This window comes from uncultured Brevundimonas sp. (assembly GCF_937863155.1).
Taxonomy (GTDB): domain Bacteria; phylum Pseudomonadota; class Alphaproteobacteria; order Caulobacterales; family Caulobacteraceae; genus Brevundimonas.
The window spans coordinates 1-55,722 of sequence record NZ_CALMFB010000013.1; the positions used below are offsets into that span (position 1 = coordinate 1).

Consider the following 55,722-nt stretch of genomic DNA (forward strand, 5'->3'; position numbering starts at 1 on the left):
GTTTACGGCGTGGACTACCAGGGTATCTAATCCTGTTTGCTCCCCACGCTTTCGCGCCTCAGCGTCAGTAATGAGCCAGTATGTCGCCTTCGCCACTGGTGTTCTTCCGAATATCTACGAATTTCACCTCTACACTCGGAGTTCCACATACCTCTCTCATACTCAAGACACCCAGTATCAAAGGCAGTTCCGAGGTTGAGCCTCGGGATTTCACCCCTGACTTAAATGTCCGCCTACGCGCCCTTTACGCCCAGTAATTCCGAGCAACGCTAGCCCCCTTCGTATTACCGCGGCTGCTGGCACGAAGTTAGCCGGGGCTTCTTCTCCGGGTACCGTCATTATCGTCCCCGGTGAAAGAATTTTACAATCCTAAGACCTTCATCATTCACGCGGCATGGCTGCGTCAGGCTTTCGCCCATTGCGCAAGATTCCCCACTGCTGCCTCCCGTAGGAGTCTGGGCCGTGTCTCAGTCCCAGTGTGGCTGGTCATCCTCTCAGACCAGCTACTGATCGTCGCCTTGGTGAGCCGTTACCTCACCAACTAGCTAATCAGACGCGGGCCGCTCTAAAGGCGATAAATCTTTCCCCCGAAGGGCACATTCGGCATTACCACCCGTTTCCAGGAGCTATTCCGAACCTAAAGGCACGTTCCCACGTGTTACTCACCCGTCCGCCACTAACCCCGAAGGGTCCGTTCGACTTGCATGTGTTAGGCCTGCCGCCAGCGTTCGCTCTGAGCCAGGATCAAACTCTCAGGTTGAGTTGACTTCTGACCTAAGCATGACAGCGCCGAAGCGCCGTCTGGCATTAGTTCTACGTATTCTTGACGAGATCCCACGTTCACCGATCCGAAGACCGGTTACATGGTATGTCTTTTCAAAAAGACCGCAGATGTCAGTGTCGATGATAACCTCTAGGGTTATCGCCAGGACACCGCCGCCTGCGTTTCTCTTTCCAGATCAACGATTTCAAAGACCTCAGGAACCGGAGACCGACCCCACCGTTTAGCGCCCGGTTGCGGCGGAGGCGGCGATGTAGTCGCCTCAGTGTTTCGTGTCAAGCGATCTTCCGAAGAAGTTTCTCTTTTTCACGACCCCGCTTGGCGGCGAGGGAGGCGCTGTTTAGCGCCTCGATTTTCCTAGTCAAGTCGTTCTTTTCAGAAAAGAACTTCTCGGTTCGGAGCCACCCCGGAGGGCGGCGGAGGCGGCTACCTAAAGAGGCGACCTCTCCGTGTCAACCGGGCCTTTCGACCTTTTTTGCAATCACCGAAACCGAAGTTTCCGAGGCCGCAAAAAACCGTCCCAGGAAGCCGGAGGGGCTTCCCTCAGTTCGTTTGGACGATTCGATTGAAGCGCGGAGACTAGTCGGCGGCGTTTCGAAAAGCAAGGGGCCGAGGCCGTCTTTCTTTCCTGTGGAGCCTGGGAAACTGATGTCTCCGCGGCCCCGCCGTCCAGCCCGTCTCCGAGCGAGGCGGCGGTATACGGAGGGGCTCCGAAGACCGCAAGCGGCTTTTTCGTGGCCGGACGGTTTTTCTCGCAGACTCCGGGTCCGCGACCCCGCTCAGCCCGCCGCTATATAGGTTCTGAGGCTTTCGGCCTCGCGCGATGCGGCCGCGATCTGGCATTTCACCACGTCGCCGATCGACACCACGCCGCACAGACGCTCTTCCTTCAGCACGGGCAGATGGCGGATTCGCCGATCCGTCATGCGCGTCATCAGCACATCGACCGTCTCGGCCGGCTGGGCGAAGACCACCTCGCGGGTCATATAGTCGTCGACCGGCCGGTCCAGCGCGCCCTGCCCGTCGCGCGCCACGGCGCGAACCACGTCGCGTTCCGACATGACGCCGACCACCCGGTCGTCCTGACAGACCATCAAGGCGCCGATGCGTCTCTGCTCCAGCTCGCGACACGCCTGGCCGACGGTCAGTTCGGGCGGAATGGCGAAGACGGCGTCGCCCTTGGACTTCAGGATTTCGGCGACCAGCATGGCGACGCTCCTTCTCTATATATAGAGAGCGCGGCCGCGGACGGGGCCGCTTCAGTCGACAGGGTCGCCCAGACGCGGCGTCGAATCAAATCCCGGCTTCGTGTTCGCGAACCAGCGGATCAGCGGGCCGATAGCCAAAAGCCCGACAACATAGCCGAAGGCGTGCGCTTCCCAGGCGATGCGGCCGCCCGAAACGCCGGGCGCCAGGCCGATCAGGCCGATGACCAGATTCGCCGCCATCCAGCCGGCGCTGGACTGAATCACCCGCCGATCCGTCAGCGGCATCAGCCGCCCGGACCCGATCTCCAGCCGCATGGCCGCGCCGATCAGGCCGAACACCCCGCCCGAGGCGCCGACCAGCGCATCGCTTGCCCCCCAATGCACCAGCCCATACCCCAGGGCCGCCAGCATGCCGGACACTATATATAGGCACAGAAACGCCCCCGCCCCGCGCAGACCCTCCAGCCGCCGCAGAATCGGCGCGCCAAAGGCCAGGGCCCCCACGGCGTTCATGATGGCGTGCATCCATCCGGCGTGCAGCAGCATCGAAGTGAACAGGCCGGTCCAGCGCCCCTGGGCCAGATCCGCCGGCGAAAAGGCCCAGCCCAGGCCGCCGTCGGCCAGGCGCACCTGAAAGGCATAGAGAATCGGCATCGACGCCGCCAATGCGACCGCCAGCAGCGGCGCATTGAACAACGGCTGGCGCCGGGACGGTTCGATTCGCGGATCTGACCAGGGCATGGCGTCCAGATGCGGGGGGAACGCCGCGATCTCAAGCGGTTCTTAATAACCTTAATCGAGAGTCACCCATCGACCGCCCTTGCGGCCGCGTGAAACCGGAGTCCGTCAACGCCATGTCGCGGCATCTGAACAGCCTGGCCTGCGCCGCCATTCTGGTTGTCGGCGCCCTGCCGTGCACCGCCTTCGCCCAGTCGGCCGGATCATCCGGCGCCGGCGCCTTTCAGGTCGGCTATGGCGGTTCGCGCTACACCACCGCGCGCCAGGCGACCGGCTCGACCCGCGACGCCAACGGCAACCGGCTGGTGATCGACGGCATCATCCAGACGGGGGCCTCCAGCTATTCCAGCGCCTCGGGCGGCGTGGCCAGCGCCTATTCCGGCGCGGGCGGCAGCGGAAACGGCCAGACCCAGATCGGCGGCGCCACCGCCATCGGCAACAGCCTGAACGTCGTGGTTCAGGGCAACAACAACACGGTGATCGTGAACTCCAACCAGACCAACACCGGCAATGTCACCGCCGGCACGGCGCTGAACGGGAATCTGAGGCTTCCATGATCGCTCGTCCGTTGAAGATCGGCGCGGCCCTGTCGGCCCTGGCCCTGCTGTCCGGGTGCGTTTCGACGACCGCCGGGCCGTCGGGCCTGTATGCGACACCCATCGGCAATGCGCCGGTGACGGCCAATCCGACCCCCTATTCCACCGGCCTGTATTGCTTGGCCGACTATGCCCGGCGCTACAATCTGCCGTCGCCGCGCATCGCCGTGGGCCGGATCAGCGACTATACCGGCACGGTGTCGGCCGATGGCGGACGCCAGATCACCGGCGGCGCCTCCCTGATGGCCTATTCGGCCCTGGCCAAGGCCGGCGCCCGCATCGTGGAGCGGTTCGACACCTCGGTGTCGGAACTGGAGCTGCGCTACGCCAACAACAAGCTGATCGGGGACGCGGGCCAGGGCGGCCCTGAAGACGCCCAGTATCGCCGCATCCTGGCCGGTCAGGTGCCGGGGTCCGACTTCTATATCGTCGGCGGCATCACCGAGGTGAATTACAACATTGGCTCGGCCGGCTTCGACGCCGGCATGGGCGAGGTCGATTCCAACCGCGGCGGCTCGGGCGTCATCACCGGCAAGGTGTTCGTGATGAACGTGGCCATGGACCTGCGCCTGGTCCAGACCACCACGCTGGAGGTGGTCGACGTCATCTCCTACCAGAAGCAGATTGTCGGCCGCGAGATCTCGGCCGGGGTGTTCGACTTCCTGAACGGCAATGTCTTCGACATCTCGGCCGGGCGCGGCGGCTTCGAGCCGGTGCAGCTGGCGGTCCGTTCGGTCGTCGAGCGGGCGATCATCGAGATGATGGCCAATCTGTACGGCGCGCCCGGACCCGAGGCCTGCCTGGACACCCGCAACGAGCTGCTGCGCGACACCACCGTGGGTCCGACCGGCGGCTATTACCCGGCCTACGCCAATACGGAAACGAACAATGGCCAGACTCGCGCCGACCCGTCTCGCTGGCATGATCGCCGCGACGGCGATGTGCGCCGCAGCCGCTACTGAGGCCGCCGCACAGACCGTTCCGCCGGGATCGCTGGTCCTGAACACCCAGTTGCAGCTGGGCGATGTCGTCGCGGGCGAGACCCTGAACGTCGTGGATGTGCGCGAACAGGTCACCGTGACCAATTCGGCCCACGGCAATGTCCTGATCGGGGCCGTGCAGAACGATTCGCTGACGCTCGGCTCGACCCAGACGCTGCGTGAGGATGTGCAGGCGCAAACCGTTCTGACCCTGGGCGGCGACACCGAAGGCGTGGTCAGCGCCACGACCCAGGCGCGGGGCAATTACCTGGCCGCCGGCGCCTATGACGCCGATCTGACGCTGTACGCGACGCAAGAGGTGGACGAGGTCGAGATCACGGCTTCTTCCACCGTCACGGACGAGACCGCCCGCCTGATCGGCGGCGCCTATGTCCATTCCGCCGCCATCGCCAATACGGTCGCCGTCGGCGGCGAAGGCGCGACGGTCCAAGGGGTGGTCGACCAGACCTCGGCCGCCACGGTGCGCGCCCACAACTTCCTGGGCAGCCAGTACATTCCCAACCAGGCCGAGTTCACCAGCCAAGCCATCGCCAACGCCGTGGCGGTCAACAGCGATCAAGCCTCGAACCAGGACCTGTCGGTGCGCCAGCGCGCCCGCGGCGTCATCGTGGAGGCGGACACCAGCGCCAACTCGGGCAACGCCTGGGATCTGGCGGGCCGGGCCAACGCCGCCGCCAACCAGACGGTCCTGGCCAATCAGGGCGGATCGCTGATGGCCCGCACGGACCAGGGCAACGACGCCCGCGTGCGCGCCGCCACCATCGTCACCGCCTATGATTTCGGCGCCGCCACGGCCCAGGCGCGCGGGGTCGGCAATGAGGTGTCCGCCGGCAACAACGACATCTATCTGGAACTGGACAACACCCAGCTGAACAACGGCCGGATCGACGCCACGGCCCAGTTTTCAGGCGCGAACGGCTATGACGCCTATGTCGGCGCCGATGCGGCGGGAAACGTCGTCACCGGCTACGCCTGTTCGGAATGCCAGGGCGTGATCGACGCCCGCAACACCCAGACCAACACCGCCAACATCACCGCCACGACCAGTGTGACCACAACCGGCGCCAGCCGCGCCGTGATCGCCGGAGCCAACGCCACCGGCAATTCGGCGACCTTCTATGTGTCGCGGCCCGGAAATTAACTTCCGTTAACTTGCGGCCTGGCGACATGTCACCTAGAGGTGACACAAGGGGCGTCGGCAAGGTCGGGGCCCGTGTGTCATCGCCTGGCCGGTTGATCGGCAGGCTCTAGGAGACTGCCTGATGCGTCCTGTCCGCCGACTGCTACTTGCCGCCGTTTCCGGCCTGGCCCTGGGCGCCGCCGCCCTCCCCGCCATGGCCCAGACCGCGCCGTCCTGGACCCAGGCCACCAGCGACATTCCCGCCGACGCCAATGTCCGGTTCGGCCAGCTGGAAAACGGCATGCGCTACGCCATCCTGCGTAACGCCACCCCCGCCGGCCAGGCGTCGCTGCGTCTGCACATCGCCGCCGGTTCGCTGATGGAGAACGAGGAACAGCTGGGCCTGGCGCACTTCACCGAACACATGCTGTTCAACGGCACCGAAGAGGTGCCCGAGAATGAGCTGCTGCGCACGCTGGAGCGTCTGGGCCTGTCGTTCGGCGCCGACACCAACGCCATGACCGCCTTCGACCAGACGGTCTATATGCTGGAGCTGCCGCGCACCGACGACGAGACGGTGGACACCAGCCTGCACATCATGCGCCAGCAGGCGTCGGCCGCCCTGATGACCGCCGAGGCCATCGACGCCGAGCGCGGCGTCATCGTCGGCGAACAACGCACCCGCGACACGCCGGGCCTGCGCTCGCTGATCGCCCAGCTGAAGCTGCTGGCGCCGGGTCAGCGCCTGCCCGACCGCCTGCCGATCGGCGATCTGGAGGTCATCCGCACCGCCCCGCGTGAGCGTTTCGTGGACTTCTACACCTCCTATTACCGGCCCGAGCGCGCCACCTTCGTGGCCGTGGGCGACTTCGACGTGGACGCCATGGAGGCCAAGATCCGCGGCGCCTTCGATTCGTGGCGCGGCGTCGGCGCGGCCGGCCCTGATCCCGACCTGGGCCAGGTCGCCCCGCGCCAGACCGAAACCAAGATCCTGCTGGAGCCAGGCATCCAGTCCAGCATCCAGCTGAACTGGGTCCGCAATCCCGACCTGGACCCCGACACCCGCGCCGAACGGCGTGAAGAGACCCTGGAATCGCTGGGCCTGGCGGTGCTGAACCGCCGCCTGGGCGAACTGGCCCGCGCCGACAACCCGCCCTTCCTGGGTGCCGGCGGCTCGACCAGCGACCTGTGGGATACCGTCGGCGTCGGCGGCGTTTCGGCCGCCTTCAACCCCGGCGGCTGGAAGCGCGCCCTGGAGACCATCGAGCAGGAGCAGCGCCGCCTGATCCAGTTCGGCGTCAGCCAGGCCGAACTGCAGCGCGAAATCACCGACGTGCGCACCGCCATGGAGAACGCCGTGGCGCGCGCCGCCACCCGTTCGACCCCCGCCCTGGCCAACGGCCTGGTCGGCGCGGTCAATGACGACCGCGTCTTCGCCAGCCCGGCGACCAATCTGGAACTGTTCAACGCCGTCGTCGACGGGCTGACGACCGAACAGGTCAACGCCGCCGTCCGCACCGCCTTCCAGGGCCAGGGCCCGGTGATCCTGGTCATCACCCCGGTCGAGATCGAAGGGGGCGAAGCCGCCGTCACCTCGGCGTTCGAGGCGTCGCGTCAGGTCGCCGTGACCGCCCGTGCCGACGAAGCCGCCCTGGAGTGGCCCTATGCCGACTTCGGAACCGCCGCCGCGCCCAGCAACCGCACCGAGGTCGCCGACCTGGGCGCCACCCTGGTCACCTTCCCCAACGGCGTGCGCCTGACGGTCAAGCCGACCGACTTCCGTGACGACCAGATCCTGGTTCGCGTGCGCACGGGCATCGGCGACCTGGCCATGCCCAGCGACCGCGTCACCGAAGCCCAGCTGGTCGACAATGTTCTGACCGCCGGCGGCCTGGGCCGCCTGACGGTCGATCAGACCAACCGCGTGCTCAGCGGCCGGACCTACAGCGTCAACGCCTCCATGGGAACCGACGCCTTCCAGCTGAACGGCGCGACCAAGCCCGAAGACCTGGATCTGCAGATGCAGGTTCTGGCCGCCTATATGACCGATCCGGGCCTGCGCGCCGCCCCGTTCGAGCAGATCAAGTCGCTGTACCCGCAGCTGATCAGCCAGGTTCGCGCCACGCCGGGCGGCGCCTTCGGCCTGGACGCGGGCGCCCTTCTGGCCAGCGGCGACCGTCGCGCCGCCACCCCCACGACCGAAGAGGTCGCGGCCATGCAGCTGGACACCCTGCGCACCATCGTGCGTGACGGTCTGGCCCACGGCCCGATCGACATCGTCATGGTCGGCGACGTCACCGTGGACGACGCCATCAAGTCGGTGGCCTCGACCTTCGGCGCCCTGCCGGCGCGCGGCGCCGCCGCCACGCCCCCGGCCGGCTCGGACCAGCGCCGCTTCCCGGCCGGGACGGCCGCGCCGGTGCGCCTGACCCATACGGGCCAGCCCAACCAGGCCATGGGCTATGTCGCCTGGCCGACCGCCGACGCCATCGGCGACCGCACCCTGTCGCGTCAGCTGGGCATCCTGTCCGACGTGATCCAGCTGCGTCTGAACGAAGTGATCCGCGAGCAGATGGCCATCGCCTATTCGCCGCGATCGGGCAGCTCGTCCTCGACCACCTTCCCCGGCTACGGCTCCATCTCGGTCCAGGCCGATGTGAAGCCCGAGGATCTGCCGCGTCTGTTCGAGGCGGTGGACGCCATCGCCGCCAGCCTGCGCGACACCCCGATCGAGCAGGACGAACTGGTCCGCGCCCAGCGGCCCTCGGTCGAGGCCCTGCGCCGCAGCCGCAACGACAACGCCTACTGGCTGGGCCAGCTTCAGGACGCCCAGAAGGACCCGGCCAGCCTGGACGAAATCCGCAACCACGTGGCGGACCTGGAATCGGTCACCCCGGCCGACATCCAGCGTCTGGCCCAGACCTATCTGAAGTCCGCCAACGCCTGGCGCGCCGAGGTGGTGTCGGAAACCCCCGCCCCGGCCCAGTAAGGCCGTCGGCAGGACGAACAAGAAAGGCCCCGGCGTCGCAGGACGCCGGGGCCAGTTCGTCAGTCGCGTCGACGGAGGATCGACGTGTCCAATCTAGAGAATCGCATCTGACGCCCGGCTGAACGCGGAGTTCACGTCTTGGGGGGTCAGAAAACCCGGCCGCCGACGCCGCCGTCCAGCATCATCGAGGCGCCGGCCACGGCGATTCCCTCGCGCTCGACCACTTCCTCGCGATACTCGGTGTATTCCTCTTCCCGATACAGGGTCAGGATCTTGATCCCGGCGCCATAGCGGCGCAGCAGCGAGCGCTCGTTACAGTCGCGCTCGGCCTTCTGGACCCGGCATTCGACGCGGCCGCCGCGTCCGTGCCACAGGGCCTCGCCCTTGCGACAGGCCAGGGTCTCGCCGTGGTCGAACCGCACTTCGCCGTCATAGTCGGCGATGGTCAGCTGCAGCCAGGTGCCGGCCAGGCAGCGATACAGTTCGCCTTCGTAGTCCTCGTTCACGTCGCGATCCGGCCGGACCTGCGACGCCGGGTGCGGGCGGCTGCGGTCGTCCAGGCAGACGGCCTGGATCACCACCCGCTTCTGCATGCGGCGCATCGAGGTATAGGGCACCCGCACCGTCTGGCGCACGCGCGCGCCCTCGACATTCAGGCCCTGGATGACGGTGGGATAGGGCTGTTCCACATTGACGTAGGCCGAACCGCCGCCCTGGACATAGACCGTGCCGCCCGCCCGGGCGTTGATCGCCGAGCGCGCGCCGGCGTTGGCCGAGGCGTTGGCGTTCACATTGACGTTGACGTTGATGTTGGTGTTGCCAGAGCCGCAGCACGGCGGCGGCGGCGGGCTTTCGCAGCACGGATTGGGCGGCGGCGGGGGCGGAGGGGGCGGTGGCGGCGGCTCGCAGCACGGCGGCGGCGGCGGTTGGCAGGTCACCGGCCCGCACTGGGCCGACGCCTCGTCGGCGAAGGCCGTCAGGGCCAGAAAGCCCACGCCCGCCGGCAGCCAGGTCTTGATGCTGAGCGGCATTCGCCCGCCCTCCACAGAGATCTTCAGCCTGGCATCTGACCCGCAAACCGTTGCGTTTCCGTTTCCGTGGCCGGCGGCCCGGCCCTTGCGCAGACGGGGGCGGAGGGACCGTCGATGTTCCATCACGGCACACAGACGCTGATCGACGCCTGGAACCGCCTGCCGGATGCGCAGCGGATTCCGTCGCGCGTCTCGATCGATCCCGCCGCCTTCGGACCCCTGCTGCCGCAGGTGTTCGTGGCGGACCGCACCGAGGTGGGGGCTAAGGTGCGGTTCGCCGGCGGCTGGGTCGAGGCCTTCCATGGCCATGCCCTGTCCTGCCAACCGTGGCTGCAGTTGTGGGGCGACGACAGTCGGCCGCTGGTCGCCTCGGCCATCCTTCAGTGTTTCCGAGAAGCGCGGCCCGTCGCCGTGGTCGCCCAGGCCGGGACCGAAGGGCTGGAGATCGCCATCGCCCCGTTGCGAGGCCCCGATGGCCGCCCCAGCCGCCTGCTGGGCCTGTATCAGCCGACCACGGCCCTGGCGCGGGTGATGACCGATGCGCCCGCCCTGAGCGCCCGCGTCACCATCGGCGTCGGTGATTTGCGCCGCGCGCCCCTGGCCCTGGCCTGTATCGACGGGCGACGGGTGGCCTAAGCCGACGTCAGGTCGGTCGCATAGCGGCGCCAGTTCTGGACATAGTGCTGGGCCGACGCCTTCAGCGCCTCGATGTGGCCCGGCTCAAGCTGCCGCACCACCTTGCCCGGCTGGCCCATGACCAGGCTGTTGTCGGGAATCACCTTGCCTTCGGTGACCAGCGCGCCCGCGCCGATCAGGCAGTTGTTCCCGATCTTGGCCCGCCCCAGGATCACCGCGCCGATGCCGATCAGGCAGTTGTCGCCGATCTCGCAGCTGTGGATCATGGCCATATGGCCCACGGTCACCCCGCGGCCGATGGTCAGCGGTTCGCCCGGGTCGGAATGCAGCACGCTGCCGTCCTGGATATTGGTGTCGGGACCGATGGTGATGGGATCATTGTCGCCGCGAACGGTCACGCCGAACCAGATGCTGGCGCCGGGATGCAGAATCACATCTCCTATGACGACAGCATTCGGCGCGATCCAGTATTCGCCTTGGGGCGGAAGCTGCGGTTTCTTGTCCGCCAACGCATAAACCGTCATCGAAACATCACCTTATCTCTAGAAAACGAGCGCTTTAAGCCCTCGTAAACCACGTTAGCATCAGACTGTCTGAAGCGATTCGAGGCGCCCATTTGCGCCCCGGATCCGAAGCCGGATCAAGCCCGGTCCGGCCTGTAATCGTGGAGCACGCGCGTGCTGCGTTCCTGTCGGCGGCTGTTTCCGCTGAGCATCGATCCCGCAGACGACCCCGGCGGTCGCGTCGCGCGCCCTTCCCTTTTCGCCCTCGTTCGAGGCGACGTCATTCCGGCGTCGCCTTTTTTCATGCCCTGGAGGCGTCCATGACCAAGCGTTCGACACTCAAGCGCCAGACCCGCGAATTCGGCGTCCTGGATACGCGCCAGTTCATCGATGACGCCAAGGTCCGCCAGATGCCGCGCAACGCCGGCGGCGGCGGAAGCTGGTCGCCCTATCCGTCGAACGACGAGCGGGACCAGGGTTATCTGAAGACGCTGAAGCCCAAGTCGGACGGCCAGGCCGAACTGATGACGGCCATGGATACGCACAATCTGGTCATGGCCCTGGGGCCGGCGGGCACGGGCAAGACCTATCTGGCCGTGGCCAAGGCGGTCGAGGCGCTGGAAGCCGGCAAGGTCGGCCGCATTGTCCTCAGCCGTCCGGCGGTCGAGGCGGGCGAATCGATCGGCTTCCTGCCCGGCGACATGGAAGACAAGCTGGCCCCCTATCTGCGGCCCCTCTACGATGCCCTGTCGGACCGGCTGTCGATGAAGCGGGTCAAGGCGCTGATGGCGGAGGGGCTGATCGAGATCGCGCCGGTCGGCTACATGCGCGGCCGCACCCTGAACAACGCCTTCATCGTGGTCGATGAGGCCCAGAACTGCACCTATGTGCAGCTGAAGATGCTGCTGACCCGCCTGGGCTGGCATTCGACCATGGTGGTTACCGGCGACCCGCACCAGTCGGACCTGCTGCCGGGCGTGTCGGGCCTGTCGGACATCTCCGAGCGGCTGGAGCAGGTGCCGGACATCGCCGTGATCCGCCTGGCGGAACGCGACATCGTGCGCCATCCGCTGGTGGCCTCGATGATCGGGGTGCTGTAGGCGCCTAGACCATTTTCGGTTCAGTCGGAATCGACTGAACCCAGAACAATGGTCCAGGATTCAGCTGGAGCGAAGATCTGGGTTCCGTTGGACCTGCATCCAACGGAACCGATTTCGCTCTACACCACGTCCTGAAGACGCGGCGGGCCGTCGGGGGAAACCTCGGCGGCCTTTGCTTCGGGCGGCTTGGGTTTGCCGCCGATCCGGTCGATCAGGGCGAAGACGAACGGGTGCAGCGAGATCGACAGCAGGGCGCCGGCCAGGATCAGGTCGCGCGTCTCGGCCCGCATGGCGCCTTCGGCCATCGACAGGGCGGCCAGGATGAAGCTGAACTCGCCGATCTGGGCCAGGCTGGCGGCGACGGTCAGGCCGGTGGCCTTGTCCAGCTTGAACTGGTGCGTGATGACCAGGGCGGCCAGCGACTTGCCGATGATGACGATGAACAGCACGCCCAGCACGCCCAGCGGCTTGTTCACCAGAACCATCGGGTCGAACAGCATGCCCACCGAGACGAAGAACAGCACCGCAAAGGCGTCGCGCAGCGGCAGCGACCGCTCGGCCGCATTGTGGCCCAGGGGCGAGCCGTTCAGCACCAACCCCGCCAGGAAGGCGCCCAGCGCAAACGAATGGAACAGGGCATAGGCCACCCAGGCGATGCCCAGAGCGATGGACAGCACCCCCAGGGTGAACAGCTCGCGCGAGCGCGTATGGGCGATCCGCACCAGCAGCCACGGCAGCACACGCCCGCCGACCACCAGCATGCCGATGACGAAGGCCACCACCTTGACCAGGGTCCAGCCGACGCTCAGCGCCAGGGCGCTGGGGTCCAGAACCTCGCCCGGACGCACCAGGATCATGGGCAGCATGACCAAGGCGATGACGATCACCAGGTCTTCGACGATCAGCCAGCCCACGGCGATGCGGCCGATCTCGCCCTTGTTCTGCTTGCGCTCCTCCAGCGCCCGCATCAGCACGACGGTGGAGGCGACCGACAGCGAAAAGCCCAGCAGCAGGGCCTCGGTGTCGTTCATTTCCAGCAGGAACCGGCCCAGCACCCAACCCATGCCGGTCGCGGCCGTGATCTGGGCCAGGGCGCCGGGCACGGCGACCTTGCGTACCTGCATCAGGTCCTTGGGCGAGAAATGCAGCCCGACCCCGAACATCAGCAGGATCACGCCGATCTCGGCCAGTTGCGGCGCCAGTTCGGTGTCGGCGACGAAGCCGGCCGTATGCGGCCCAACCACGATGCCGGCCACCAGATAGCCGACCAGGGGCGACAGCTTGAGACGATTGGCGACCATGCCGAAGACGAAGGCCAGAACGAACCCTCCGACGAGGGTCAGGATCAGGCTGTCGGCATGGGGCATCGGCGCTCCGTGTCGGGTTGGGGGGCGGATTTAAGGCTTAACGCACTAAATGACGGCTGGTTGTGTCCACGGCAAGGCTTGCGGCCAATTGGTCGCATGAAAAAACCACGACAGCGGACGCCCGATCAGGCCCTGACCGCGCCCTTGGCCGCATCGACGCCCAGGGCCGACAAGGCGGCGGCAGCGATGTGTTCGGCGTTCAGACCGGCGGTCTGATACATGGCGAAGGGGCTGTCCTGGTCCTGGAAGACATCGGGCAGGTGCAGGGTGCGGACCTTCAGCCCGGCGTCCAGCGCGCCCTTTTGCGCCAGCAGTTGCAGCACGAAGGCGCCGAAGCCGCCCATGGCGCCCTCCTCCACCGTGATCAAGGCCTCATGCTCGCGCGCCAGGCGCAGGATCATTTCCGCGTCCAGGGGCTTGGCGAAACGGGCGTCGGCGACCGTGGCCGAAACCCCGCGCGCGGCCAGGGCCTCGGCCGCTTTCAGCGATTCCTGCAAGCGGGTGCCCAGGCTCAGGATGGCGACGGCCGTGCCTTCGCGCACGATCCGGCCCTTGCCGATCTCCAGCGGGGCGGCCAGCTCCGGGATCTCGACCCCCACGCCGTCGCCGCGCGGATAACGGAAGGCGCTGGGCCGGTCGTCGATCTCGCAGGCGGTGGCGATCATGGCCGCCAGATCCGCCTCGTCGGCCGCAGCCATCAGCACCATGTGCGGCAGCGCGCCCATATAGCCGATGTCGAACGATCCCGCGTGGGTCGCCCCATCGGCGCCGACCAGACCCGCCCGGTCCATGGCGAACCGCACCGGCAGCTTCTGGATGGCGACGTCGTGCACCACCTGGTCATACCCCCGTTGCAGGAAGGTCGAATAGATGGCGCAGAACGGCTTCATCCCATCGGCCGCCAGACCGGCGGCGAAGGTCACCGCATGCTGTTCGGCGATGCCGACGTCATAGGTTCGGGTCGGAAACGCCTGGCCGAACAGGTCCAGCCCGGTGCCGGACGGCATGGCGGCGGTGATGGCGACGATGGACGGATCGCGCTCGGCCCGCTTGATCAGCTCGGTCCCGAACACCTTGGTGTAGCTGGGGGCGTTGGAGACGGCCTTGGACTGTTTGCCCGACACCACGTCGAACTTGACCACGGCATGCAGCTTGTCGGCGCTGCTTTCGGCCGGGGCGTAGCCCTTGCCCTTCTGCGTCACGACGTGGACCAGAACCGGCTTGTCGGTGATGGCCGCCGCCTTTTTCAGGATGGGGACCAGATTCTCCATGTCGTGCCCGTCGATCGGCCCGACGTAGTAGAAGCCCAGCTCCTCGAAGAAGGTGCCGCCGGTGACCATGCCGCGGGCGTATTCCTCGGCCTTCCTCGCCGCATTGCGGAACGGGCGCGGCAGGTGCTCGACCACCGACTTCCCGAGGCGACGGACGTTCTGATAGGCGCCGCCCGACACCAGGCCGGCCAGATAGGCGCTCATGCCCCCCACCGGCGGGGCGATGGACATGTCGTTGTCGTTCAGCACCACCATCAGCTGGCCCTGGGTGGCCTCGGCGGCGTTGTTCATGGCCTCATAGGCCATGCCGGCGGACATCGACCCGTCGCCGATCACCGCGACGATGCGGTTCTTCCCGCCCTTCTGGTCGCGCGCGGCGGCGAAGCCCAGGGCGGCGCTGATCGAGGTCGAGGCGTGGGCCGCGCCGAACGGGTCGTATTCGCTCTCCGCCCGCTTGGTGAAGCCCGACAGGCCGCCGCCCATGCGCAGGGTGCGGATACGGTCGCGCCGCCCGGTCAGAATCTTGTGCGGATAGCATTGGTGCCCCACGTCCCAGATCAGGATGTCCTTCGGCGTCTCGAACACATGGTGCAGGGCGACCGTCAGTTCGACCACGCCCAGGCCCGCGCCCAGGTGCCCGCCGGTCACCGACACGGCGTCGATCGTCTCGGCCCGCACCTCCTGCGCCAGCTGCTTCAGCTGGGCGATGTCGAAGCCGCGCGTATCGGCGGGGAAATGGACGGTGTCGAGAAGGGGGGTGTCGGGCATGGCGTCAGTCTCTACCGGCTCTTCTCTACTCCGTCATCCTCGGGCTTGACCCGAGGATCAGACCCTCCGCGCGCTCGCAGGCGACGAGGAGGCAGGAGCGTAAGCCTTTGCAAGACCGTGCTGTTCCAACCTCTGATCCTCGGGTCAAGCCCGAGGATGACGCATGAAGACGGTCTCAGGACTTGCGGCTTAGCACGAAATCCACACTGGCCTTGAGGATTTCGGCCTCTGCGCCGAACGGGTCCAGGTGGGCGCGGGCCTGATCGGCCAGGTGCGCGACGCGATGCCGCGCCTGATCGACGCCCAGAAGGGTGACGAAATTGGTCTTGCCCAGGGCCGCGTCCTTGCCCCCCGCCGCCTTGCCCATCTCCTCGGCCGAGCCTTCGGCGTCCAGCAGGTCGTCGACGATCTGATAGGCCAGGCCGATGTCGTGGGCGAAGCTGATCAGGGCGTGCCGGTGCGCCTCGCGCGCATCGGCGATGATCAGCGGAATCTCGAACGCATAGGCGAACAGGGCGCCGGTCTTCAGCCGCTGCATCCGCGCCACCCCGCCCAGGTCGTCGCGCACCCCCATCAGGTCGATCATCTGGCCCCCGGCCATGCCGCGCGCGCCCGACGCCATCGACAGCCGAGCCGCCAGTTCGCAGCGCACGGCCGGGTCTTCGTGGGTGTCTTCATGCAGCAGGATGTCGAAGGCCGCCGTCTGCAGCGCATCGCCCGCCAGCACCGCCGTCGCCTCGTCATAGGCCCGGTGCAGGGTCGGCCGGCCCCGCCGCATGTCGTCGTCGTCCATGCACGGCAGGTCGTCATGCACCAGCGAATAGGCGTGCACGCATTCCAGGGCGCAGGCGGCCCTCAGCACGGCGCGTTCATCCAGCTCGAACAGCCGCGCCGATTCCAGGGCGAAGAACGGCCGCAGCCGCTTGCCCGGCCCCAGGGCGGCATAGCGCATCGCCTCGGTCAGCCGCGTCTCCGGCCCATCGGCGCGCGGCAGCAATTCATCCAGCGCCACCGTCACCAGATCGGCGATCTCGGCCGCGCGATCAATGACCGACTGTTCGGGCGAATTGGCGGCGATAGGCCGGGTCAGAACAGCCTCCCGCCCACGACAGCGTCGCGGTCCACGCCGACCAGCACCACCTCGCCGTCCGCATCGGGAAAGCCCAGGGTCAGGACTTCGGACATGAAGGGCCCGATCTGGCGCGGCGGAAAGTTGACCACGGCGGCCACCAGCCGGCCGTCCAGCTGTTCCAGCGTATAGTGTCTGGTGATCTGGGCCGAAGACCGCTTCGTCCCGATCTCGGGGCCGAAATCCAGGGTCAGTTTGTAGGCGGGCTTGCGCGCTTCGGGGAACGGCTCGGCCTTCACGATCCGGCCGATGCGGATATCGACCTTCAGGAAGTCGCCAAAGGCGATCTGGGGCGCGGGCGCGGCCATGTCAGTTGAACTCCGCCGGTTCGGCGCCCCTGGCCTGGCCGTCGGGGCCGACCACGATCTTCTCGACCCGCAGTTGGGCGTCCTTCAGCCGTGCCTCGCAATGGGCTTTCAGGGCCGCGCCCTGTTCGTACAGGCTGATGGATTCCTCCAGCGGCGCCTGGCCCGATTCCAGACGCTGGACGATGCCTTCCAGGCGCGCCAGGGCGTCTTCGAAGCTGAGATCGGCGGGGATGGCGGCGGGAACGTCGGTCATGGCGCGCGACCCTAGAGGCGCCGGGCCGCCGCTTCAACGGCCGGGGACTATTCGACGCGACGCGCCGTGCGGATCTCGATCTTCGGCTCCAGCATCTGGCCGACCATGTCGCCTTCGCCCGCCGTCGGCGAACGCGGCGCGGTCAGGATAGCGCGCGCAATGTCCAGGCCCTGGGTCACCCGCCCAAAGGCCGCAAAGCCCACCGGATCGCGCGCACTAGCGTCCAACGACGTCAGTCCGGGCCCCAGGATGATGAAGAAGTCGCCCGTCGCCGTGCCCGGATCGAACCGGGCCATGGAGATTGTCCCCTCGACGTGGCTCAGCCCCGTCTGGCTGGTCGGCTCATGGGCGATGGGCGGCAGGACGCGGGCCGGATCGCCATTTGTCCCGCCCTGGATCAGGCCGCCGGGCGCCCCCATGTCCAACGCGCGGTAGAAGCTGACGCCATCAAGCCGCCCCTCATCGACGTAACGCAGAAAGTTGGCGACCGTGACCGGCGCGCGCGGGTCCATCTCCAGCACGATCAGACCGGCCGAGGTGTCCAGCGCCACGCGGACCGGAGCGGGCGTCGTGTCCTGGGTCGTTTCCTGCGCCGCAACAGGCGCGGCCATCAGCAGGCACAGGATCAGGCCGAACAGCGAACGACGGATCATCACGGCCTCCTGGGTTCGGGACGTCAGCGCTTCTCGTAGCGGCGCTGGGACCAGTATTTGAAGCCCTGATTGTGCACCAGCCGCCAGCCGGCCGCCTTCAACCGCTTGCCGACCATATGGTTGAAATAACCGTGGGCCAGAACCAGCACGTCCTGGCCCGTCACTGCGCGCGCGATCAGCGCCTGGGCCGCCTGTTCGGCGCGGGCCTCGGCCTCGCGGCGGGTCTCCTGGCCGTCGTGGTGATCGAAGGCGTGCCACCAGAAACGCGACACCACGCCCCAGAAGCGCGGCGACAGCTTGAACCAGGTTGGGAATTTCGGCGGCGGCAACGGCGCCTCGATGAACAGGGCGTCGACCATCACCTCGCGGCCCGCCGACACGGCCTGGGCCGTCTCCATGGCGCGCGGCCGGGTCGAACAATAGATGGCGCCCGCCCCCTCGGCGGTGCTGAGCAGGGCGGCGGGCGGGGTCTGGCCCGCGCGCAGGCCGCCGACCTCATATCGGCCCCACCAGTCGCGATACTGGTCCGAGGTGATCAGGCATTTGCGCGACAGGGCCGGCTCGCCATGGCGCGCCAGGGTGATCGCGCCCGGCCGAATGACCGCGGGCGCGGCCGTCGACGGCAAGGTTTCGGGGCGATCGGTGGGTTCGGTGGTCAGGGTCATCTCGCCGGGAACGGAAACCTGGGCCGTGGCCCGCTCTACGTTCCTCACATCTCCCCAGCATGACAGCGTGGCCCGGCAAAGGCCGAGTCTCTTGTCATGGTCGTAAACGCACCCGTGCCCCCCTGCAACCTCGCCCACGGCGCACACGGGCGCTATGCAGGGATCATGACCGAGCTTCCGGCCCCCGCCCTCGTCCGCAACGCCCGCCCCGAAGACGCCCCGGCGCTGGCCGCCCTGGGCCGTCAGACCTTCATCGACACCTTCGTGACGGGTTTCGGCATCCCCTATCCGCCGGACGACCTGAACGCCTTCATGGAGAGCAGTTTCAGCCCCCAGGCGCTGGCCGACAAACTGACCGAACCCGGCGCCGCCTGGTGGGTGGCCGAGCGGGACGGGGAGCTTCTGGCCTTCGCCAACGCCGGGCCAAACACCCTGCCCCATCCCGAGGCCCGACCGACGCACATGGAGCTGCGCCGCCTGTATGTCGCCAAATCAGCCCAGGGCCTGGGTCTGGGAACGCGGCTGCTGGACCTGGCGCTGAACTGGATGCAGGCCCACACCGACGGCCCCCTGTGGATCGGCGTCTGGAGCGGCAATCTGAAGGCCCAGAAGCTCTACGCCGCCTACGGCTTCGACAAGGCGGGCGAGTATCAGTTCCCGGTCGGCGCCTGGCGCGACGACGAGTTCATCCTGCGGCGCGGATGAGCGGAAAGGCCCAGACACGATGCTGATCCCCTTCTTCACCGCCCTGCGCGATCATCGGGTTCCGGTGTCGATGAAGGAATGGCTGCATCTGATGCAGGCCATGGATCGGGGCGTGGCGTCCGGCCGGGTCGAGGACTTCTATCACCTGTCGCGCGCGGTGCTGGTGAAGGACGAGAAACACTATGACCGCTTCGACCAAGCGTTCGGCCAGGCGTTCAAGGGGGTCGAGAGCCTGGGGCCGGGCGAGGAGGTTGCGGCCGAGATTCCGCACGACTGGCTGCGGCTGCTGAACGAAAAATACCTGACCGACGAGGAGAAGGCCCAGATCGAGGCCCTGGGCGGGTTCGAAAAGCTGATGGAGACGCTGAAACAGCGTCTGGAGGAGCAGACCGAACGGCACGAAGGCGGGTCCAAATGGATCGGCACGGGCGGAACCAGCCCCTTCGGCCACGGCGGCTATAACCCCGAGGGCGTCCGCATCGGCGGCCCCGGCCAGCATGGCCGCGCGGTCAAGGTGTGGGAAAAGCGCGAGTTCCGAAACCTGGACGACACGGTCGAACTGGGCACCCGCAACATCAAGGTGGCCCTGCGTCGTCTGCGCCGCTTTGCGCGCCAGGGGGCGGCGGACGAGTTGGACATGGACGGCACCATCGACGGCACGGCGCGCCAGGGCTGGCTGGACATCCGCATGCGGCCCGAACGGCGCAACACCATCAAGGTACTGCTGTTCCTGGACATCGGCGGGTCGATGGATGCGCACGTCAAGCTGTGCGAGGAGCTGTTCTCGGCCGCCCGCACCGAGTTCAAGAACCTGGAGTTCTTCTACTTCCACAACTGCCTGTACGAAGGCGTGTGGAAGGACAACCATCGCCGTCATTCCGAGCGGATCGACACTTGGGATCTGATCCGCAAATACGCCGCAGACTGGCGCGCGATCTTCGTCGGCGACGCCTCGATGAGCCCCTATGAAGTCACCATGCCCGGCGGCTCGGTCGAGCACTGGAACGAGGAAGCTGGCGCCGTCTGGCTGAAGCGCGCCCGCGAACAGTGGGACCGGTCGGTCTGGCTGAACCCGACGCCGGAACAGTATTGGCGCTACACCGCCTCGACCGCCATCATTCGCGACCTGATGGACCAGCGCATGTTCCCGCTGACGCTGGACGGGCTGGATCGCGCCATGCGCGCGCTGACGCGATGATCGTGCTAACCTGTTTTCAAGTTTGAACAGGAGGCCATGATGACCCTGACGGCGATGATGGTGGGATTGCTGATGGCGCAATTGGCGCCCGGCGCCGTCGTGTGGGAAACGCCTTCAGCGCCGGTCGTGGCCACGACGCCCGATCGCGCGGCACGCGATCTGCCCGACTGGGCCAGGGCCGACCCCTTCGCCTGGGAGCGGTCGCAGTGCAGCCCTCTGGTCCGCGGGGATGAACCGATGCAGACCTGCCAGTCCCGGGTGCGGGGCGATCTGTACGCCGCCCTGGGCGACAACCTGCCGGCGGGTCTCAGGCCCGCGGCGGAACTGACCGACTGCGGTCCGCAGCCCGACGAAAACTACGCCACGGCCTGCAATTCGCTCCGCCGGGAGCCGGCCATCCGACCGACCCCCGAACAGGACTGCCGCAGCCGGCCCCAGCGTCAGGGCCAGGGCGTCGCCTGGACCCAGGACTGTCGCCCGCTGAGAGAGGACGAACGCGAAACCCTGCGCCTTCGCCTGGGCGGCAACGACTGACTTCAGTTCTTGTCGCGCAGGGCGTCCTTGACGCCGCCGACGGCGTTCTGAACCTTGCCTTCGATCTGGTCGGCCTTGCCCTCGGCCTTCAGCTTCTCGTCGCCAGTGATCTTGCCAGCCAGTTCCTTGGCCTTGCCGCCCAGGTTCTTGGCGGCGCCTTCGATACGGCCATGATCGGGCATTGGACTCTCCTTGCCGTGACATCGCCAGAGGCGGCGACGCTTCGGCTGTAAGAACCCTCGGGGCGTTCGCAGGTTCCTGCGACAGTTCAGCCGTTTGCGCGCATCCACAGCACGACGGCCCAGGCATGCGCCTCGTGTCGCAGACCGGCGATGGCCTGGGCCGGGCTCAGCCAGACCAGGGCGTGATCCGGTTCGCACTGCAGGCCCGGATCACGCTCCAGAACTTCAACCGACCAGAAGCCGCCGCGGTTATTGACCGGATCGCCGTCGCTGCGGCGGAAATACTGCGCCGCCTCTCCCAGACGCCGGACGGGGCGCACCCGCAGGCCCGTTTCTTCGCCGAATTCGCGCGCCAGGGCCTCAGGCTCGGTCTCGTCGCCATCGACCGCTCCGCCGGGCAGATCGAAATAGCCGCCGCCGTCCCGATCCACCCGCACGCAGGCGATCCGGCCGTCGTCGTCCACCGCCAGTCCGAACACGGCGTGTCGCAACCGATAGTCGGCGCCGGGGGCGGCCTGGCCGAACTGCAGCATGGTCAGAGATCGAACAGCAGTTGCGCGCGCACGCCGCTGTGGCCCGGATCGAACTCCACCGCCGAGCGCAGGCCGCCGGCCATGGCGGCGATGATCTTGCCGCCCAGGCCCGTTCCCTTGGGTTTGCCGTCGCCCAGGCCCGGTCCGTCATCCTCGACCGTCAGGCGCGCGCGGTCGTCGCCGTCGGCTTCCAGACTGACCCGGATTTCGCCTGCCTGGCCGGGTTCATAGGCGTATTTGACGGCGTTGGTGACCAGTTCGGTCACCACGACGCCCAGCGACACCGCCTGGTCCGTGGACACCCGCAAGGGGCAGGCCTTCAGCACGATGGACGGCCCCTGGCCCTGCGGTCCCAGCGACTTGGACAGTTCGTCGATCAGCCCGGCCAGATACTCGTCCATATCCACCCGCGCCATGTCGCCCGAGGTGTAGAGCCGCCGGTGCACATGGGCCACCGCCTCGATCCGCGCCTGGGCCTCGCGCAGGGCGGCGCGGGCGCCTTCATCCGCCAGTTGCCGCTGTTGCAGCGACATGAAGCTGGACACCAGTTGCAGAGAATTGCCGACGCGGTGATTGACCTCTCGCAGCATGGCTTCGGCGCGGTCGCGGGCCAGGCGAACCTCTTCCTGGGCCTCCTGATTGGCGCGCTCCAGCCGGCGACGCATCAGGGCGTCTTCCAGCGCCGAGCGCAGCAGGGCGGTGAAATCCTCGGACACGTCCTTGATGACATAATCCGCCGCCCCGGCGCGCAGGGCGGCTACCGCGACGCGCCCCTCCTGGGTGCCGGTCACATAGACGACCGGCGGCGGATCGTTCAGCGCCAGGATGTCGGGCAGAACCTCCAGCCCCTCGCGACCCGGCATATAGTGATCCAGGGCGCAGACATCGAAACTGTCCCGCGCCAGCGCCTGCAGGCCCTCGTCCCCGCTGTTGGCCACGGTGACGGCGTAACCGTGACGGCCAAGCTCCTTTTCGACCAGACGCGCCAGCGCCCGGTCGTCGTCGATATAGAGCAGGCGGATGGGGGCGTCGTTCAAACCGGTTCCGATCAGATAATCTCGGGCGCCTGCATGACAGACAGGAACAGGCCCAGCTGTCGGATGGCGTCGGCGAAGGACTCATAGTCCACCGGCTTGGTGATGTAGACGTTGCAGCCCAGGTCGTAGCAGCGCTGGATCTCCACCTTGTCGTCGGTGGTGGTCAGCACCACGACCGGCGCCCGGCGCAGGCGCTCGTCCGACTTGACCTTCTCCAGGATGTCGGTGCCCGACATGTCCGGCAGGTTCAGGTCCAGCAGGATCAGCAGCGGACCATTGGCGATGATCTCGGGGCTGAACAGATAGTCCAGCGCCGCGCCGCCTTCGTCGAAATGCATGATCTCATTGGCGATATTGGCCCGCCGGATGTTCTTTTCGATCAGCTTGGCGTGGCCGTGGTCGTCTTCGACCATCACGATCTTGACGGCATTGCTCATAGTCGGTCTCCAGCCTCGGTCACCGTAAGGCGTTTCGGGAATTTCAACACGAAAACCGAGCCTTCGCCTAGCTCGGATTCAATATCAATGGTTCCGCCCAGGCGGCGGACGCTGTTGCGCACGAAGGCCAGGCCCAGGCCCTCGCCCGGCCGATCCTGGCGGCCCGAGCGGCGGAACAGTTCGAAGATGCGTTCGTGATCCTTGGGCGCGACGCCGCGTCCGTTGTCGGCGATGCGATATTCCACGCCGTCCGGCCCCAGATCCTGCCCGGTCACGTTGATGCGGCCGGGCCGCGAGGGGTCCAGATATTTCACGGCATTGTCGATCAGATTGCCGAACACCTGCTCCACCGACAGGCGGTCGCTTTCCATCCCGGGCAGGTCGCCGACCTCGATCACGGCGTCCGCTGCATCGGTCTGGTGACGCACGCTGTCGGCGATGGCCTGGACGATGGCGGTCATGTCCATGGCCTCGGGCGTCAGACCGCGCCGACCGTCGCGCGACAGCTTCAGTATGGCGTTGATCAGCCGGTCCATCTTGGCGGTCGAGGCGCGGATGAAGCCGATGGCCTCGGGCACGTCCTCGCGCACGGCGACGACCGCATCCTTGTCGACCAGATCCGGCGCCTGGGCCTCGATCGTCGTCAGCTGCCGTTCCAGCACCCGGCCGACCTGATCCAGTTCCGAGGTATAGCCCATGACATTGACCAGCGGCGCCCGCAGGTCGTGGCTGACGATATAGGCGAAACGCTGGATCTCTTCGTTCGCCTGGGTCAGGGCCGAGGTGCGGTCGCGCACCGTGTCCTCCAGCCCCTGGTTCACGCGATCCAGTTCATCGCGCGCAGCGTGAATCTCCAGCAGATAGCGCCGCACCATCCACAGCGAGATGCCCGCCAGCACCACGATCATCAGGCCCGCCGCCGCATTGACGGCCACCGTCACCCGCGACGCCCATTCCGAGTTGCGCCAGGCGCGCTCCAGACGGTTCTGCTGGATCTCGTCGATGGCGCGCACTTCCTCGCGCAGACGGTCCATGACCCGCTTGCCCTCGCCCGACCGGACCAGCTGCATGGCCTCGCCGATGCGGCCGCTGCGCGCCAGGGCCAGGCTGCGCTCCAACTCGTCCATCTTGTCGTGCGCCAGTTGATCGACCACGCCAGCCCGCACCACCATGTCGGGATCGGGGTCCATATAGTGGTGCATGCGTTCCAGCAGGCCGGGCAGAGTCTCGCGGGTTTCGGTATAGGGCGCCAGATACTGCGGCTGGGCCGCCAGCAGGAAGCCGCGCTGGCCGCTTTCGGCGTTCAACAGGGCCACCAGAACGCTGCGCGCGGCGCGCCGAGACTGCTGATACTGCTCGACCTGCTGATTGTACTGGGCCGTGCGGGTGATCATCACGAAGGTGGCGACGTTGATCGCCATCAGCAGGGCGATGGCCGCGGCCAGCAGCAGCGCCACCGACCGACCCAGGGTCGGCGTGCGCAGAAACAGGATAAAACCCTGCCAATAGTCGCGGATCGCGCCCCTCATCACGCGCAGTGATAGACGCACAATCGGTCGCCGCCAACACGCAACAGGAGAACAAGCTGCGCATTATCCATATCTTGCGCTAGGTTGGTCCCGCGAAGGGCTGCTGGAGGATGAAATGATCTGGTGGTGGTGGATACTGCCCGCCGTGGTCGGCGGGCTGGGGCTGGTGTTGCTGGTGTCCGGCCTGACGGGCCTGTTCCGTGGGCGGATCTTCAGCGGATTCTTCGGAACCGCTTTCGGCGGGGCGGCGGTTTTCGCCGGCGCCGTGGCCGCCCTGGCGGGGCTGAACATCCAGACCTATGGCCGACTGACCTATGAACGGCCGGTCGCGACCCTGCAGCTGAAACAGCTGGGCCCGCAGTATTTCGAGGCCACAGTCATCCAGCCCGCCATGGGCGAGGGCCAGCCCGCGACCACGGCCGTCTATCCGCTGCATGGCGATGAATGGCGGGTGGAGGCCCAGGTTCTGAAGTGGAAGCCCTGGGCCAATGTGCTGGGCCTGGATTCCCAATATCGGCTGGACCGCCTGTCGGGCCGCTATCAGTCGATCGAACAGGAAATCAACGGCGCGCGCAGCGTGCATTCCCTGCGCCCCGTCGAGGATGTCGGCCCCCTGCCCTGGCGCATCGACGTCTGGGACTCGGCCCGCAAATACCGCAAATGGGTCGACCCGGTGGACACCCTGTACGGCGGGGCCGCCTATATGCCGATGGCCGAGGGCGCGCGCTACGAGGTCTGGCTGACCCAATCCGGCCTGATCGCCCGGCCGGCGAACGAACAGGCCCGCGCCGCCAGCGCCGAGGGCTGGGTCCAGGTGCGCTGAACCGGCCTCAGACGCTGCCGATGGTGCGCAGGCGCGCCTTGGGGTGGATTTCGTTCTGGCTCATGACCACCGTCTGCCCCCGGAAGCGTTCGATGATCGAGCGCACATAGGGCCGGATCTGCGGGCCGGTCAGCAGCACCGCCGTCTCGCCCGCCATGGCCGCCCGCTCGAACACGTCCCGCACCGCGCGGATGAAGTCCTGAAGCCGCGACGGCGCCATGGCCAGCTGCTTCTCCTCGCCCTGGCCGACCAGGCTCTCGGCGAAGGCGGCCTCCCATTCCGGCGACAGGGTGACGATCGGCAGGGCGCCGTCGTCGGCCTTGTGTTGCCAGCACAGCTGGCGCGCCAGCCGCGCCCGCACATGTTCGACCAGTCCGGTGACGCTGGTGGTGTGCGGCGCCGCTTCGGCCAGGCCTTCCAGGATCGCCCCCAGGTCGCGGATCGAAACCCGCTCGCGCAGCAGGCTCTGCAAAACCCGCTGCAGGGTGGTGGTGGTGACGACCGTGGGGATCAGCTCCTCGACCAGCTTCTTCTCCTCGGCCCCGACTTCCTTCAGCAGCTTGGAGACCTCGGCATAGGACAGCAGGTCCGCCATATTCTCCTTCAGGATTTCGGTCAGGTGGGTGGTCAGCACCGTCGACGGATCGACGATGGTGTAGCCGCGGAAGGTCGCCTCTTCACGCAGGGAATCGTCCACCCAGGTGGCGGGCAGGCCAAAGGCCGGTTCGCGCGTATGTTCGCCGGGCAGCTCGACCTGGCGGCCCGCCGGGTCCATGGCCAGAAGCTGGCCCAGCCGCACCTCGCCGCCGCCGGCCTCCATCTCCTTGATGCGGATCGCATAGCCCTGGGTCGGCAGACGCATATTGTCCAGGATGCGCACGCTGGGCATGACGAAGCCGTACTCCTGGGCCAGGGATCGGCGCAGGGCGCGGATCTGGTCGGTCAGGCGACGCCCCTCCAGGTCGTTGATCAGCGCCAGCAGCGAATAGCCCAGCTCGATCTTGACCTCGTCGATGCTCAGTGCCGTGCCGATGGGTTCTTCGACATCCTCCTTGGGACCGGCCGCGCCGGCGTCGACCTCTGGCGCGGGCGGCTTCAGCCGATCCCGGCCGACGCGCCAGGCCATCAAGCCCGCCCCGATGGCCAGGGCCGCAAACGGGATCAGCGGCATGCCGGGGATCAGGCCGATCAGGCCGGACGCCGCCGACACCACGCCCAGGCTGACCGGATTGCTGGCCAGCTGGCTGACCAGGGCCTTGTCGGCCGTGCCCTCGACCCCGGCCTTGGACACCAGGAAGCCCGCGGCGATCGACACGATCAGGGCCGGCACCTGGGTCACCAGACCATCGCCCACCGTCAGCAGGATGTAGGAATTGGCCGCATCACCCGCCGCCATCCCATGCTGCAAGGTGCCGATCAGAACGCCGCCGATGGCGTTGATGAAGGTGATGATCAGGCCCGCCACGGCGTCGCCGCGCACGAATTTCGAGGCGCCGTCCATGGCCCCGAAGAAGGTCGATTCCTGCTCCAGCTCCTTGCGGCGGAGCTTGGCCTGATCCTCGTTGATCAGACCCGACGACAGGTCGGCGTCGATGGCCATCTGCTTGCCCGGCATGGAGTCCAGGGTGAAGCGGGCCGACACCTCGGCGATGCGGGTCGAGCCCTTGGTGATGACGACGAAATTCACCACCAGCAGGATGGCGAAGATGATGATGCCGATGATGAAACTGCCGCCCATCATCAGATTGCCGAACGCCTTGATGACCTGACCGGCGGCGTCCGGCCCTTCGTGACCGTGGCTCAACACCAGGCGCGTCGAGGCCAGGTTCAGCCCCAGACGATACAGAGTCGCCACCAGCAGAACAGTCGGAAAGATGGCGAAGTCCAGCGGCCGCTTCATCATCACGGCCGTCATCAGGATCAGGACCGACGCAACCAGCGAGATCGCCAGCAACAGGTCCAGCAGCATCTTGGGGATCGGCAGGATCAGCAGCAGGATGACCCCGATCACCCCCACCGCCATGGCCACTTCGCCGCGCGCCAGCCAGCCGACCACGTCGCGTCCCGTGGGGCGCGCCAGGCCGTCCTTCATCAAGGCTGCATCGGTCATCGGCCGCTCCTCCCCCACCGGGGGAGGGGGACCGCGAAGCGGTGGAGGGGGCCGGCCCAAGGCGCCGGCGTGCGTGTCCATGCTGCGCATGGTCCCCCTCCCCCGAGGGGGGAGGATTTAGACGGCGAGTCGGCCCGTTCAGCCATGGCCCAGAGCCTTCAGCGCCATGCGCGTCGCCTCGGCGATCACCGCCTCATTGGCGTCGTCGTCACGGGCGGCGTGATAATAGGCGGTCACCACGATGGGCGCGCCGGTCGGCGGATAAAGAACGCCGATGTCGTTGACCGGGCCATAGCCGCCCGTGCCGGTCTTGTGCGCCACGCGCCAGCCGGTCGGAACGCCCGCCTTGATGCGGCCCATGCCCGTGGGGCTGTCGAACATCCATTGCAGCAGCAGGCTCTTGGACCCGGCGCTCAACGGCGTATCGGCCGACAGGAACAGGTGCTGGATATTGTCGGCGGACTGCAGCGGCTGGATGGTGTCCTTGTCGCCGTCCAGACGGTTCATCTCGGGTTCGAAACGGTCCACGCGCGTCGTGGCGTCGCCGATGCCGCGATAGAAGCCCTGCATGGCCTCCAGCCCGCCCATGGCCTTCAGCAGGATGTTGGCCGCCGGATTGTCGCTGACCTCGACCGTGCCCTTCATCAGTTGCTTGACCGTCAGGGTCGAGCCGATGGCCGGTTCGGTGACCGGCGCATGGTTGATCATATCGGCGCGGGTGATCGGCACGGCGCGATCCAGCCGCTCCTGCCCGTCCTGGATGCGGATCAGGGTCGCGGCCGCCAGATACATCTTGAAGGTCGAGCAATAGACGAACCGCTCGTCCGGCCGCCACGCCAGGGTGCGCCCCGTGCCGGTGTCGCGCGCGACGAAGCCCATGCGGCCGCCCCGGCTGCGCTCCAGCCCGGACAGGTCGAACACCTCGGACGCCGGGGTCGCGGCGACGACATCCGCCTGCTCGCGCGCGGAACAGCCCATCAGGCCCAGGGCGCCGATGGCCGTCAGAACCGTTCTGCGATCCGCTCCCGCCATCGTCGTCAGCCCATGCCGATGGCGTAGCCGGCCGCCACGCCCGACTGGGGCGCCGGGATCGGCGTGCCTTCGTCGGCGTATTCGTTCAGCTTGTTGCGCAGGGTGCGGATCGAGATGCCCAGGATGTTGGCCGCGTGGGTGCGGTTGCCCAGGCAGTGGCCCAGGGTGTCCAGGATCAGCGCCTTCTCCATCTGGGCGACGGTCTGGCCGACCATGGATCGCGTCATGGCGTCGGCCGCCTGGGCCGCACGGCCGGCCGGCCCGGCGTCATAGGTTGCGGGCGTCGTGGCGCCCATCAGCGGCTGGCCGTCCGGCATGCGGATGGCCTCGACGTCGATCTCGGCCCCGGTGGCCAGCAGCACCGCGCGGTGCATGGCGTTTTCCAGCTCGCGCACATTGCCGGCCCAGCGGTGGGCGACCAGGGCGCGGCGAGCGTCGGCCGACAGGGGGCGCAAGCCCACGCCGTTGGCGGCGGCGTACTTCTTGATGAAGTGATCGGCCAGCACCGCGATGTCGCCCGGCCGCTCGCGCAGGGCCGGCAGGCGCAGGTTCACGACGTTCAGCCGGTAAAGAAGGTCTTCGCGGAACACGCCTTCGGCCACGGCCTTGGCCAAGTCGCGGTTGGAGGTGGCGATGATGCGGATATCCACCTTGACCGGCTTGGTCCCGCCGACGCGGTCGATGACCCGCTCCTGAATGGCGCGCAGCAGCTTGGCCTGCAGGCGGGCGTCCATCTCGCTGATTTCGTCCAGCAGCAGGGTGCCGCCGTCCGCTTCCTCGAACTTGCCGATGCGGCGGGCGACCGCGCCGGTGAAGGCGCCCTTCTCATGCCCGAACAGTTCGGATTCCAGCAGATTGTCGGGAATGGCGGCGCAGTTGACGCTGATGAACGGGCGTTCCGCGCGGCGCGAGTTCTGGTGCAGGTAACGGGCCATCACCTCCTTACCGACGCCGCTTTCGCCGGTGATCAGGATCGAGGCTTCCGACCGCGCCACCTGATCGGCCAGCTGGATCACCGCCTTCATCGACGGGTCGGCCGAGATCATCGGCCGTTCGTCGTCGGCCACGGCCGACAGCACCGCCGCGATCAGGTCGGCGTCGGGCGGCAGGGGGATGAACTCCTTGGCCCCGGCCTTGATGGCGGCGGCGGCGTCAGAGGCGCCGGCGTCCACGCCGCAGGCCACCACCGGCACATGGATGCGTTCGGCGTCGTTGGCCGCGATCAGGGCGCCGATGTCGATGCGGTAATCGACCATCAGCAGATCCGCCCCCTGCCCCCGGCGCAGTTGCTCGGTCGCCTGGTCCGCGCGTTCGACGTGCTGGACCTTGGCGCCGTGGGCCATGGCCATCTTCACGGCCTGGGCCAGTTGCCCGCTCAGTCTGCCAACCACCAGAAGCCGCATGGGTCTTCTCCTTTAAATCTCTACAGCCGGTCGCCGATCAGGCGCCCGAATCCTCGGTCTTGATGATTTCCGTCATGGTCACACCCAGACGGTCCTCGACCACCACCACCTCGCCCCGCGCCACCAGGCGGTTGTTGACGAAGATGTCGATGGCCTCGCCGACCTTGCGATCCAGCTCCAGCACCGATCCGGCGTTCAGCTTCAGCAACTGGGCCACCGACATGTGCGCCTTGCCCAGAACGGCCGAGATGTTCACCGGCACGTCGAACACGGTCGACAGATCGGCGGCGGACTTTTCGCCCGCATCATCGGTGGTGGTCAGGGCGGTGGAGTCCGGGAACTCTTCCAGGGCCAGGTCTTCGGGCGTGCTCACAGGTCGCTCCCATCCATCAGGGGTTCGGCGTGTCCGGCCTCGGCGGCCAGGGCGGCGATCACGGCTTCGGCCATGCGCCGGGCGCAGGCGTCGGGATCATAGTCGGCCCGGCCATCGGCCCATTCCAGGGTGAAGGCGGCGGGGGATGCGCCGGGCGCGTCGCGGAACATCACCGACCCGGCGTAACCGGCGTCGGCGCACAGCCCCTCGATGACCCGGCGGCCCTCGTCATCCAGTCCGGCGGCGTGCACCACCAGACGCGGCGAGGCGTCGATTTCCTGGGCCAGGGTCTCCAGCGCCGACTTCAGCGGACCCTGCGGAAAACGGTCCAGCGCTGCGGCGGCGATCACGCGCCCGGCGGCCAGCGCCAGTTCGGCGGACTGTTCGCGATGCGCCTGGGCCACGGCGCCCAGGGCCGGCAGGGACTGGGCCAAAGCCTGGGCGATGGTCGACAGGGCCATGGCGCGCACGGCGTCCGCCTCGGCCAGGGCCGCCTGACGCGCCTCCAGACGCGCCTGGGCCATCATGGCCTCGACCTCGGCCGGGGCGTAGGCGCGCTTCATCGGCCGGAACTCGGTCGTGCGCAGCACGCGGCCGTCGGCGGCGAACTCGGTGTCGAAGGCGAAGGGGCGGGAGGTGGCGAGGTGCGCGGTCATGTCAGTAGATCAACTCGTCGTCGCCGCCCTGGCCGACCAGCATGATCTCGCCCTTGGCGGCCAGATCCTTGGCCACCTGGACCATGGCCATCTGCGACGTGTCGACGTCCTTCAGCCGCACCGGCCCCATGGCCTCCATGTCCTCGCGCATGATCTTGGACGCGCGTTCGGACATGTTGGAGAAGAACAGTTCGCGCAGGGATTCCGAAGCGCCCTTCAGCGCCAGGGCCAGCTGGTCCTTCTCGACCGCGCGCAACAGGGTCTGGATGCCGCCAGGGTCCAGCTTGGCCAGATCCTCGAACACGAACATCAGGGCGCGGATGCGTTCGGCCGCCTCGCGATTGCGTTCCTCCAGCGCGCCGATGAAGCGGGCCTCGGTCTGGCGGTCGAAGCTGTTGAAGATCTCGGCCATCATCTCGTGGCTGTCGCGCTTGGAGGTGCGAGCCAGGTTCGACATGAATTCGGTGCGCAGCGTCTGCTCGATCTTGTCCAGGATCTCGCGCTGGACCGGCTCCATCCGCAGCATCCGCTGGACGCATTCCAGGGCGAAGTCCTCGGGCAGGCTGGTCAGCACCCGCGCGGCGTGGTCCGACTTGATCTTGGACAGGACCACCGCGACCGTCTGGGGGTATTCGTTCTTCAGATAGTTGGCCAGGACCGCTTCGTTCACATTGCCCAGCTTGTCCCACATGGTCCGGCCGGCCGGACCGCGGATCTCCTCCATCAGGCCTTCGACGCGGTCGGACGGCATGAAAGAGGCCAACAGACGCTGGGTCTGTTCGAAACTGCCCAGCACCGAGCCCGAGCCGCTCATGCCCGAGACGAACTCGATCAACAGCTCCTCGACCACGGCCGCCGACACCGAGCCCAGGCCGGCCATGGCCTGAGACACCTCTTTCAGCTCGTCATCGTCCAGGTTCTGCCACAGGCGGGTATGCTCCTCGCCCAGGGACAACAGGATGACGGCCGCCTTTTCAGGCCCGGTCAGCTTTCGGGGATCGTCGACCGCCGCCTTTTTGTTGATCAGGCGCGCCATCAGCCTTCATGCACCCAGCTGCGCAGGATGGCGGTCGATTCCTCGGGGTGTTTCTCGACGAACTCGGCGACCTTCTTGATCGAGGACGCCTTCACCTGGCCTTCGATGCGGGCGATGTCCAGGCGCTGGTCCATGTCGGACGGGCCGCCCAGATGGCCCGCCACCTCGCCGCCGCCGGCGCCGCCGACCAGCGAGGTCTGAAGCTGAGTGATCTGCGCCCCGCCCGCGCCGCCGGTCATGCCGGCCAGGGCGGGCACGCCGCCCGCGCCCGTCGCCGTCTTCAGCAAGGGCCGCAGCACGAAGAAGATCAGCAGCAGGCCGGTGACCAGCAGCACCAGCAGCTCGACCCCGCGCATGATGTCGTTCTTGTTGAAGTCGAACAGCGAGCCCTTGGCCTCGGCGCCGCCTTCCAGACCCGACGTGTCGCGGGCGAAGCGGGTTCCGACGACCTCGATCTTGTCGCCCCGTTCGGTGTTAATGCCCACGGCGGCGGCGACCAGGGCCTTGATCTGTTCGATCTCCTGGGCCGTGCGCGGGGTGAAGGTCGGCTCGGCCCCATTGGCGCCCGGCGCATATTTGCCGTCCACGGCCACCGAGACCGACAGACGCTTGACCTCGCCCGGTTCGCGCACCGTGGTCGTGGTGGTGTTCGAGATTTCGTAGTTGGTCGTTTCGGTGTTCTGGGTCGAGCGCGAACCGACCGGCGTGGTGTTCGGGGCCTGGCCGCCGGGGATATTGTTGGTCGCGGTCGCCGCGCCGTCCGAAACGCCCGTCGTGTCCTGGTCTTCCGTGCCGTTGGTCGAGGTCGAGCGCACGACCTGGCCGTCGGGATCGAACTTCTGCTCCTGGGTGGTCTGGCGGCTGTGGTCGATCTCGGCCGTCACCTGAACCCGCGCGGCGCCGGCGCCGACCACGCCCTCGACGATGTCCTTGATGCGGGCCTGCATCTGGGCCTCGGTGGTGGCGCGCGCCTCTTCGGCCGAGGCCGTGCTGAACGCCCCGCCTTCGGACCCGGCGGCCAGGGTGCGGTTGGCGGTGTCGGTGACCGTGACCTTCTCGGGCTTCAGGCCAGGAACCGACGAGGCCACGACGTTGCGGATGCCTTGGACCTGTTCGCCGCTGAGGGCGCGGCCGCCCACGCCCACCACGACGGCGGCGGTCGGCTCGGCCGCCTGGGCCTGGAACATCTCGCGGCGCGGCATGACGATGTGGACCCGCGCGGTGTTGATGCCGCGATAGGCCAGGATGGTGCGGGCTAGTTCGCCTTCCAGCGCGCGCTTTTCGTTCAGATTCTGCTGGAACTCGGTCTGACCGAGGACCGACTGGTTGTCGAAGATCTCGTAGCCGACCGACCCGGAGGTCACCAATCCCTTGGACGCCACCAGCATCCGCGCCGTGCCCACCTCGTCGCGATGGACCATGACGGTCGAGCCGTCGCCCCGGCTGGCGTATTTGATGCCCGCCTGGTCCAGGGCGGCGGTGACTTCGCCCGCCTCGGCCAGGTCCAGGTTCGAGAACAGCAGGGCGTCCGGCGCCTGGCCCATGCGCAGCATGACGGCCACCAGCACGGCGGCCACGCCCGCGGCCACGCCCAGCACCACGGTCAGGCGACCGATACCGAATCTCTGCAACGCCGCCGTAAAGCCGCCCACGCGCCCCGCCCGAAACTACTGACGGGAGACACCGTGCTGCCCGCTAGGCAGAAAGTGCCGCCCCCATGGTAAACGGGGCGTTAAGCGGCCTTAACGAAACGACGCGGAACGCCGAAATCAGGCCGCCTTGCGAGCCTCGGCCTTCTGGTCGGCGGCGGCGCGGATGCGGGCTTCGGCGATGGCGTCGGCGATCTGGTGCGTCGGGCGTTTTTCGGTCGCCGAACGGTCCAGGATCTCTTCCAGCGTCTGCATCAGGCGCACCAGCTTGCCCTCGACCCAGTCGGCGTCATAGGCGCCGCCGGTCTGACGCGCGGTCATTTCCGAGGCCACATTGATGATGCCGCCGCCATTGATGACATAGTCGGGCGCATAGAGGACGCCGCGGTCGAACAGGGCCTGGCCGATGTCCGCCGTGGCCAGCTGGTTGTTGGCGGCGCCGACCACCGCCTTGACCGTCAGACGATCCAGCGTTTCCGGGTTCAGCGTCGCGCCCAGGGCGCAGGGGGCGTAGATGTCGGCCTTGACGTCATAGATGGCGTCGGGGGCCACGATCTCGGCGCCGGTGCGCGAGGCGACTTCCGACAGGACGGCGGTGTTGACGTCGGTCATGACCAGCTTGGCGCCGGCCTTGTGCAGCTTGTCGGCCAGATAGCCGCCGACGTGGCCCACGCCCTGCATCGCCACGGTCAGGCCGGTCAGGTCGTCCTGTTTCCACAGGCGGCGCGCCACGACCAGGGTCGAGCGGAACACGCCTTCGGCCGTCACCGGGCTGGGATCGCCCGAGGCTTCGGGCCCGTCTTTCAGGCCCAGAACATAGGGGGTTTCCTTACGCGCCTCGGCGATGTCCGCCACCGACACGCCGACGTCCTCGGCCGAATAATAGCAGCCGCCCAGGGTGTTCAGCGCGCGGCCGAAGGCGCGGAACAGCTCCGGCGTCTTCTGGGTGCGGCTGTCGCCGATGATGACCGACTTGCCGCCGCCCATCTCCAGATCGGCGATGGCGTTCTTGTAGCTCATGCCCCTGGACAGGCGCAGCACATCCTCCAGCGCCTCGGCCGAAGAGGCGTAGTTCCACATGCGGCAACCGCCGACCGCCGGACCCCGCGCGGTCGAGTGCACTGCAACAATGGCCTTGAGGCCTGTCTTTTCATCGAAAAAGCTGTGAACGCCTTCGTGGTTCGCGAAGGACGGGGAATCGAACAGCGTCATGCCCAAAACAGGCCTTTCCTGGGGTTTTATTTTTCTTGGCCGCCAAATACGCCCGAAGGAAGACCGGGGCAAGCTGGGCCTTTAGCGGCGCAGCTGGTCCAGCACCCCCGGCGCCGCCGACGGCAGGGCCGCATCGGGAGCCAGAAAATAGGCCAGGGCGTCGCGATAGACGGTCTGGGCCTCCAGGTCGCGGTTCAGCAGATGGCGCCCGTTCGGATACCAGGCGGTCCGCAACGCCGGGGCCGCCCCCGCCCGCTCCAGCGCCATCCGCATCGGCCTGCGTGCAATCACATGATCCGCGGCGCCATACATCAGCAACGCCGGCCGACGCATCGCACCGAGGTCCAGCGAGGCCGTCTCCATCAGGTCCACCAGCCCCGACACGGCGTCGAACCGCGTTTCCATTATGCTGGACGGATCGCGGCCGTTGCGGATCAGCTCGATCAGATTGTCCGAGGCCATGACCCGGCGCGCCACGAACTGGGGCGTGCCCACCGGCCGGTCGCCCATGGCCCGCGCCGCGACCCACAGGGCGGCGCCGTTGATCGGACCCTGGCTGGACCAGCCCCAGACGCCGGGCGCCAGCAACAGCACCCGGTCGGCGTCGGGCGGACGGTCCGAGGCGAAGGCGGCGATGGCCACCGATCCGCCCATGCTTTCACCCGCCACGATCACCGGAACCCCCGGCCGCGCGGCGCGGACCAGGGCGACCACGTCGCGCAGGTCGTCGGTCATCGCCCCCTGCCCGGCCCAGACGCCGCGCCCCGGCGCCCGGCCGAACCCCCGCTGGTCATAGGCCCAGGTCTCGATCCCCTGCTCGGCCCACCAGGGTCCGGCCAGGCGGAAGGAGGCGGCCGAATCGTTCATGCCGTGCAGGGCCACCACCACGGCCCGGGGCGCCCCGTCCGGCGACCAGCGCAGATAGGGCAACCGCCCCCCGTCGCGCACCACAAAGGCCTGGTCCTCGATCCGGGCGCCCGCGAACCCGGCCGGCGGCGTCAACGGCGCCTGCACCATCGGCGTGGCGCAGGCCGACAGCATCAGGGCCATCAGGATCACGGCCCGTTTCACGCCAGCATCTCGCGCACCCGCGCCCTCAGATGCGGAACCACTTCGGCCTCGAACCACGGATTCCGCTTCAGCCACGCCGTATTGCGCCACGACGGGTGCGGCAGCGGCAGGATGGCCGGGCCATAGTCGCGCCAGGCGCGCACCGTCTCGGTCATGTTCGACTTCATCCGATCCTTCAGCGCCCACGCCTGCGCATAGCCGCCGACCAGCAGCGTCAGCTCGACCCGCGGCAGACTGGCCAGCAATCGCGACCGCCACAAGGCGGCGCAGCGCGGCGGCGGCGGATAGTCGCCGCCCTTGGGCGCCGTGCCGGGATAGCAAAAGGCCTGGGCCGCCACCCCGATGCGCGGATCGGCATAGAAGGTGGCGAAATCCACCCCCATCCAGTCGCGCAGCCGGTCGCCCGACGGATCGGTGAAGGGCAGACCGCTTTCATGCACCCGCCGCCCCGGCGCCTGGCCGCAGATCAGCAGTCGGGTTTCGCCTGCGACCATGACCACCGGGCGCGGCGTATGCGGCAACTCGCCCGCACAGGCCCGGCAGGCGCGGATGTCGTCCAGAACGGCTGAAAGATCAGCCATCATCCTCTTCAGACACCGGAGGCAGGGCCGCCCTGGCCGCCGTCGCCTCTTCGGGCGTGGGGTGACGCAGGCGGATGACGCCTTTCATCTGGGCCGGGTCGATCGGCTTGCCCTTCTTGGTGATGGTCAGCCGACCCTCACGCATCAGGCCCAGGGCCGTGGCCTTCACGCGCGGCAGCATGCGCTGCCACTGTTCGGGCTGCAGCGCCTTGGCCACGTCGGACGGCTCGATGCTCTTGCCGTTGTCGCCCCTGGGGTCGACGGCCGACAGTTTTTCGAAGATGGCGGATTCGATGGGGTCGCTCATCGTCCCTATATGCTGCATTGCGAGAGCGGAAAGAAGGCGGATCCCGCCTCAAGCAGCGCGACTGCGCGATAGGCGAAAGAAAAAGGTCATGGTTGCGAAAGTCACGGTCACCGAGGGCGAGTTCACCGGCTGGGAGACCTATGACCTGCACGGCACCTTCGATCAGGTGGTGGGGCCCTTCTATTTCCGGCCCGACCCCGACGGACGCATGCGCTGCGCCTTCCGGGCCGAGGCCAAGCACATGAACGCCGGCGGCCGCATGCATGGCGGCTGTCTGATGACTTTCGCCGACATCGCCCTGTTCCAGACCGCCTATCAGGAGATGGAGGGCAAGAACGGCGTGACCGTTCAGCTGGATTCCACCCTGGTGGACGGCGTCTATGAAGGCGAACTGGTCGAGGCGACCGGCGAAGTGGTGCGCGCGGGCGGCTCGCTGATCTTCGTGCGCGGTCAGATCACGGTGGAGGCGCGCACGGTGATGACGTTTTCGGGAGTGATCCGGAAATTCGGGCCGAGGTGAAGTCTGAAGTCCCGCTGAGGGCGGATTGAGACCTAAGGCTTCCGGCGAATGGACCTGCGTATGGCTCGCCAGTAGACGGCTAAAAGAACTCCAGACACGCCGATGGCCCAGACGGCGCTCAGACCGAGCCCCACATACCATATGGCGTTACGTGACCAGCCGAGCTGGTCGGAGACGATGATCGGAAGAAACGGCGCGAAGGCTAACAGCAAGAATTTGGCATCAACCCGTTCCGACCTTGAATAGCCAGAAAGGCGCTGGCCGGCGTTCTTGCCCTCGCCCATCTGCAACAAGGCCGTCTCTTTCTGACGCGCCCAGTCGGCCAGCAGCTTTTGAAGAGACGAGAACGGCGTCAACATCGCCCATCTATCCGATCAACCGCCCCTGTCCGCAACAGGACTTAAGCCGTCCGCGATCCTAAACCCCCGCCCCCGCCGCCGGTCGCGCCCTGGCGGCGCCCAGCCAGCGGTTCAGGTGCGTCAGTTCCTCCGGCGGGCGGTATTTGATCAGGCGGGCGAAATCCAGACCCACGGCCGCCACCACATCGGCGATGGTGAAGCGGTCCGCCGCGATCCATTCCCGGTCGGCCAGACGCCGGTCCAGCGAACGCATGTATTTCTCGGCCGCCAGCCGGTTGTAGTCGGCGACCTGGGGCATGGGGGTGGCCTCCAGCGCGGCCAGGGCCGGATGGGTGTGCCGCACGCTCAGCATGATCGGATTGGCCAGATAGAATTCGCACCGGCGGGTCCACATCTCGATCATCGCCTGTTCGGCGGCGTCATGGCCGAACAGGTTCGGTTCGGGATACAGCGCCTCCAGATAGCGGCAGATGGCTAGGGATTCGGTCAGGCAGGTTCCGTCGTCCAGCTCCAGCGCCGGAACATGCGGCACGCCGAATTTGGCGCGATAGTCGGCCGTGCGGTGTTCGCCGGCCAGAAGGTCGATCTCGACGATCTGGACCCCCTCGATCCCCTTCTCGGCCATGACCCAGCGGACCCGGCGCGGATTGGGCGCGCGATGCGAGGTGTACAGCTTCATGGGGAGCGCTCCGTTGCTTATCGCAACGGCTATCAGGCGAAGACCGCCGGGGGCAAGGCGCCGACGACGCAGGCGGCCATCAGGGTGGCCAGGAAGCCCGCGAACAGCGCCTTCCACACGAGGCCCAGCACCTCCTCGCGCCGCTCGGGCATCAGCACCGACAGGCCGGTCACCGTGATGCCGACCGAACCGATGTTTGCGAAGCCGCACAGGGCATAGGTCATCAGCATCCGCGTGCGCTCGCTCATCTCTCCGGCCGGAACCTTGCCCAGTTCGATGAAGGCCACGAACTCGGTCAGGGTCAGCTTGACCCCCAAAAGCCATCCGGCCTTGCCCGCCTCGGACCAGTCCACACCCGTCAACCACGCCACCGGCATGAACAGCCAGCCCAGCAGCCGCTCGACCGTCACCGGCCCGTCGAACAGCCAGAACCCGCCCAGCATGATGTTCACCAGCGCCACCAGCGCCACGAACACGATCAGCACCGCAGAGATGTTCAGCACCACCATCAGGCCGTCGGCCGTGCCTTTCACGATGGCGTCGATGGCGCTGTCGTACTTCAGGGCCGAACCGTAATCGGCGTGGGCGCCGCCCTGGCCCGGCGTCTCTGGGATGATGATCCGCGCCAGCAGAACCCCCGCCGGGGCCGAGACGATGGAGGCCACCAGCACATGGCCCGCCGCATCGGGCAGCACCGGCGCCAGAATGGCCGCATAGGCCACCATGGTGGACCCCGCCACGGTCGCCAGTCCGACCACCATCAGCAGGAACAGTTCGGACCGCGTCAGCTTGTCCAGATAGGCGCGGATGACGATGGGGCTTTCGATCATGCCCAGGAAGATGTTGGCCGCCACCGCCAGGGCCGAGGCCCCGCCCAGGCCCATGGTCTTCTGAAACAGGAGGCCGAAGCCGTGGGTGATCCACTTCAGCACCTTCCAGTGCCACAAGAGGGCCGACAGGGCCGAGATCACCAGGATCAGCGGCAGCACTTGAAATGCGAAGGTGAACAGGGCGCCTTCATTGGCCACGGCGTACGGCTGGTCCCCGCCCGCCAGATAGCCGAACACGAACTGGGTCCCGCGATTGGTCGCCGCCGCCAGGCCATCGACCGCCCCCGTCACGGCGGCCAGCACCCCCTGCGACCCGGGGATGGCGAACAGGGCCAGCACCAATCCCGCCTGCACCGCCAGGGCGCCCAGGGCCAGCCGCCACGGGAAGGCCTTCCTGTTCTCCGACAGCCCCCAGCAGGCTGCAATCACGACGAGCAGGCCCAGCAGGCTCTGCAGGTTCAGGATGCTGAACATGGTCCCCTCCGCGTTCGGCCCAGTCCTGCACCGCGTCGGGGAGGGTGTCGAGAGGTCTTAAACCTGCCCGCGCACCATCCGGTCATACGCTTCCATCAGGCCCAGGCTGATCTCGCCGGGGATGAAGCGATAATCGCCGATCTCGCTGACGGGGGTGATCTCGGCCGCCGTGCCGCACAGGAAGCATTCGTCGAAGTCCGCCAGTTCCTCGGGTTTGATGGGGCGCACCTCGACCTCCAGCCCGCGCGCGGCCAGCATCTCCAGCACCGTCTGGCGCGTGATGCCGTTCAGGATGGCGCCGTCGGCCGGCGGGGTGATCAGGCGGCCGCCCTGGACGAAGAAGACATTGGCCCCCGTCGCCTCGGCCACATAGCCGCGCCAGTCCAAGAGCATGGCGTCGGCGTAACCGCGCGCGTCGGCGTAATGGCGGTTGATGGTGCCGATCATGTACAGGCCCGCGGCCTTGGCCTCGGTCGGGGCGGTTTCCGGCGACGGCCGCTTGTACGGCGCCCAGCACAGGCGGATGCCCTTGCGCTTGGTTTCCGGGTCGAAATAGCTGGGCCAGTCCCACACGGCGACGGCCACGTGGACCGTGGTGTTCTGGGCCGGGACGCTGACCTGTTCCGAACCGCGCCAGGCGATGGGGCGCACATAGGCGTCGGTCAGGCCGTTTCTGGCGCAGGTTTCCTTGCAGGCCTCGTTGATCTGCGCCACCGTGAACGGAATCCGGAAGTCGAGAACCTCGGCCGAGCGGAACAGACGGTTGGTATGCTCCATCAATTTGAATATCTGGCCATTGTACATCCGCGCGCCCTCGAACACCGAGGAGGCGTAGTGCAGCGCATGGGTCAAAACGTGCACGCGCGCCTCGCGCCAGGGCACGAATTCGCCGTCCATCCAGATCCAGCCGTCACGATCGTCGATAGGAACGAAGGCCATTGAACAACATCTCCTACGTCGTCATGTCGGTTAGAGCCGTCCCGACCGCCTCCGTCAACGCCGCGCGCGTCGGAGGCCGGGCATGAGCGCGCCCGCCTATGGACGCTCCGGCCCCATCGCCGGGGCGGGCGAGGGCCGGCATCTGCTGGTCGTGGACGACGACGACCGCATCCGCGAGCTGCTGAAAGAATATCTGACGCGCGAAGGCTATCGCGTCACCGGCGCGGCCCATGCGGCGGCGGCGCGGCGTCTGATGGAGCTGATCGACTTCGATCTGGTGGTGCTGGACGTCATGATGCCGGGCGAGAGCGGGCTGGACCTGACCAGCTGGGTTCGGAACAAGGCCGAACTGTCCAAGACGCCGCTGATGCTGCTGACCGCGCGGGGCGATCCCGATGACCGGATCGAGGGCCTGTCGCGGGGCGCAGACGACTATATGTCCAAGCCGTTCGAGCCGCGGGAACTGTCGCTGCGCATCGACGCCATCCTGCGGCGCACGGGGGGCAAGCCGATGACCCCGCGCGAGATCCGGCTGGGCGCCGCCACCTTCGACATGGAGCGGCTGGAGCTGTCGCGCGACGGCAAACCGCTGCGCCTGACCGAGGCCGAGGCGCAACTGCTGAAGACCCTGGCCATTCACGCCCATTCGCCGGTCGAGCGCATGACCCTGTCGCCCGATACCGCCGACATCACCGGCCGGGCCGTGGACGTGCAGGTGACGCGCCTGCGCCGCAAGCTGGAGTCGGACCCCAAGAACCCGCGCTATCTGCAGACCGTGCGCGGCGTCGGATACATGCTGGCGCCGGACTGATGAGGACCGTGCCGTCAAATCCTCCCCCGCCGGGGGAGGTGGATCGACGCGACAGCGTCGAGACGGAGGGAGCCCGGCATGACGTCAGCCCCCTCCACCGCTTCAGGCTTCGCGCTGCCCTTTGGGTCGCGGTCCCCCTCCCCCGGTGGGGGAGGATTTCATGAGACTTCTGCCCGCGTCGCTGTGGCCGCGGTTTCTGAAGCGGCGCGTGCCGACCAGCCTGTGGGGCCGGTCGTTGCTGATCATCGTGTTGCCGGTGCTGGTGATGCAGGCGGCCGTGACCTGGGTCTTCTTCGACGCCCACTGGCAGACGGTGACCGCGCGCCTGTCCGAGGGGCTGGCCGGCGACGTGGCCTGGGCGGTGGAAACCTATGCCGACGACCCGTCGCCCAAGACCCTGGCGGTTCTGGCCGACCGGGCCGAGCGGACCATGTCCCTGTCCATCGCCCTGCAGGAAGAGGCCCAGCTGCCGCGCGAGCAGCAGCGCGGGACAATCGGCGTGGTCGACCGCGCCATGGAGAAGGCCCTGAGCGGGCGGTTGGATGCGCCCTACTGGTTCTCGACCACCCGTTATCCGGCCTATGTCGACATCCGGGTGCAGCAGCCGCAAGGGGTTCTGCGCATCATCGCCCCGCGCGAGCGGGCAGTGGCGACCCAGGCGCACATCTTCGTCCTGTGGCTGATGGTGGCGACCGTGCTGCTGCTGGGGGTGGCGGTGCTGTTTATCCGCAACCAGGTGCGGGCTATCGAGCGCCTGGCCGACGCGGCCGAGGCGTTCGGGCGTGGCGAGACCGTCCCGCGGTTCAAGCCGCACGGCGCGCGCGAAGTGCGGGCCGCGGCCACCGCCTTCCTGGCCATGCGCGACCGGATCCAGCGCCATATCGACCAGCGTACGGCCCTGTTGGCTTCGGTCAGCCACGACCTGCGCACGCCCCTGACGCGCCTTCGGCTGGAACTGGCCCTGGCGCCCCCGTTCAAGCGCCAGGCGGCGATGAAGGGCGACCTGGACGAGATGGAGCATATGATCGACGAATACCTGGCCTTCGCGCGCGGCGAGGCGGGCGAGGCGGCCCAAACCGTCGATGTCGGCGACCTGCTGCGCGCCGCCGGCGACGACGCCCGGCGCACTGGGGCCGAGGTGGACGTGCTGGCGCCCGATGATCTGACCGCCGCCCTGCGTCCCATCGCCTTCAAGCGCGCGCTGATGAACCTGGCCGGCAACGCCGCATCCCACGGCGAGCGTGTGCGGCTGTCGGCGCGCGCCCTGCCCTCCGGCGGGCTGGAGATCGCGGTCGAGGACGACGGCCCCGGCATTCCCGAGGACATGCACGAGGAAGCCTTCCGCCCCTTTTCCCGGCTGGACGAGGCGCGCAACCAGAACCGCAAGGGCGTGGGCCTGGGCCTGGCCATCGCGCGCGACGTGGCGCGCGGCCACGGCGGCGACATCACCCTGGATCGCAGCGATCTGGGCGGGCTGAAGGCCGTGGTCCGCCTGCCCGGCTGAAGCCGTCGCCGATCACGTTTTGCGGCGAGGTCTGGCGAAGGCCGATCCGCGACCGCATCTTTAAAGGATCAGATCAAACGGAGGCCCCCATGCGCCCTCTCGCCTTCATCGCCCCCTTGGCCGTGGTCACGGCCGTCGCCGCCAGCGCCCAGGCCCTGACCGGCCTTCAGCCCGCGAGCCAGCCGCGCGTCTCGGTGGTCATTGCGCCCGCGGTTCAGGCCCAGGCCGACGATCTGGGTCAGCGCGAGGTCCAGGCCCAGGCCGACCGCCTGGTTCAGGTGGTGTCGCGCGCGCTGGAACGGTCGTCGGCGCTGGACGGCGCTCAGGTGCGGCTGACCCTGACCGACCTGAAGCCCAACCATCCGACCTTCGAGCAGGTCGCCCGCAACCCCGGCCTGTCGGCCATCGAAAGCCGCAGCATCGGCGGAGCCACGGTCCAGGTCGAACTGATCGGCGCCGACGGCGCGCGCCAGACCGGCGAAGTCCGTTATTACTCGCACAGTCTGGCCGAGGTGCGGGGTTACTCCACCTGGCAGGACGCGGACCGGGCCTTCAATCGCGTGGCGTCCAAGGTCGCCGCCGGCCGGCTCTGACGGTTCAGCGCGACAGGGCTTCGGCGCGCCGCCGCGCCGCCGCCACGGCGGCCTTCACCGCCTGATCCAGCCCGGCCTCGGCCAGGGCCGCCAACCCCGCCTCGGTGGTGCCGCCGGGCGAGGCGACGCGGGCGATCAGGGCCTGGACATCTTCCGCCCCCTCCAGCCCCGCCGCCGCCGAGCGCACCGTGGCCCGCGCCAGATCGGCGGCCACGGCGGGCGGCAGACCCTGCGCCTCGCCCGCCTGGGCCAGGGCGCGGGTAAAGGCGAAGACATAGGCCGGGCCGGACCCGGCCATGGCGGTGACGGCGTCCATCATCGCCTCGTCCGGGATATCGACCACGGCGGCCACCGGCGCGAACAGCGACCGGGCGACGGCTGCCGCACCCGCATCCGCGCTCCACAGGCCCGCCGCGCCTTTGCCCACCGCAACGCCCGTCGTCGGCATGACCCGCACGACCGGCCCGGCGAAGACATCCGCCAGGTCCGCCCCCCGCACCCCGGCCATGACCGAGATCACCGACGCGTCGCCGATCCTGGGCGCCAGTTCGGCCGCGACCTCGCGCCATCTGGCCGGCTTGACCGCCAGCACCACGGCCCGCGCGCCGCCCAACGTCTCGACCGGCGGATTGACGCGCGCGCCCGCGGCCCGCGCCGCCTCGGCGGCCGGCTTCTGCGACGGCGTCAGAATGATCAGATCGCGCGGATCGACCGCCCCGCTGGCCAGCCACCCCTCGACCATGGCCGAGCCGAGACGACCGCAGCCGACGAGGATGACGGGGCCCTGCGCCGCGCCCATGGGATCACGCGCTGCCGACGGTCTCGAACAGGCAGGCGGCCAGGGCGTCTTCGGGCTTCTTCATGCCCTTGGTCAGGAAGCGGAAGGCCGGATAGTAGCGGTCGGCCGCCTCGATCGCCGCATCGATCATCGACGCCGCCTGGCCCAGGGTCGGGCGTTCGCCGTGCGGCAGGGCCAGGGCATGGCGGAAGACGATCTCGCCCTCGTCAGGCCAGACCTCGAAATGGCCCAGCCAGCTGCGCTGATTGATCAGGCCGGTCAGTTCATAGGCCGCCGCCCGGCGCGACTTGGTGATCCGCAGGTCCAGCGCGCAGCACAGTTGCAGACAGTCGCCTTCGGGCCGCCAGGCGAACCACAGCTCGTAATCCTTCCAGTCCCCGGCCAGGGCGAAGGCCAGATCCCCGTCGTCGGTGCGATCGAACGGCAGGTTCTCCGCGTTCAGGACGTGTTCGACCACGTCCAGCGGGTCCATGGGAACGTCGATCTCTTCGGGGCGGGCGGCGTCCATCAGGCGACGATCCTTGGGAAAGGGCGCTTCGGCCGCGACTCACGACCGATGCTGGGACGGTAGGCGTGTTCGCGGATTCGCCTCAACCGGCTGCGTCCGCGGCGGGAGTCGCGCCTGTGGACGTTCCCTTTTTTGGTTTGGAGGCGGACGCTTTCAGCGTGGCGATTTCCGCGCGCAGCGCTGCGATTTCGGCCTTCAGGGTGTCGAATTCGTCGCGCCGCACCAGATCCAGTTCGGCCACCATGCGATCCGTCTGGGCGCGAAAGGCCGCCTTGGCCTCTTCGCTCGCCGACTGGGCCAGGCCCATGGCGCCGGTCGCCATCTTGGAGAATTCGTCGAGAATGGGGTTGCGGGTCTGCATCTGGATACTCCCGACTCGGCGGCGCCGAGCGTCGTTAACGAAGGTCTGACGGATATGGTGAACGCCGTCTTAACCGCCATGCGTCGCATCGTCCGCCACGCCCGGTTCTGCACAGCCATCTTCATAGGCGACGCGCGCGGCGACGCTTGCTAAAGCAGGCGTCCGAAGGCGTAGACGCAACCTCCTGGAGGCCCCGTGGTCTTTCCCGAGTTCGATCCGGTCCTGTTCTCGATCGGCCCCCTGCCCATCCGCTGGTACGCCCTGGCCTATGTCGCCGGCATCGTCCTGGGGTGGTGGTACGCCTCGCGCCTGGTGAAGACGCCGCGCGTCTGGGCGCCGGGCCGCCCGCCGATCAATGGCGTCCAGCTGGACGACCTGGCGCTGTGGATCACCATCGGCGTCATCCTGGGCGGACGTCTGGGCTACGCCCTGTTCTACAAGCCGGTCATGTTCGCCCAGCTGTTCACCGGCCAGGGCTGGGGCGAGCGGCTGGAGCTGTTCCAGATGTGGACCGGCGGCATGAGCTTCCACGGCGGCTTCCTGGGCGTGGCCCTGGCCATCGTCTGGTTCGCGCGCCGCGAAAAGACCAGCCTGCTATCGCTGGGCGACCTGATAGCGCCGGTCGTGCCGCTGGGCCTGTTCTTCGGGCGTATCGCCAACTTCATCAACGGCGAGCTGTGGGGCCGCGTCACCGACGTGCCGTGGGCCATCCGCTTCTGCAACATCCGCATTCTGGAGGCCTATGGCCAGTGCCCGGCCGGCGACCTGCCGCGCCACCCCAGCCAGCTGTACGAGGCGGGGCTGGAGGGCCTGTTGCTGTTCGTCATCCTGTCGCTGGCGATCTGGAAGGGACGGCTGCTGACCAAGCCGGGCTATGTCACCGGTCTGTTCCTGCTGGGCTATGGGCTGTCGCGGGCGGCGCTGGAGAATTTCCGCCAGCCGGATCTGGGGATGGAGAATTTCCCCCTGGGCCTGACCATGGGCATGATCCTGTCGATCCCCATGATCGTGGCGGGCGCCTGGCTGGTCTGGCGCGCCTGGAGCCGCCCGCCCGTCCAGGGCTGACGGCATGTCGCTGAAGGCGCGGCTGGCGCGCGAGATCGCCATCGGCGGGCCGATGACGGTGGCCGACTATGTCACCCGCTGCCTGCACGACCCGGACGGCGGCTATTACGCCACCCGCCCGGCCATTGGCGAAGGCGGTGACTTCATCACCGCCCCGATGGTCAGCCAGATGTTCGGCGAACTGATCGGCCTGTGGGCGGCCGAGCTGTGGTCGCGGCTGGGCGCGCCGGACCGGTTTCGTCTGGTCGAGGTGGGGCCGGGCGACGGCACCCTGATGGCCGATGCCCTGAAGGCCGCGCGGCTGGCGCCGGGGTTCCTGGAAGCCTGCGACCTGGTGCTGATCGAGCCGTCCGGCCCCTTGCGCCAGATGCAGGCGTTGCGCCTGGCCGACGGCGACCTGGCGCCGCGCTGGGTTTCGGGCCTGGACCGGGTTGAGACGGACGCCCCCATCATCCTGATCGCCAATGAGGTGCTGGACTGCCTGCCCGCGCGCCAGTTCGTGAAGACCCAGGACGGCTGGGCGGAAAGGCGCGTGACGGTGGGCGACGACGGCGAACTGGCGTTTGCCCTGACCCCGCCCAGCGCCGGTTTCGTGCGGCCCGCCTTCGACATGGCGCCGGGTCAGGTGATCGAGATCTCGGCCCAGCAGGCGGGCTTCGGTCACGCCCTGGGCCAGATGTTGCGCGCCGCGACCGGCGCCGCCCTGTTGATCGACTATGGCCGCGCCCGGCCCGAGGCGGGCGATACGCTGCAGGCCCTGTATCGGCACCGAAAGGTCGATCCCCTTGCCGAGCCGGGCCAGGCCGATCTGACCCAATGGGCCGATTTTCCGACCGTGCTGGAAGCCGCCGTCCACGCCGGGGCCGATGTGACCGGCTGCCTGGGCCAGGGCGAGTTTCTGCACCGGCTGGGCATCGCCGCGCGCGCCGATGGACTGAAGGCCGGACGGCCCGATGCGGCGCCGATCATCGACCGCCAGCTGGCCCGCCTGACCGCCCCGGACCAGATGGGTGAACTGTTCAAGGCCGCGGCCGTTTTCGCCCCGCACGGCCTGGTCGTTCCGGGCTGGGAGGACTGACCTCATGAGCCTGGCGCCCCTGACCCATCCACTGCTGGACCGGGCGGGCGTGCGCCATGGCTTCTTCACGCGCGAAGGCGGGGTTTCGCAGGGGCTGTATGCGGGCCTGAACACCGGCGTCGGCTCGAACGACGATCCGGCGGCCGTGACCGAGAACCGCCGCCGCGTCGCCGCGGCCATGGGTGGCGCACCCGACGATTTCGCCGCCTGCTATCAGATCCACTCCGCCGTCGCCTGCGTGGCCGAGGCGGGCTGGAAGGGCGAACGGCCCGAAGGCGACGCCAGCGTCACCGCCGCACCGGGCGTGATCTGCGCCGTGCTGACCGCCGACTGCGCGCCGATCCTGCTGGCCGATGGGGAGGCCGGAGTGGTCGCCGCCGTCCATGCCGGATGGAAGGGCGCCCTCAACGGCGTGGTGCACAGCGCGGTCGCGGCCATGCAGGCCCTGGGCGCCGACCCGGCCCGCACCGTCGCCGTGGTCGGGCCGTGCATCGCCCAGTCCAGCTATGAGGTCGGCGCCGACTATCAGGACCGGTTCGAGCACCACGATCCAGGCAGCGGCCGCTTCTTCGCGCCCGGCGCCACGGCCGACAAACGCCAGTTCGACCTGCCGGGCTTTGTCCTGTGGCGGCTGGAGCAGGCGGGCGTGGGCCAGGCCGCCTGGACCGGCCACGACACCTGGGCCGACGAGACGCGCTTCTACTCCAACCGCCGATCCTTCCAGCGCGGCGAGCCGGACTTTGGCCGGATGATGAGCGCGATCAGGGTTTCCTGATCCCTCTCCCGGCGGGAGAGGGCTTGAACGCCCAAGAGCGCGTCAGCGCGATTGGCTGCGTGAAAGGGTGAGGGGCTATTGCCAGATGGGTGAGAGCCGACCCTCACCCTTTGACGCTTCGCGCCGCCCGTCGGGTCGGCTGGCGCATCGCTTCGCTCTGCGAGCCTCAAGCCCTCTCCCATCGGGAGAGGGTCGCTAACCCGCCTGGGCCAGTTCCGGCACGCGGGTGACCCGGCGCCAGGCGTCGGGCTGGGCCAGCAGGGCGCGGACCAACTTGTTGTTGATGGCGTGGCCCGCCTTGACGCCCTCGTAGCGGCCCAGCAGCGGCGCGCCCAGCACATACAGGTCGCCGATGGCGTCCAGCGCCTTGTGCCGCACGAACTCGCGTTCCATGCGCAGACCGCCGGGATTCAGAATCTCGTCGCCGTCGATGACCACGGCGTTCTCCAGGCTGCCGCCGCGCGCCAGACCGGCCTGGCGCAGGGCCTCGACCTCATGGGCGAAGCCAAAGGTGCGGGCGGCCATGATTTCGCTGCGGAAAGTGTCTTCATCAACGACGAAGTCGACCACCTGATTGCCGATGACCGGCGTCGGGAAATCGATCTCGAACCGCATTTCGTAACGGTCGCAGGGCAGTAGCAGGGCCGACTTGTCGCCCTCCTCGACCCGCACGGGCTTCAGGATCTCGACATAGCGCACCGGCGCCGCCTGGGGCCGGAAACCGGCCCGGTCCAGCAGCTGCACAAACGGCAGGGCCGACCCGTCCAGGATCGGCAGTTCCGGCCCGTCCACCTCGACCACGGCATTGATGACGCCCAGGGCGCAGAAGGCGGCCATCAGATGTTCGATGGTCGACAGGCGCACGCCCGCCGCATTCTCGATCATGGTGTTCAGGCGCGCATCGACCACGGCCTCGCCCGACACGGGGATACGGTTGTCGCGGTCGGAAATGTCGGTGCGCACGAAGACGATGCCGGTTCCCGGCGCGGCCGGACGCACGGCCAGACGCACGCGCTGACCCGTGTGCACGCCGACGCCGGCGATGATGGCCGGGGCGGTCAGGGTCTTTTCGTGATGATCGACGATACGCGGCACGCTTGGAACACTCGCTTCTGCAAGACCTTGGCGCGCGACTTGGCGCACAGCGACGGCCCTTTGATTTCCTAACGGGCCGCCGGCAAGCGAGAAATGAAACTCAAGTTTCGGATTGTTTCGTTTTGATGCGGTTTTCAAAACGAAACCCCCGCCGCCTGCATGGCGACGGGGGTTCGATGGTTTCCGCCCTTAGGCCTAGTTGGCCAGGCGCCGCAGGAAGGACGGGATCTCCAGATCGTCGTCTTCGGCAGAGGCCAGCCGGGCCTCGTCCGGCGAAGCGGGCGGCGGCGCCAGCGGTTCGCGGGTCGCGGCGGGCCGGGGCGCATAGGGCGACGGCGCCGCGGCGGTGCGCTTGCCGCGCCCGAACAGGCTCCACCCCGACTTGCGGTGGTGGTCGCCCTCGTCGTCATAGGCGTCGTCGTGCGGCGTGGCCGTCGTCTGGTGCGTCGTGCGGGCGTTGTCACGCTCGGCGTACAGGTCGCCCTGGGTCGGGGCCGCCGCGCGGGCCGGCGCCGGAGCGGCTTCATATTCCTCGACCCACGGATCGACGATCGGCCCCAGCTGGCGATCCTCGGCGGCGTGGATCACCGGCTCGGGGCGCGCTTCGGGCAGGGGCGCGGGGGTGAAGCTGGGCTGGACCACCGGCGCCTCGGCGCGCGCGGGTTCGGAACGGAGGGGTTCGGGCGACCGTTGCGGGGTCGTCGGCGTCTGCATCAGGGGCGCCGGGCGCCGGGCGTCCAGCGGACGCGCGGTGGGGGCCGGCTCGATCTTCTGCATCGAGGCTTCGTCCATGCCGGTGGCGACCACCGAGACGCGGATCTTGCCGTCCAGGGCCGGATCGAAGGCGGCGCCGAAGATGATGTTGGCGTCGGCGTCCACTTCCGCGCTGATGGCGTTGGCGGCCTCGTCGACTTCCAGCAGGGTCATGTCCATGCCGCCGGTGATGTTGACCAGCACGGCCTTGGCGCCCTTCAGGCTGGTTTCGTCCAGCAGCGGGTTGGCGATGGCGTTCTGGGCCGCCAGCAGGGCGCGGTCGTCGCCGGACGCCTCGCCCGTGCCCATCATCGCCTTGCCCATCTCGGACATGACGGCGCGCACATCGGCGAAGTCCAGGTTGATCAGGCCCGGCAGGATCATCAGGTCGGTGATCGAACGCACGCCCGAGTGCAGCACCTGATCGGCCATGCCGAAGGCGTCGGCGAAGGTGGTCCGCTCATTGGCGACGCGGAACAGGTTCTGGTTCGGAATGACGATCAGGGTGTCGACATAGCGTTGCAGCTCGGCGATGCCGGCATCGGCCAGACGCATGCGGTGACGGCCTTCGAAGGTGAAGGGCTTGGTCACCACGCCGACGGTCAGGATGCCGCGGTCGCGCGCGCATTTGGCGATGATCGGCGCGGCGCCGGTGCCGGTGCCGCCGCCCATGCCGGCGGTGATGAAGATCATGTGCGCGCCATCCAGGTGCGCGTGAATCTCGTCGGCGGATTCCTCGGCGGCGTTCATGCCGACCTCGGGGTGGGCGCCAGCGCCCAGGCCTTGGGTGATGGTTTCGCCCAACTGGATGCGGCGGTCGGTCTTGGCGAAGCTCAGATGTTGAGCATCGGTGTTGGCGACCACGAACTCGACCCCTTCCAGGCCGGCGTCGATCATGTTGTTGACGGCGTTACCGCCCGCGCCGCCCACGCCGAACACGACGATCCGAGGTTTCAGTTCCGTGGTTTCCGGACGCACAAGAGAAAGAGACATATTCGTTCCGACCTTCCGACCCAGCCCCAGGTTCCGCTGAAAAATCCCGCCGATTCGCCAGTGGTTACGAGCGTCTTAAGGAAATCCCACCGGGGTTAAGGGAAGGTTACCGGATAGCTTGAGTCGGACCGCTCGGAAGCGATTTCGTTAACCTTGGCCGCAAATTTCCACATCTGCGTCCGCCTTTAGGTCGCGCGTGAACCGACCGGGTTCGGACCAAGAGACTGGTGCGGCGACATAGCCAAGGCGTCGTCGGTGATCGTGACGGATCACACAAAGAAGAAGGGGCGGCTCTTGCGAGCCGCCCCTTCCGTCAGGTTCATCCTGTTAGGACTTACCAGACCTTGTAGTTGAAGTTCACGAAGAAACGACGGCCGAACAGGTCGAAGTTGTCGTTCGTGTGACGGCCCAGCCAGTTGGCCGACTCGGCGTCGAAGGCGTTGACCACACCGGCCCGGACCCGCAGGTCGTCGGTGACCTGATAGGCCACGGTGAAGTCGTGCTGGTGGAAATCACCGGTTTCCAGGTACTTGGCGTACTCGCGGACGTCCGGGTTCGAAACCAGCGCGTCCTTGTCGCCGATTTCCTGGCTGCCCTGCCAATCCCAATCCCACGACACGGTCAGACGGTCGGTCGGGGCCCAGGAGACGGTCGACAGGAAGCGAACCCGCGGCAGACCGACGGTGTCGGCATAGATCGTCGGGAACGTCGGGTCGGCGATGTTGGTGTAGTCGTTCTGCTCGATGGTCCACGAACCACGCAGACCCCAGTTCACGCGGCCCCAGTCACGGCCAATGACATCGACCAGATCGAAGCGGTAGCGAGCCGAGAAGTCCACGCCTTCAGCCGTCAGCTTCGCATAGTTCAGCGAGCCTTGGATGAAGCCGGTGACCATCCAGGTGGTCGGGTCGCGCGTGATGGTGTTACAGGCGGCCGAGTTGATGGTCGGCTGGTTCACGCACTGGTTGGCGTTCTGTTGGGCCGTCGTGGTCGCGATCGCGTCGGTGATCTCGATCTTGTAGTAGTCCAGAACCATCGAGAAGTTCGGGAAGACGCTCGGGGTCCACACCACCGAGGCGGTGAAGGAGTCCGAGGTTTCCGGGATCAGGAACGGGTTGCCGCCGTCCAGACCCGGGATGCCGCCCGTGCCGTAGGTCGGCTGGAAGGCGTCCGGAGCGGTCTGGTCGTTGAACGAGAAGTTGAAGCCGGCCGCCAGCGACAGAGCGCGGCAGTTGGCCCGACGGTTCGCCGCGATCGAGGCGTCGGTCAGCGCGTTGATGTTGGTGACCAGGCAGGGGTCCGCGAAGCCGTTGGCGAAGGTCTGGCCCGGGGGCTCATACAGTTCGCCCAGGTTCGGCACGCGAATGGCCGTGTTCTGGGTCACGCGGAACAGCAGGTCGTCGATCGGACGCCAGGAGCCCTGGATCGAGTAGGTGTCCTGCAGGCCGACAGTGGTGTAGTCGGCGGTGCGGTACGAACCCGAGATTTCGGCCGAACGGCCCAGCCAGTGATCCTGGAACAGCGGCACGCGCAGTTCGATGAAGGCTTCACGCGTCTCGTAGGACACGGCCGGGAAGTCCGGGCCTTCGTTCAGGAACAGCATGCGACCGCCGGTCGGACCATCGCGGCCGGTGCCCGAGGTGGTTTCCTTGCGGCTTTCGACACCCACGGCGAAGCCGATGGCGCCGGCGCCCCAAAAGTCCCACAGCTCGCCCGACATGAAGCCGAGGAAGTCCTGCTGCGAGTTGCGGTCGGTGACGTAGATCTGAGCGCCCACGAATTCACGAGCAGCGTCCGAGAAGCCGCCTTCACCAAAGATACGGACCGGCACGCAGCGGCTGATCATGTCGTTGGTGATGCCCTGGTAGCCCAGCAGCGCCGAACCCGAGGTCGGGATCGGGAAGCCCTGAGCGCGACGCAGTTGCGTGCGGCAGACGATCTCGCCCGGACGGCCGTTGACGATACCGGCGGTATCGACGACGGCGTCGGCGGCCATCTGCATTTCATCGTAACCGTCGGCGGTTTCCCAGTTGCGGTTGTTCATTTCGCCGTAGGTGTAGCCGACTTCCCAGGTCAGGTTCTTGATGAACCCGACATCGCCGGCGTCGCCGCGCATGCCGATGACGTAACGCGCCAGGTCACGCTCGTTCAGCTGGTTGCGGACGGTGGGGTACAGCTTGTGCTGGGCCCGCGGGTCGGCGACCGTCGAGGTGACCACGCCCGCCGCGTTGTAGATCGAGCGGATGTTGTTCTGGATGGCGGTGCGCACCGCGGCCGGCAGATAGGCGTTGTCCAGGCCGATCTGCAGCTGACCGCCCGTGGTCACGACCGGCGGCGAAGCCGGGTTATACGGGGCGATGTTGAAGTCGTAGAAGGTGCGCTGACCTTCGTCGTAGGTCTCTTCTTCGGCGTATTTGGCTTCACCGAACAGGGTGACGTTGTCCGACAGATCCCAGGTGAAACCACCCTGGACGCGCCACTCTTCCGAGTGCGGCAGACGCGAGGTGCCGCCTTGTTGGGTGGTCAGCGACTGGCCGTTGCCGCCGTTCGAGGTGATGCGGTTGCCGGTGCCCTGACGGATCGAACCGAACTGCAGCGCCTGCGGGTTGCCGCTGGCGTCATAGACGTACGAGTTGTTCGGGTTGTTGTCCGGCGCGATGTAGAAGCAGCCCGCGCCGAACGAGGCCAGCGAACAGCTGACCGCCGTCACGTCCGGGTCGCTAGACGGCGACGGACGCACGCCGGTAGCCAGGATGGTGATGCCGCCGAAGTTGGTGCCGCGGATGAAGGTGCGGGCGTTGTTGATCAGGATGGCGTCCGGGATGCCGTCGGTCGGAGCCGAAGCCGGGTCGGCGTCCCAACCGATCAGAGCCCAGCCTTCGCGCAGCCAGTCCATGTCGGCGTCGGTGACCTGATCGTTCTCTTTGTACTCACCCGTCAGGTAGACGTTCAGGGTGTCGTCAAAGAAGTTTTGGCCCCACAGGAAACCGATACGGCTGGAAGACTGGCCGTCCTGGTTGATCTGCGAATAGGCGCCGTCGATTTCCAGGCCTTCGTAGTCGTCCTTCAGGATGAAGTTGACCACGCCCGAAACGGCGTCAGCGCCGTAAACCGAGGCGGCGCCGCCGGTGATGACTTCGATGTTCTCGATCAGCAGACGCGGGATGGTGTCGACGTCGACCGACAGGCCGCCCGGCAGCGAACCGACGTGACGACGGCCGTTGACCAGCACCAGGGTGCGGGCGGCGCCCAGGGCGCGCAGGTTCAGCAGCGACAGGCCGCCATCGTTCAGGTTCGAGCCGGTGGTGTCTTCCGGAACCTGCGAGAAGGTCAGGGCGGGGATGTCGGCCAGATAGTCGACGACGTTGGCTTCACCCGACTGCTCGATGTCTTCCCGGCTGATCTGGATCAGCGGGGTCGGAGCGGTGGTCGGGTCGCGACGGATGCGCGAACCGGTGATGACCACTTCCTCGACTTGGGTCGCGCCAGAACCGGCGTCCTGAGCGTAAGCCGGCACGGCGGCGACGGCCATAAGGCCTGCCAGCACTGTCGTGCCGAAGAGATAGTTGCGCTTCAATTGCATTTCGATAATGGCCCCAACCTTGAAGTGATGCGGACATGCAGCGGACGAGTCGCACGCTGCACTTGTGACAGAACGCTAACCGCACCCCCCCTCGCGCTGCAACAGAAATGCCGTAATTGCGGCAACGTAAGCCCTCCGTTGTAACACTGCGGACACACTTCCGACGCACACGCGACAAAGACGGGGCCGGGAAGCCCGTCAAATTTGGTCGGAATCGTGAAAGATTACAGGTTGTCGCGCAGCCAGCCTGCGGCGCGGGCGACCAGGCCGCCGCGATGCACGCGCGGGGCGTCGGCCGCCCCAATCTGGCGCGACATCAGCTTGCGCGCCGACACCGCTTCGCGCGGGCCATAGGCGGCGCGCAGCAGCACCCCCGCCGAGGCGCAGAAGGCCGGACCCGAGGCGGCGTCGGCCAGGTGGGGCGCACGCTGGGGCTTGCCCAGGCGCACCGGACGGTCGAACACGCGCACCGCCAGTTCGCGCACACCGTTCAACTGGCTGGCGCCGCCGGTCAGAATCACGCTGGCGCCCGGATCGACCAGGGCGCCCTTTTCTCGCAGGCGGTCACGCAGCAGCTCCAGCGTCTCCTCCACGCGCGGCGCGATGACGGTCTTCAGCATGGAGCGCGGCACCACCACGGGGCCGGCGGACGGGTCCTCGCCGCGGGGCGGCGCCTCGATCATCTCGCGGTCCTCGTTGGCCGACGCCATGGCCGAGCCGTGCAGGGTCTTCAGCCGTTCGGCCCCGGCCCGGCTGGTCGACAGGCCCCGCGCGATGTCGGCCGTCACATGGTCGCCGCCGACGCCCAGGCTTTCGACATGCAGCAGCGAGCGCCCGCCCCAGACCGCGGCCGAGGTGACCCCGCCGCCCAGGTCGATGCAGACGCAGCCCAGGTCCATCTCGTCGTCTTCCAGCGCCGCCAGCGACGACACCACCGGCGCGGCCACCACGCCCTGAAGGTCCAGGTGCGCCAGCTCCAGACAGTGGCTCAGCGTGGCGAAAGCGCTTTCGGCCATGGAGACCACCAGCAGATCCAGGCCCAAAGAGCCGCCGCGCATCGAGCGCGGGTCGCGCACGCCGCGCGCGCCGTCGATGGACCAGGCGATGGGCAGCACATGGATCGGCCGACGGTTCGGCAGCTTCATCTGCCCCAGCGCCAGGGCGATGGCCCGCGCCAGGTCGCCGTCATCGACCGGACCGGCGCCCAGCGACACCTTGGCCTGCAGGCGATGGCTGGCCATCTGGCCGATGGAGGTGGAGACGACCACGCCCGACACCGGCGATCCGGCGGCGCGTTCGGCGCGCTCGACCGCATGGCCGATGGCGCTGGCGGCCTCGTCCATATTGATGACGGCCCCGCCCTTGACGCCCTTGGACTGGACATGGCTGGCGCCGGCGACGCGGATGGTGCGGTCGGCGTGACGCACGCCGTCGGGCTTCATGATGAAACACGAGACCTTGGAATGACCCAGGTCCAG

At 67.7% G+C, this 55,722-nt stretch carries 55 protein-coding genes and 1 rRNA gene (1 of these 56 only partly in view); 17 read left to right on the forward strand and 39 right to left on the reverse strand.

Going from position 1 to position 55,722, the window contains the following annotated elements; translation table 11 throughout:
* From Q0581_RS01585 to Q0581_RS01595, 3 genes are all read right to left on the reverse strand, one after another.
* Positions 1 to 760, reverse strand: a 16S ribosomal RNA gene (locus Q0581_RS01585); the annotation flags it as partial.
* A gap of 800 nt (positions 761 to 1,560) precedes the next feature.
* Entirely contained in the window at positions 1,561 to 1,989 is a 429-nt protein-coding gene (locus tag Q0581_RS01590; RefSeq protein WP_298696863.1) for a CBS domain-containing protein, read from the reverse strand.
* A gap of 51 nt (positions 1,990 to 2,040) precedes the next feature.
* Complete coding sequence (locus tag Q0581_RS01595; protein ID WP_298696866.1) at positions 2,041 to 2,643, reverse strand: rhomboid family intramembrane serine protease; 603 nt, start codon at positions 2,641 to 2,643, stop codon at positions 2,041 to 2,043.
* Positions 2,644 to 2,843: 200 nt separating this feature from the next.
* Between Q0581_RS01595 and hfaA the strand changes: the two genes are divergently transcribed.
* The 4 genes from hfaA (at position 2,844) to Q0581_RS01615 (ending at position 8,433) form a co-directional block, all read left to right on the forward strand.
* Positions 2,844 to 3,284 carry a holdfast anchoring protein HfaA gene (gene hfaA / locus Q0581_RS01600; protein ID WP_298696869.1) on the forward strand — a complete coding sequence of 147 codons (441 nt, stop codon included), beginning with the start codon at positions 2,844 to 2,846 and terminating at the stop codon, positions 3,282 to 3,284.
* Complete coding sequence (gene hfaB, locus Q0581_RS01605) at positions 3,281 to 4,285, forward strand: holdfast anchoring protein HfaB (RefSeq protein ID WP_298696871.1); 1,005 nt, start codon at positions 3,281 to 3,283, stop codon at positions 4,283 to 4,285. The genes hfaA and hfaB overlap by 4 nt, the downstream gene beginning before the upstream one ends.
* Positions 4,212 to 5,465 carry a holdfast anchor protein HfaD gene (hfaD, locus tag Q0581_RS01610; protein WP_298696874.1) on the forward strand — a complete coding sequence of 418 codons (1,254 nt, stop codon included), beginning with the start codon at positions 4,212 to 4,214 and terminating at the stop codon, positions 5,463 to 5,465. Before hfaB ends, hfaD begins: the two co-directional genes overlap by 74 nt.
* Positions 5,466 to 5,586: 121 nt before the next feature.
* Entirely contained in the window at positions 5,587 to 8,433 is a 2,847-nt protein-coding gene (locus Q0581_RS01615; RefSeq protein WP_298696877.1) for a M16 family metallopeptidase, read from the forward strand.
* Between the two features lie 146 nt (positions 8,434 to 8,579).
* On the opposite strand, the gene Q0581_RS01620 is transcribed toward Q0581_RS01615, so the two are convergent.
* A complete protein-coding gene (locus tag Q0581_RS01620) occupies positions 8,580 to 9,464 on the reverse strand; it encodes a hypothetical protein (RefSeq protein ID WP_298696879.1) in 885 nt (294 codons plus the stop codon).
* Positions 9,465 to 9,578: 114 nt separating this feature from the next.
* On the opposite strand from Q0581_RS01620, the gene Q0581_RS01625 reads away from it, so the two are divergent.
* Positions 9,579 to 10,100 carry a PAS domain-containing protein gene (locus Q0581_RS01625; protein ID WP_298696883.1) on the forward strand — a complete coding sequence of 174 codons (522 nt, stop codon included), beginning with the start codon at positions 9,579 to 9,581 and terminating at the stop codon, positions 10,098 to 10,100.
* Here the strand turns inward: Q0581_RS01625 and Q0581_RS01630 are convergent.
* A complete protein-coding gene (locus Q0581_RS01630) occupies positions 10,097 to 10,624 on the reverse strand; it encodes a gamma carbonic anhydrase family protein (protein WP_298696885.1) in 528 nt (175 codons plus the stop codon). The genes Q0581_RS01625 and Q0581_RS01630 overlap by 4 nt on opposite strands.
* A 287-nt stretch (positions 10,625 to 10,911) precedes the next feature.
* On the opposite strand from Q0581_RS01630, the gene Q0581_RS01635 reads away from it, so the two are divergent.
* Positions 10,912 to 11,703, forward strand: a complete 792-nt coding sequence (locus Q0581_RS01635) for a PhoH family protein (RefSeq protein ID WP_298697006.1) — start codon at positions 10,912 to 10,914, stop codon at positions 11,701 to 11,703.
* A 119-nt stretch (positions 11,704 to 11,822) separates the two neighbouring features.
* Here Q0581_RS01635 and Q0581_RS01640 read toward each other — a convergent pair whose 3' ends face one another.
* The 7 genes from Q0581_RS01640 to Q0581_RS01670 all read right to left on the reverse strand — a co-directional run bounded on the left by Q0581_RS01640 (position 11,823) and on the right by Q0581_RS01670 (position 18,165).
* Positions 11,823 to 13,070: a cation:proton antiporter gene (locus tag Q0581_RS01640; RefSeq protein WP_298696888.1), complete on the reverse strand. Its 1,248-nt coding sequence runs from the start codon at positions 13,068 to 13,070 to the stop codon at positions 11,823 to 11,825.
* Between the two features lie 125 nt (positions 13,071 to 13,195).
* Positions 13,196 to 15,109, reverse strand: coding sequence for a 1-deoxy-D-xylulose-5-phosphate synthase (gene dxs / locus Q0581_RS01645; RefSeq protein WP_298696891.1), 1,914 nt, complete (start codon positions 15,107 to 15,109; stop codon positions 13,196 to 13,198).
* 175 nt (positions 15,110 to 15,284) lie between these two features.
* Positions 15,285 to 16,157, reverse strand: a complete 873-nt coding sequence (locus Q0581_RS01650) for a polyprenyl synthetase family protein (protein WP_298697009.1) — start codon at positions 16,155 to 16,157, stop codon at positions 15,285 to 15,287.
* A gap of 38 nt (positions 16,158 to 16,195) precedes the next feature.
* Complete coding sequence (locus Q0581_RS01655; protein ID WP_298696893.1) at positions 16,196 to 16,546, reverse strand: tRNA-binding protein; 351 nt, start codon at positions 16,544 to 16,546, stop codon at positions 16,196 to 16,198.
* A gap of 1 nt (position 16,547) precedes the next feature.
* Entirely contained in the window at positions 16,548 to 16,799 is a 252-nt protein-coding gene (locus tag Q0581_RS01660; protein WP_298696896.1) for an exodeoxyribonuclease VII small subunit, read from the reverse strand.
* Between the two features lie 47 nt (positions 16,800 to 16,846).
* Positions 16,847 to 17,452 carry a peptidylprolyl isomerase gene (locus Q0581_RS01665; protein WP_298696898.1) on the reverse strand — a complete coding sequence of 202 codons (606 nt, stop codon included), beginning with the start codon at positions 17,450 to 17,452 and terminating at the stop codon, positions 16,847 to 16,849.
* Between the two features lie 23 nt (positions 17,453 to 17,475).
* The gene (locus Q0581_RS01670; RefSeq protein ID WP_298696901.1) at positions 17,476 to 18,165 is read right to left on the reverse strand and encodes a histidine phosphatase family protein; all 690 of its coding nucleotides are present in this window, start codon (positions 18,163 to 18,165) and stop codon (positions 17,476 to 17,478) included.
* Positions 18,166 to 18,282: 117 nt separating this feature from the next.
* Between Q0581_RS01670 and Q0581_RS01675 the strand changes: the two genes are divergently transcribed.
* The 3 genes from Q0581_RS01675 to Q0581_RS01685 are packed head-to-tail and all read left to right on the forward strand — an operon-like array spanning position 18,283 to position 20,554.
* A complete protein-coding gene (locus Q0581_RS01675; RefSeq protein WP_298696904.1) occupies positions 18,283 to 18,822 on the forward strand; it encodes a GNAT family N-acetyltransferase in 540 nt (179 codons plus the stop codon).
* A gap of 19 nt (positions 18,823 to 18,841) precedes the next feature.
* Positions 18,842 to 20,020, forward strand: a complete 1,179-nt coding sequence (locus tag Q0581_RS01680) for a VWA domain-containing protein (protein WP_298696906.1) — start codon at positions 18,842 to 18,844, stop codon at positions 20,018 to 20,020.
* 39 nt (positions 20,021 to 20,059) lie between these two features.
* Positions 20,060 to 20,554 carry a hypothetical protein gene (locus Q0581_RS01685; protein WP_298696908.1) on the forward strand — a complete coding sequence of 165 codons (495 nt, stop codon included), beginning with the start codon at positions 20,060 to 20,062 and terminating at the stop codon, positions 20,552 to 20,554.
* A gap of 2 nt (positions 20,555 to 20,556) precedes the next feature.
* On the opposite strand, the gene Q0581_RS01690 is transcribed toward Q0581_RS01685, so the two are convergent.
* The 5 genes from Q0581_RS01690 to Q0581_RS01710 all read right to left on the reverse strand — a co-directional run bounded on the left by Q0581_RS01690 (position 20,557) and on the right by Q0581_RS01710 (position 24,272).
* On the reverse strand, positions 20,557 to 20,736 hold the full coding sequence (locus tag Q0581_RS01690; protein ID WP_298696911.1) for a CsbD family protein: 180 nt from the start codon (positions 20,734 to 20,736) through the stop codon (positions 20,557 to 20,559).
* Between the two features lie 86 nt (positions 20,737 to 20,822).
* On the reverse strand, positions 20,823 to 21,269 hold the full coding sequence (locus tag Q0581_RS01695; protein ID WP_298696914.1) for an NUDIX domain-containing protein: 447 nt from the start codon (positions 21,267 to 21,269) through the stop codon (positions 20,823 to 20,825).
* A 2-nt stretch (positions 21,270 to 21,271) separates the two neighbouring features.
* Complete coding sequence (locus tag Q0581_RS01700; protein ID WP_298696916.1) at positions 21,272 to 22,306, reverse strand: histidine kinase dimerization/phosphoacceptor domain -containing protein; 1,035 nt, start codon at positions 22,304 to 22,306, stop codon at positions 21,272 to 21,274.
* An 11-nt stretch (positions 22,307 to 22,317) separates the two neighbouring features.
* Positions 22,318 to 22,743, reverse strand: coding sequence for a response regulator (locus tag Q0581_RS01705; protein WP_298696918.1), 426 nt, complete (start codon positions 22,741 to 22,743; stop codon positions 22,318 to 22,320).
* A complete protein-coding gene (locus Q0581_RS01710) occupies positions 22,740 to 24,272 on the reverse strand; it encodes a CHASE3 domain-containing protein (RefSeq protein ID WP_298696921.1) in 1,533 nt (510 codons plus the stop codon). Before Q0581_RS01710 ends, Q0581_RS01705 begins: the two co-directional genes overlap by 4 nt.
* A 115-nt stretch (positions 24,273 to 24,387) precedes the next feature.
* Between Q0581_RS01710 and Q0581_RS01715 the strand changes: the two genes are divergently transcribed.
* Positions 24,388 to 25,095 carry a hypothetical protein gene (locus tag Q0581_RS01715; protein ID WP_298696923.1) on the forward strand — a complete coding sequence of 236 codons (708 nt, stop codon included), beginning with the start codon at positions 24,388 to 24,390 and terminating at the stop codon, positions 25,093 to 25,095.
* A 7-nt stretch (positions 25,096 to 25,102) separates the two neighbouring features.
* Here Q0581_RS01715 and flhA read toward each other — a convergent pair whose 3' ends face one another.
* The 11 genes from flhA to Q0581_RS01770 form a co-directional block, all read right to left on the reverse strand.
* Positions 25,103 to 27,205, reverse strand: a complete 2,103-nt coding sequence (gene flhA / locus Q0581_RS01720; RefSeq protein ID WP_298696925.1) for a flagellar biosynthesis protein FlhA — start codon at positions 27,203 to 27,205, stop codon at positions 25,103 to 25,105.
* A 138-nt stretch (positions 27,206 to 27,343) separates the two neighbouring features.
* Positions 27,344 to 28,237, reverse strand: coding sequence for a class A beta-lactamase (gene bla, locus Q0581_RS01725; RefSeq protein WP_298696927.1), 894 nt, complete (start codon positions 28,235 to 28,237; stop codon positions 27,344 to 27,346).
* Between the two features lie 5 nt (positions 28,238 to 28,242).
* Entirely contained in the window at positions 28,243 to 29,640 is a 1,398-nt protein-coding gene (locus tag Q0581_RS01730) for a sigma-54 dependent transcriptional regulator (RefSeq protein ID WP_298696930.1), read from the reverse strand.
* Between the two features lie 37 nt (positions 29,641 to 29,677).
* A complete protein-coding gene (fliN, locus tag Q0581_RS01735; RefSeq protein ID WP_298697012.1) occupies positions 29,678 to 29,995 on the reverse strand; it encodes a flagellar motor switch protein FliN in 318 nt (105 codons plus the stop codon).
* 14 nt (positions 29,996 to 30,009) lie between these two features.
* Positions 30,010 to 30,669, reverse strand: coding sequence for a flagellar assembly protein FlbE (locus Q0581_RS01740; RefSeq protein ID WP_298696933.1), 660 nt, complete (start codon positions 30,667 to 30,669; stop codon positions 30,010 to 30,012).
* A 1-nt stretch (position 30,670) separates the two neighbouring features.
* A complete protein-coding gene (fliG, locus tag Q0581_RS01745) occupies positions 30,671 to 31,693 on the reverse strand; it encodes a flagellar motor switch protein FliG (protein WP_298697014.1) in 1,023 nt (340 codons plus the stop codon).
* A gap of 11 nt (positions 31,694 to 31,704) precedes the next feature.
* Positions 31,705 to 33,357: a flagellar basal-body MS-ring/collar protein FliF gene (gene fliF, locus Q0581_RS01750; protein ID WP_298696937.1), complete on the reverse strand. Its 1,653-nt coding sequence runs from the start codon at positions 33,355 to 33,357 to the stop codon at positions 31,705 to 31,707.
* Between the two features lie 117 nt (positions 33,358 to 33,474).
* Positions 33,475 to 34,566, reverse strand: coding sequence for a Glu/Leu/Phe/Val dehydrogenase (locus tag Q0581_RS01755; RefSeq protein WP_298696940.1), 1,092 nt, complete (start codon positions 34,564 to 34,566; stop codon positions 33,475 to 33,477).
* A gap of 81 nt (positions 34,567 to 34,647) precedes the next feature.
* Positions 34,648 to 35,637 (reverse strand): alpha/beta fold hydrolase, encoded by a 990-nt coding sequence (locus Q0581_RS01760; RefSeq protein WP_298696942.1) that lies wholly within the window; start codon positions 35,635 to 35,637, stop codon positions 34,648 to 34,650.
* The gene (locus Q0581_RS01765; RefSeq protein ID WP_298696945.1) at positions 35,634 to 36,221 is read right to left on the reverse strand and encodes a uracil-DNA glycosylase family protein; all 588 of its coding nucleotides are present in this window, start codon (positions 36,219 to 36,221) and stop codon (positions 35,634 to 35,636) included. The genes Q0581_RS01760 and Q0581_RS01765 overlap by 4 nt, the downstream gene beginning before the upstream one ends.
* Positions 36,211 to 36,525, reverse strand: coding sequence for a DUF3253 domain-containing protein (locus Q0581_RS01770; RefSeq protein WP_298696948.1), 315 nt, complete (start codon positions 36,523 to 36,525; stop codon positions 36,211 to 36,213). The genes Q0581_RS01765 and Q0581_RS01770 overlap by 11 nt, the downstream gene beginning before the upstream one ends.
* Before the next feature lie 88 nt (positions 36,526 to 36,613).
* Between Q0581_RS01770 and Q0581_RS01775 the strand changes: the two genes are divergently transcribed.
* On the forward strand, positions 36,614 to 37,045 hold the full coding sequence (locus Q0581_RS01775) for a PaaI family thioesterase (protein WP_298696951.1): 432 nt from the start codon (positions 36,614 to 36,616) through the stop codon (positions 37,043 to 37,045).
* Positions 37,046 to 37,077: 32 nt separating this feature from the next.
* On the opposite strand, the gene Q0581_RS01780 is transcribed toward Q0581_RS01775, so the two are convergent.
* From Q0581_RS01780 to Q0581_RS01795, 4 genes are read right to left on the reverse strand one after another with little or no spacing between them, the layout of a single operon-like run.
* The gene (locus Q0581_RS01780) at positions 37,078 to 37,404 is read right to left on the reverse strand and encodes a hypothetical protein (RefSeq protein WP_298696954.1); all 327 of its coding nucleotides are present in this window, start codon (positions 37,402 to 37,404) and stop codon (positions 37,078 to 37,080) included.
* Between the two features lie 58 nt (positions 37,405 to 37,462).
* Positions 37,463 to 38,083, reverse strand: a complete 621-nt coding sequence (locus tag Q0581_RS01785; protein ID WP_298696958.1) for a glutathione S-transferase — start codon at positions 38,081 to 38,083, stop codon at positions 37,463 to 37,465.
* Between the two features lie 32 nt (positions 38,084 to 38,115).
* Positions 38,116 to 39,387, reverse strand: coding sequence for a nucleoside transporter C-terminal domain-containing protein (locus Q0581_RS01790; protein WP_298696960.1), 1,272 nt, complete (start codon positions 39,385 to 39,387; stop codon positions 38,116 to 38,118).
* A 57-nt stretch (positions 39,388 to 39,444) separates the two neighbouring features.
* Entirely contained in the window at positions 39,445 to 40,326 is an 882-nt protein-coding gene (locus Q0581_RS01795; protein WP_298696962.1) for a branched-chain amino acid aminotransferase, read from the reverse strand.
* An 82-nt stretch (positions 40,327 to 40,408) separates the two neighbouring features.
* On the opposite strand from Q0581_RS01795, the gene Q0581_RS01800 reads away from it, so the two are divergent.
* The 3 genes from Q0581_RS01800 to Q0581_RS01810 all read left to right on the forward strand — a co-directional run bounded on the left by Q0581_RS01800 (position 40,409) and on the right by Q0581_RS01810 (position 43,234).
* Entirely contained in the window at positions 40,409 to 41,137 is a 729-nt protein-coding gene (locus Q0581_RS01800) for a response regulator transcription factor (protein WP_298696965.1), read from the forward strand.
* Positions 41,138 to 41,297: 160 nt separating this feature from the next.
* A complete protein-coding gene (locus Q0581_RS01805) occupies positions 41,298 to 42,641 on the forward strand; it encodes an ATP-binding protein (RefSeq protein ID WP_298696967.1) in 1,344 nt (447 codons plus the stop codon).
* An 89-nt stretch (positions 42,642 to 42,730) separates the two neighbouring features.
* Positions 42,731 to 43,234 carry a hypothetical protein gene (locus Q0581_RS01810; protein WP_298696968.1) on the forward strand — a complete coding sequence of 168 codons (504 nt, stop codon included), beginning with the start codon at positions 42,731 to 42,733 and terminating at the stop codon, positions 43,232 to 43,234.
* Positions 43,235 to 43,238: 4 nt separating this feature from the next.
* Here the strand turns inward: Q0581_RS01810 and proC are convergent, their stop codons facing one another.
* The 3 genes from proC to Q0581_RS01825 form a co-directional block, all read right to left on the reverse strand.
* Positions 43,239 to 44,033, reverse strand: coding sequence for a pyrroline-5-carboxylate reductase (proC, locus tag Q0581_RS01815; protein ID WP_298696969.1), 795 nt, complete (start codon positions 44,031 to 44,033; stop codon positions 43,239 to 43,241).
* 4 nt (positions 44,034 to 44,037) lie between these two features.
* Positions 44,038 to 44,541: a YbjN domain-containing protein gene (locus tag Q0581_RS01820; protein ID WP_298696972.1), complete on the reverse strand. Its 504-nt coding sequence runs from the start codon at positions 44,539 to 44,541 to the stop codon at positions 44,038 to 44,040.
* An 82-nt stretch (positions 44,542 to 44,623) separates the two neighbouring features.
* Positions 44,624 to 44,902 carry an accessory factor UbiK family protein gene (locus Q0581_RS01825; RefSeq protein WP_298696974.1) on the reverse strand — a complete coding sequence of 93 codons (279 nt, stop codon included), beginning with the start codon at positions 44,900 to 44,902 and terminating at the stop codon, positions 44,624 to 44,626.
* A gap of 195 nt (positions 44,903 to 45,097) precedes the next feature.
* On the opposite strand from Q0581_RS01825, the gene lgt reads away from it, so the two are divergent.
* From lgt to pgeF, 3 genes are read left to right on the forward strand one after another with little or no spacing between them, the layout of a single operon-like run.
* Positions 45,098 to 45,967 (forward strand): prolipoprotein diacylglyceryl transferase, encoded by an 870-nt coding sequence (gene lgt / locus Q0581_RS01830; RefSeq protein WP_298696975.1) that lies wholly within the window; start codon positions 45,098 to 45,100, stop codon positions 45,965 to 45,967.
* Positions 45,968 to 45,971: 4 nt separating this feature from the next.
* Entirely contained in the window at positions 45,972 to 47,045 is a 1,074-nt protein-coding gene (locus Q0581_RS01835; RefSeq protein WP_298696977.1) for an SAM-dependent methyltransferase, read from the forward strand.
* Between the two features lie 4 nt (positions 47,046 to 47,049).
* Positions 47,050 to 47,820 carry a peptidoglycan editing factor PgeF gene (gene pgeF, locus Q0581_RS01840; protein WP_298696979.1) on the forward strand — a complete coding sequence of 257 codons (771 nt, stop codon included), beginning with the start codon at positions 47,050 to 47,052 and terminating at the stop codon, positions 47,818 to 47,820.
* 195 nt (positions 47,821 to 48,015) lie between these two features.
* Here pgeF and lpxC read toward each other — a convergent pair whose 3' ends face one another.
* From lpxC to ftsA, 4 genes are all read right to left on the reverse strand, one after another.
* Positions 48,016 to 48,915 (reverse strand): UDP-3-O-acyl-N-acetylglucosamine deacetylase, encoded by a 900-nt coding sequence (gene lpxC, locus Q0581_RS01845; protein ID WP_298696981.1) that lies wholly within the window; start codon positions 48,913 to 48,915, stop codon positions 48,016 to 48,018.
* Positions 48,916 to 49,110: 195 nt separating this feature from the next.
* Positions 49,111 to 50,661: a cell division protein FtsZ gene (gene ftsZ, locus Q0581_RS01850; RefSeq protein ID WP_298696982.1), complete on the reverse strand. Its 1,551-nt coding sequence runs from the start codon at positions 50,659 to 50,661 to the stop codon at positions 49,111 to 49,113.
* 334 nt (positions 50,662 to 50,995) lie between these two features.
* Positions 50,996 to 54,244, reverse strand: a complete 3,249-nt coding sequence (locus tag Q0581_RS01855) for a TonB-dependent receptor (protein WP_298696984.1) — start codon at positions 54,242 to 54,244, stop codon at positions 50,996 to 50,998.
* Between the two features lie 224 nt (positions 54,245 to 54,468).
* Positions 54,469 to 55,722, reverse strand: partial view of a cell division protein FtsA gene (gene ftsA / locus Q0581_RS01860; RefSeq protein WP_298696986.1) — the 3' portion only. 72 nt of this gene lie beyond the right edge of the window; only the last 1,254 of its 1,326 coding nucleotides appear in the window; the start codon falls outside the window, past its right edge; the stop codon is at positions 54,469 to 54,471.

Excerpts from the sequence above, each read along its gene's own strand:
- proC (WP_298696969.1), bottom strand. The coding sequence starts at position 44,033 with ATGGGCGCGGCGCAGGGCCCCGTCATCCTCGTCGGCTGCGGTCGTCTC.
- Q0581_RS01690 (WP_298696911.1), bottom strand. The coding sequence starts at position 20,736 with ATGCCCGATCATGGCCGTATCGAAGGCGCCGCCAAGAACCTGGGCGGC.
- dxs (WP_298696891.1), bottom strand. The coding sequence starts at position 15,109 with ATGCCCGACACCCCCCTTCTCGACACCGTCCATTTCCCCGCCGATACG.
- Q0581_RS01630 (WP_298696885.1), bottom strand. The coding sequence starts at position 10,624 with ATGACGGTTTATGCGTTGGCGGACAAGAAACCGCAGCTTCCGCCCCAA.
- Q0581_RS01695 (WP_298696914.1), bottom strand. The coding sequence starts at position 21,269 with ATGCTGCAGTTCGGCCAGGCCGCCCCCGGCGCCGACTATCGGTTGCGA.
- Q0581_RS01805 (WP_298696967.1), top strand. The coding sequence starts at position 41,298 with ATGAGACTTCTGCCCGCGTCGCTGTGGCCGCGGTTTCTGAAGCGGCGC.
- Q0581_RS01825 (WP_298696974.1), bottom strand. The coding sequence starts at position 44,902 with ATGCAGACCCGCAACCCCATTCTCGACGAATTCTCCAAGATGGCGACC.
- Q0581_RS01715 (WP_298696923.1), top strand. The coding sequence starts at position 24,388 with ATGATCTGGTGGTGGTGGATACTGCCCGCCGTGGTCGGCGGGCTGGGG.
- Q0581_RS01590 (WP_298696863.1), bottom strand. The coding sequence starts at position 1,989 with ATGCTGGTCGCCGAAATCCTGAAGTCCAAGGGCGACGCCGTCTTCGCC.
- Q0581_RS01800 (WP_298696965.1), top strand. The coding sequence starts at position 40,409 with ATGAGCGCGCCCGCCTATGGACGCTCCGGCCCCATCGCCGGGGCGGGC.
- bla (WP_298696927.1), bottom strand. The coding sequence starts at position 28,237 with ATGGCGGGAGCGGATCGCAGAACGGTTCTGACGGCCATCGGCGCCCTG.
- hfaA (WP_298696869.1), top strand. The coding sequence starts at position 2,844 with ATGTCGCGGCATCTGAACAGCCTGGCCTGCGCCGCCATTCTGGTTGTC.
- Q0581_RS01740 (WP_298696933.1), bottom strand. The coding sequence starts at position 30,669 with ATGACCGCGCACCTCGCCACCTCCCGCCCCTTCGCCTTCGACACCGAG.
- Q0581_RS01675 (WP_298696904.1), top strand. The coding sequence starts at position 18,283 with ATGACCGAGCTTCCGGCCCCCGCCCTCGTCCGCAACGCCCGCCCCGAA.
- Q0581_RS01765 (WP_298696945.1), bottom strand. The coding sequence starts at position 36,221 with ATGATGGCTGATCTTTCAGCCGTTCTGGACGACATCCGCGCCTGCCGG.
- Q0581_RS01730 (WP_298696930.1), bottom strand. The coding sequence starts at position 29,640 with ATGCGGCTTCTGGTGGTTGGCAGACTGAGCGGGCAACTGGCCCAGGCC.
- Q0581_RS01615 (WP_298696877.1), top strand. The coding sequence starts at position 5,587 with ATGCGTCCTGTCCGCCGACTGCTACTTGCCGCCGTTTCCGGCCTGGCC.
- ftsZ (WP_298696982.1), bottom strand. The coding sequence starts at position 50,661 with ATGTCTCTTTCTCTTGTGCGTCCGGAAACCACGGAACTGAAACCTCGG.
- Q0581_RS01790 (WP_298696960.1), bottom strand. The coding sequence starts at position 39,387 with ATGTTCAGCATCCTGAACCTGCAGAGCCTGCTGGGCCTGCTCGTCGTG.
- Q0581_RS01755 (WP_298696940.1), bottom strand. The coding sequence starts at position 34,566 with ATGACGCTGTTCGATTCCCCGTCCTTCGCGAACCACGAAGGCGTTCAC.
- Q0581_RS01855 (WP_298696984.1), bottom strand. The coding sequence starts at position 54,244 with ATGCAATTGAAGCGCAACTATCTCTTCGGCACGACAGTGCTGGCAGGC.
- hfaD (WP_298696874.1), top strand. The coding sequence starts at position 4,212 with ATGGCCAGACTCGCGCCGACCCGTCTCGCTGGCATGATCGCCGCGACG.
- Q0581_RS01665 (WP_298696898.1), bottom strand. The coding sequence starts at position 17,452 with ATGATCCGTCGTTCGCTGTTCGGCCTGATCCTGTGCCTGCTGATGGCC.
- Q0581_RS01655 (WP_298696893.1), bottom strand. The coding sequence starts at position 16,546 with ATGGCCGCGCCCGCGCCCCAGATCGCCTTTGGCGACTTCCTGAAGGTC.
- Q0581_RS01705 (WP_298696918.1), bottom strand. The coding sequence starts at position 22,743 with ATGAGCAATGCCGTCAAGATCGTGATGGTCGAAGACGACCACGGCCAC.
- Q0581_RS01710 (WP_298696921.1), bottom strand. The coding sequence starts at position 24,272 with ATGAGGGGCGCGATCCGCGACTATTGGCAGGGTTTTATCCTGTTTCTG.
- Q0581_RS01795 (WP_298696962.1), bottom strand. The coding sequence starts at position 40,326 with ATGGCCTTCGTTCCTATCGACGATCGTGACGGCTGGATCTGGATGGAC.
- Q0581_RS01625 (WP_298696883.1), top strand. The coding sequence starts at position 9,579 with ATGTTCCATCACGGCACACAGACGCTGATCGACGCCTGGAACCGCCTG.
- Q0581_RS01835 (WP_298696977.1), top strand. The coding sequence starts at position 45,972 with ATGTCGCTGAAGGCGCGGCTGGCGCGCGAGATCGCCATCGGCGGGCCG.
- Q0581_RS01785 (WP_298696958.1), bottom strand. The coding sequence starts at position 38,083 with ATGAAGCTGTACACCTCGCATCGCGCGCCCAATCCGCGCCGGGTCCGC.
- Q0581_RS01660 (WP_298696896.1), bottom strand. The coding sequence starts at position 16,799 with ATGACCGACGTTCCCGCCGCCATCCCCGCCGATCTCAGCTTCGAAGAC.
- flhA (WP_298696925.1), bottom strand. The coding sequence starts at position 27,205 with ATGACCGATGCAGCCTTGATGAAGGACGGCCTGGCGCGCCCCACGGGA.
- Q0581_RS01680 (WP_298696906.1), top strand. The coding sequence starts at position 18,842 with ATGCTGATCCCCTTCTTCACCGCCCTGCGCGATCATCGGGTTCCGGTG.
- Q0581_RS01770 (WP_298696948.1), bottom strand. The coding sequence starts at position 36,525 with ATGAGCGACCCCATCGAATCCGCCATCTTCGAAAAACTGTCGGCCGTC.
- Q0581_RS01810 (WP_298696968.1), top strand. The coding sequence starts at position 42,731 with ATGCGCCCTCTCGCCTTCATCGCCCCCTTGGCCGTGGTCACGGCCGTC.
- pgeF (WP_298696979.1), top strand. The coding sequence starts at position 47,050 with ATGAGCCTGGCGCCCCTGACCCATCCACTGCTGGACCGGGCGGGCGTG.
- Q0581_RS01640 (WP_298696888.1), bottom strand. The coding sequence starts at position 13,070 with ATGCCCCATGCCGACAGCCTGATCCTGACCCTCGTCGGAGGGTTCGTT.
- Q0581_RS01780 (WP_298696954.1), bottom strand. The coding sequence starts at position 37,404 with ATGTTGACGCCGTTCTCGTCTCTTCAAAAGCTGCTGGCCGACTGGGCG.
- Q0581_RS01775 (WP_298696951.1), top strand. The coding sequence starts at position 36,614 with ATGGTTGCGAAAGTCACGGTCACCGAGGGCGAGTTCACCGGCTGGGAG.
- Q0581_RS01595 (WP_298696866.1), bottom strand. The coding sequence starts at position 2,643 with ATGCCGATTCTCTATGCCTTTCAGGTGCGCCTGGCCGACGGCGGCCTG.
- Q0581_RS01820 (WP_298696972.1), bottom strand. The coding sequence starts at position 44,541 with ATGGACGCCGCCCGCCCCGAAGAGATCGACGTTCCCATGGACCCGCTG.
- Q0581_RS01685 (WP_298696908.1), top strand. The coding sequence starts at position 20,060 with ATGACCCTGACGGCGATGATGGTGGGATTGCTGATGGCGCAATTGGCG.
- Q0581_RS01620 (WP_298696879.1), bottom strand. The coding sequence starts at position 9,464 with ATGCCGCTCAGCATCAAGACCTGGCTGCCGGCGGGCGTGGGCTTTCTG.
- hfaB (WP_298696871.1), top strand. The coding sequence starts at position 3,281 with ATGATCGCTCGTCCGTTGAAGATCGGCGCGGCCCTGTCGGCCCTGGCC.